Annotated in this window: 58 protein-coding genes and 2 pseudogenes (2 of these 60 only partly in view); 20 read left to right on the top strand and 40 right to left on the bottom strand. The window is 66.0% G+C overall.

Annotated elements, in window-relative coordinates; all coding sequences use genetic code 11:
* Positions 1-68, bottom strand: partial view of a DUF2933 domain-containing protein gene (locus V7Q48_RS09870; protein ID WP_442947120.1) — the 5' end (the start) only. 196 nt of this gene lie to the left of the window's left edge; the window shows 68 of its 264 coding nt (coding positions 1-68); the start codon lies at positions 66-68; its stop codon lies beyond the left edge, outside the window.
* Positions 69-320: 252 nt separating this feature from the next.
* Here V7Q48_RS09870 and V7Q48_RS09875 point away from each other — a divergent pair, with 252 nt between their 5' ends.
* From V7Q48_RS09875 to V7Q48_RS09895, 5 genes and pseudogenes are all read left to right on the top strand, one after another.
* Positions 321-1769: an MBL fold metallo-hydrolase gene (locus V7Q48_RS09875; RefSeq protein ID WP_333837931.1), complete on the top strand. Its 1449-nt coding sequence runs from the start codon at positions 321-323 to the stop codon at positions 1767-1769.
* Positions 1766-3304: a thymidine phosphorylase family protein gene (locus V7Q48_RS09880; RefSeq protein ID WP_333837853.1), complete on the top strand. Its 1539-nt coding sequence runs from the start codon at positions 1766-1768 to the stop codon at positions 3302-3304. Before V7Q48_RS09875 ends, V7Q48_RS09880 begins: the two co-directional genes overlap by 4 nt.
* Before the next feature lie 8 nt (positions 3305-3312).
* A complete protein-coding gene (locus V7Q48_RS09885; RefSeq protein ID WP_238147328.1) occupies positions 3313-4185 on the top strand; it encodes a ribose-phosphate pyrophosphokinase in 873 nt (290 codons plus the stop codon).
* Positions 4186-4354: 169 nt separating this feature from the next.
* A pseudogene (locus V7Q48_RS09890) lies at positions 4355-4551 on the top strand (hypothetical protein); the annotation flags it as partial.
* A gap of 593 nt (positions 4552-5144) precedes the next feature.
* On the top strand, positions 5145-5765 hold the full coding sequence (locus tag V7Q48_RS09895) for a response regulator transcription factor (protein WP_333837856.1): 621 nt from the start codon (positions 5145-5147) through the stop codon (positions 5763-5765).
* Between the two features lie 143 nt (positions 5766-5908).
* Here V7Q48_RS09895 and V7Q48_RS09900 read toward each other — a convergent pair whose 3' ends face one another.
* From V7Q48_RS09900 to atpD, 10 genes are all read right to left on the bottom strand, one after another.
* The gene (locus V7Q48_RS09900) at positions 5909-7675 is read right to left on the bottom strand and encodes an oleate hydratase (RefSeq protein WP_037448033.1); all 1767 of its coding nucleotides are present in this window, start codon (positions 7673-7675) and stop codon (positions 5909-5911) included.
* Between the two features lie 79 nt (positions 7676-7754).
* Positions 7755-8603: a F0F1 ATP synthase subunit gamma gene (locus V7Q48_RS09905; protein WP_021245233.1), complete on the bottom strand. Its 849-nt coding sequence runs from the start codon at positions 8601-8603 to the stop codon at positions 7755-7757.
* On the bottom strand, positions 8600-10120 hold the full coding sequence (locus V7Q48_RS09910) for a F0F1 ATP synthase subunit alpha (RefSeq protein ID WP_333837861.1): 1521 nt from the start codon (positions 10118-10120) through the stop codon (positions 8600-8602). The genes V7Q48_RS09905 and V7Q48_RS09910 overlap by 4 nt, the downstream gene beginning before the upstream one ends.
* The gene (locus V7Q48_RS09915; protein WP_333837864.1) at positions 10104-10853 is read right to left on the bottom strand and encodes a F0F1 ATP synthase subunit B family protein; all 750 of its coding nucleotides are present in this window, start codon (positions 10851-10853) and stop codon (positions 10104-10106) included. Before V7Q48_RS09915 ends, V7Q48_RS09910 begins: the two co-directional genes overlap by 17 nt.
* A 1-nt stretch (position 10854) precedes the next feature.
* Entirely contained in the window at positions 10855-11097 is a 243-nt protein-coding gene (locus tag V7Q48_RS09920; RefSeq protein ID WP_017501321.1) for a F0F1 ATP synthase subunit C, read from the bottom strand.
* Entirely contained in the window at positions 11094-11795 is a 702-nt protein-coding gene (locus V7Q48_RS09925) for a F0F1 ATP synthase subunit A (RefSeq protein WP_021245230.1), read from the bottom strand. The genes V7Q48_RS09920 and V7Q48_RS09925 overlap by 4 nt, the downstream gene beginning before the upstream one ends.
* On the bottom strand, positions 11792-12058 hold the full coding sequence (locus tag V7Q48_RS09930) for an ATP synthase subunit I (protein ID WP_017501319.1): 267 nt from the start codon (positions 12056-12058) through the stop codon (positions 11792-11794). Before V7Q48_RS09930 ends, V7Q48_RS09925 begins: the two co-directional genes overlap by 4 nt.
* On the bottom strand, positions 12055-12330 hold the full coding sequence (locus V7Q48_RS09935; RefSeq protein ID WP_021245229.1) for an AtpZ/AtpI family protein: 276 nt from the start codon (positions 12328-12330) through the stop codon (positions 12055-12057). The genes V7Q48_RS09930 and V7Q48_RS09935 overlap by 4 nt, the downstream gene beginning before the upstream one ends.
* The gene (locus V7Q48_RS09940) at positions 12327-12737 is read right to left on the bottom strand and encodes a F0F1 ATP synthase subunit epsilon (RefSeq protein ID WP_037448025.1); all 411 of its coding nucleotides are present in this window, start codon (positions 12735-12737) and stop codon (positions 12327-12329) included. Before V7Q48_RS09940 ends, V7Q48_RS09935 begins: the two co-directional genes overlap by 4 nt.
* Positions 12734-14146: a F0F1 ATP synthase subunit beta gene (gene atpD, locus V7Q48_RS09945; RefSeq protein ID WP_333837884.1), complete on the bottom strand. Its 1413-nt coding sequence runs from the start codon at positions 14144-14146 to the stop codon at positions 12734-12736. The genes V7Q48_RS09940 and atpD overlap by 4 nt, the downstream gene beginning before the upstream one ends.
* Before the next feature lie 275 nt (positions 14147-14421).
* On the opposite strand from atpD, the gene V7Q48_RS09950 reads away from it, so the two are divergent.
* Positions 14422-14841 (top strand): hypothetical protein, encoded by a 420-nt coding sequence (locus V7Q48_RS09950; protein WP_017501314.1) that lies wholly within the window; start codon positions 14422-14424, stop codon positions 14839-14841.
* A 27-nt stretch (positions 14842-14868) separates the two neighbouring features.
* On the opposite strand, the gene fabI is transcribed toward V7Q48_RS09950, so the two are convergent.
* The 9 genes from fabI to copC form a co-directional block, all read right to left on the bottom strand.
* Positions 14869-15642 carry an enoyl-ACP reductase FabI gene (gene fabI, locus V7Q48_RS09955; protein ID WP_037448018.1) on the bottom strand — a complete coding sequence of 258 codons (774 nt, stop codon included), beginning with the start codon at positions 15640-15642 and terminating at the stop codon, positions 14869-14871.
* A complete protein-coding gene (locus V7Q48_RS09960; RefSeq protein WP_333837887.1) occupies positions 15639-16829 on the bottom strand; it encodes an acetate/propionate family kinase in 1191 nt (396 codons plus the stop codon). The genes fabI and V7Q48_RS09960 overlap by 4 nt, the downstream gene beginning before the upstream one ends.
* Complete coding sequence (locus V7Q48_RS09965; protein WP_333837889.1) at positions 16822-18249, bottom strand: bifunctional enoyl-CoA hydratase/phosphate acetyltransferase; 1428 nt, start codon at positions 18247-18249, stop codon at positions 16822-16824. Before V7Q48_RS09965 ends, V7Q48_RS09960 begins: the two co-directional genes overlap by 8 nt.
* A gap of 3 nt (positions 18250-18252) precedes the next feature.
* The gene (locus tag V7Q48_RS09970) at positions 18253-19974 is read right to left on the bottom strand and encodes a PHA/PHB synthase family protein (RefSeq protein WP_021245223.1); all 1722 of its coding nucleotides are present in this window, start codon (positions 19972-19974) and stop codon (positions 18253-18255) included.
* Between the two features lie 403 nt (positions 19975-20377).
* Positions 20378-20776, bottom strand: coding sequence for a Cu(I)-responsive transcriptional regulator (gene cueR / locus V7Q48_RS09975; RefSeq protein ID WP_007406402.1), 399 nt, complete (start codon positions 20774-20776; stop codon positions 20378-20380).
* Positions 20773-23130: a heavy metal translocating P-type ATPase gene (locus V7Q48_RS09980; RefSeq protein WP_167301445.1), complete on the bottom strand. Its 2358-nt coding sequence runs from the start codon at positions 23128-23130 to the stop codon at positions 20773-20775. Before V7Q48_RS09980 ends, cueR begins: the two co-directional genes overlap by 4 nt.
* 107 nt (positions 23131-23237) lie before the next feature.
* Complete coding sequence (locus V7Q48_RS09985; protein WP_020820524.1) at positions 23238-23912, bottom strand: class I SAM-dependent methyltransferase; 675 nt, start codon at positions 23910-23912, stop codon at positions 23238-23240.
* A gap of 36 nt (positions 23913-23948) precedes the next feature.
* A complete protein-coding gene (gene copD / locus V7Q48_RS09990; RefSeq protein WP_037448002.1) occupies positions 23949-24893 on the bottom strand; it encodes a copper homeostasis membrane protein CopD in 945 nt (314 codons plus the stop codon).
* A gap of 4 nt (positions 24894-24897) precedes the next feature.
* A complete protein-coding gene (gene copC, locus V7Q48_RS09995) occupies positions 24898-25275 on the bottom strand; it encodes a copper homeostasis periplasmic binding protein CopC (protein WP_007406420.1) in 378 nt (125 codons plus the stop codon).
* Positions 25276-25407: 132 nt separating this feature from the next.
* On the opposite strand from copC, the gene V7Q48_RS10000 reads away from it, so the two are divergent.
* From V7Q48_RS10000 to V7Q48_RS10050, 11 genes are all read left to right on the top strand, one after another.
* The gene (locus tag V7Q48_RS10000) at positions 25408-25677 is read left to right on the top strand and encodes a hypothetical protein (protein ID WP_037447996.1); all 270 of its coding nucleotides are present in this window, start codon (positions 25408-25410) and stop codon (positions 25675-25677) included.
* On the top strand, positions 25677-26117 hold the full coding sequence (locus V7Q48_RS10005; RefSeq protein ID WP_026109207.1) for a periplasmic heavy metal sensor: 441 nt from the start codon (positions 25677-25679) through the stop codon (positions 26115-26117). Before V7Q48_RS10000 ends, V7Q48_RS10005 begins: the two co-directional genes overlap by 1 nt.
* Entirely contained in the window at positions 26114-26680 is a 567-nt protein-coding gene (locus V7Q48_RS10010) for an RNA polymerase sigma factor (protein WP_017501305.1), read from the top strand. Before V7Q48_RS10005 ends, V7Q48_RS10010 begins: the two co-directional genes overlap by 4 nt.
* A gap of 67 nt (positions 26681-26747) precedes the next feature.
* Positions 26748-28676: a copper resistance system multicopper oxidase gene (locus tag V7Q48_RS10015; protein WP_333837896.1), complete on the top strand. Its 1929-nt coding sequence runs from the start codon at positions 26748-26750 to the stop codon at positions 28674-28676.
* The gene (locus V7Q48_RS10020; RefSeq protein WP_015449252.1) at positions 28673-29860 is read left to right on the top strand and encodes a copper resistance protein B; all 1188 of its coding nucleotides are present in this window, start codon (positions 28673-28675) and stop codon (positions 29858-29860) included. The genes V7Q48_RS10015 and V7Q48_RS10020 overlap by 4 nt, the downstream gene beginning before the upstream one ends.
* 90 nt (positions 29861-29950) lie before the next feature.
* Positions 29951-30424, top strand: coding sequence for a DUF305 domain-containing protein (locus tag V7Q48_RS10025; protein WP_015449253.1), 474 nt, complete (start codon positions 29951-29953; stop codon positions 30422-30424).
* Between the two features lie 58 nt (positions 30425-30482).
* Positions 30483-32018: a PAS domain-containing sensor histidine kinase gene (locus V7Q48_RS10030; RefSeq protein ID WP_030089528.1), complete on the top strand. Its 1536-nt coding sequence runs from the start codon at positions 30483-30485 to the stop codon at positions 32016-32018.
* Complete coding sequence (locus tag V7Q48_RS10035) at positions 32008-32631, top strand: response regulator transcription factor (protein ID WP_333837922.1); 624 nt, start codon at positions 32008-32010, stop codon at positions 32629-32631. The genes V7Q48_RS10030 and V7Q48_RS10035 overlap by 11 nt, the downstream gene beginning before the upstream one ends.
* A gap of 81 nt (positions 32632-32712) precedes the next feature.
* Positions 32713-33120 carry a response regulator gene (locus V7Q48_RS10040; RefSeq protein ID WP_016743851.1) on the top strand — a complete coding sequence of 136 codons (408 nt, stop codon included), beginning with the start codon at positions 32713-32715 and terminating at the stop codon, positions 33118-33120.
* A gap of 103 nt (positions 33121-33223) precedes the next feature.
* Entirely contained in the window at positions 33224-33598 is a 375-nt protein-coding gene (locus V7Q48_RS10045) for a hypothetical protein (protein WP_234703093.1), read from the top strand.
* Positions 33595-34329 carry a PepSY domain-containing protein gene (locus V7Q48_RS10050; protein ID WP_037447984.1) on the top strand — a complete coding sequence of 245 codons (735 nt, stop codon included), beginning with the start codon at positions 33595-33597 and terminating at the stop codon, positions 34327-34329. The genes V7Q48_RS10045 and V7Q48_RS10050 overlap by 4 nt, the downstream gene beginning before the upstream one ends.
* Before the next feature lie 3 nt (positions 34330-34332).
* Here the strand turns inward: V7Q48_RS10050 and hutC are convergent, their stop codons facing one another.
* The 20 genes and pseudogenes from hutC to V7Q48_RS10150 form a co-directional block, all read right to left on the bottom strand.
* Complete coding sequence (gene hutC / locus V7Q48_RS10055) at positions 34333-35022, bottom strand: histidine utilization repressor (protein ID WP_230588639.1); 690 nt, start codon at positions 35020-35022, stop codon at positions 34333-34335.
* A gap of 191 nt (positions 35023-35213) precedes the next feature.
* A complete protein-coding gene (locus V7Q48_RS10060) occupies positions 35214-35651 on the bottom strand; it encodes a DUF411 domain-containing protein (RefSeq protein ID WP_333837923.1) in 438 nt (145 codons plus the stop codon).
* 68 nt (positions 35652-35719) lie between these two features.
* On the bottom strand, positions 35720-36961 hold the full coding sequence (locus V7Q48_RS10065; RefSeq protein WP_015449261.1) for an MFS transporter: 1242 nt from the start codon (positions 36959-36961) through the stop codon (positions 35720-35722).
* The gene (locus V7Q48_RS10070) at positions 36955-37941 is read right to left on the bottom strand and encodes a copper resistance protein B (protein WP_015449262.1); all 987 of its coding nucleotides are present in this window, start codon (positions 37939-37941) and stop codon (positions 36955-36957) included. The genes V7Q48_RS10065 and V7Q48_RS10070 overlap by 7 nt, the downstream gene beginning before the upstream one ends.
* Positions 37938-39644, bottom strand: a complete 1707-nt coding sequence (locus tag V7Q48_RS10075; protein ID WP_015449263.1) for a copper resistance system multicopper oxidase — start codon at positions 39642-39644, stop codon at positions 37938-37940. Before V7Q48_RS10075 ends, V7Q48_RS10070 begins: the two co-directional genes overlap by 4 nt.
* Before the next feature lie 25 nt (positions 39645-39669).
* Positions 39670-40695 (bottom strand): alcohol dehydrogenase AdhP, encoded by a 1026-nt coding sequence (gene adhP, locus V7Q48_RS10080; RefSeq protein ID WP_333837925.1) that lies wholly within the window; start codon positions 40693-40695, stop codon positions 39670-39672.
* Positions 40696-40721: 26 nt separating this feature from the next.
* The gene (locus V7Q48_RS10085) at positions 40722-42242 is read right to left on the bottom strand and encodes an aldehyde dehydrogenase family protein (protein ID WP_037447974.1); all 1521 of its coding nucleotides are present in this window, start codon (positions 42240-42242) and stop codon (positions 40722-40724) included.
* A gap of 252 nt (positions 42243-42494) precedes the next feature.
* Positions 42495-42823: pseudogene (locus tag V7Q48_RS18280) on the bottom strand (hypothetical protein).
* Between the two features lie 147 nt (positions 42824-42970).
* Positions 42971-43372, bottom strand: coding sequence for a hypothetical protein (locus V7Q48_RS10095; protein ID WP_015449265.1), 402 nt, complete (start codon positions 43370-43372; stop codon positions 42971-42973).
* Between the two features lie 318 nt (positions 43373-43690).
* Complete coding sequence (locus V7Q48_RS10100; protein WP_007406388.1) at positions 43691-43981, bottom strand: hypothetical protein; 291 nt, start codon at positions 43979-43981, stop codon at positions 43691-43693.
* 228 nt (positions 43982-44209) lie between these two features.
* Entirely contained in the window at positions 44210-45448 is a 1239-nt protein-coding gene (locus V7Q48_RS10105; RefSeq protein ID WP_007406395.1) for a glycoside hydrolase family 130 protein, read from the bottom strand.
* Positions 45449-45765: 317 nt separating this feature from the next.
* Complete coding sequence (locus tag V7Q48_RS10110) at positions 45766-46206, bottom strand: four-helix bundle copper-binding protein (RefSeq protein WP_015449267.1); 441 nt, start codon at positions 46204-46206, stop codon at positions 45766-45768.
* 14 nt (positions 46207-46220) lie between these two features.
* On the bottom strand, positions 46221-46664 hold the full coding sequence (locus V7Q48_RS10115) for a DUF1622 domain-containing protein (RefSeq protein ID WP_007406411.1): 444 nt from the start codon (positions 46662-46664) through the stop codon (positions 46221-46223).
* Complete coding sequence (locus V7Q48_RS10120) at positions 46651-47373, bottom strand: hypothetical protein (RefSeq protein ID WP_007406380.1); 723 nt, start codon at positions 47371-47373, stop codon at positions 46651-46653. Before V7Q48_RS10120 ends, V7Q48_RS10115 begins: the two co-directional genes overlap by 14 nt.
* On the bottom strand, positions 47370-48098 hold the full coding sequence (locus tag V7Q48_RS10125; protein WP_126001929.1) for a hypothetical protein: 729 nt from the start codon (positions 48096-48098) through the stop codon (positions 47370-47372). Before V7Q48_RS10125 ends, V7Q48_RS10120 begins: the two co-directional genes overlap by 4 nt.
* The gene (locus tag V7Q48_RS10130; protein ID WP_030089529.1) at positions 48098-50008 is read right to left on the bottom strand and encodes a 2Fe-2S iron-sulfur cluster-binding protein; all 1911 of its coding nucleotides are present in this window, start codon (positions 50006-50008) and stop codon (positions 48098-48100) included. The genes V7Q48_RS10125 and V7Q48_RS10130 overlap by 1 nt, the downstream gene beginning before the upstream one ends.
* A 23-nt stretch (positions 50009-50031) precedes the next feature.
* Positions 50032-50352, bottom strand: coding sequence for a hypothetical protein (locus V7Q48_RS10135; protein ID WP_007406382.1), 321 nt, complete (start codon positions 50350-50352; stop codon positions 50032-50034).
* Between the two features lie 59 nt (positions 50353-50411).
* Positions 50412-50633: a hypothetical protein gene (locus tag V7Q48_RS10140; protein WP_007406426.1), complete on the bottom strand. Its 222-nt coding sequence runs from the start codon at positions 50631-50633 to the stop codon at positions 50412-50414.
* Positions 50630-51109 carry a heavy metal-responsive transcriptional regulator gene (locus V7Q48_RS10145; RefSeq protein WP_007406417.1) on the bottom strand — a complete coding sequence of 160 codons (480 nt, stop codon included), beginning with the start codon at positions 51107-51109 and terminating at the stop codon, positions 50630-50632. The genes V7Q48_RS10140 and V7Q48_RS10145 overlap by 4 nt, the downstream gene beginning before the upstream one ends.
* A 140-nt stretch (positions 51110-51249) precedes the next feature.
* Positions 51250-51588, bottom strand: coding sequence for a hypothetical protein (locus V7Q48_RS10150; protein ID WP_007406371.1), 339 nt, complete (start codon positions 51586-51588; stop codon positions 51250-51252).
* Between the two features lie 261 nt (positions 51589-51849).
* Between V7Q48_RS10150 and V7Q48_RS10155 the strand changes: the two genes are divergently transcribed.
* The 3 genes from V7Q48_RS10155 to V7Q48_RS10165 form a co-directional block, all read left to right on the top strand.
* Entirely contained in the window at positions 51850-52212 is a 363-nt protein-coding gene (locus V7Q48_RS10155) for a hypothetical protein (RefSeq protein WP_007406428.1), read from the top strand.
* A gap of 398 nt (positions 52213-52610) precedes the next feature.
* Entirely contained in the window at positions 52611-53873 is a 1263-nt protein-coding gene (locus V7Q48_RS10160; RefSeq protein ID WP_013039107.1) for a TolC family protein, read from the top strand.
* Positions 53870-55306, top strand: partial view of an efflux RND transporter periplasmic adaptor subunit gene (locus tag V7Q48_RS10165; RefSeq protein WP_007406384.1) — the 5' portion only. 54 nt of this gene lie beyond the right edge of the window; the window shows 1437 of its 1491 coding nt (coding positions 1-1437); its start codon is at positions 53870-53872; the stop codon falls past the right edge of the window. The genes V7Q48_RS10160 and V7Q48_RS10165 overlap by 4 nt, the downstream gene beginning before the upstream one ends.

Below are 55306 nucleotides of genomic sequence, written 5' to 3' on the forward strand. Positions count from 1 at the left end.
GCGACGAGCAGGAAGCCGATCAGAACGATCTTGCCGCGCTTGCGCATGCGATGGTCATGTTCGCCCATATGCCGTCCTCTTCTGGTCAACGTCCGGGCAGCATAGGCTCGAGTCCAAGGAGCAAGGTATAAGTAGAGACCGAAGTCCCCCGGGCATCGCGCAGGCATGGGTAAGGCGATCGATGGGATCGGCCATCGGCGTTCGGGCGACGCAGCTGTCGGGGAGCAGCAGTCGTGCTGCGGATTTTGCGTATAGGCGTGCGGCGTCCGCGAACCAATGCTGCGCTCACGAACATAATCGTGAGAGGCAGGCCCGCGTCCATGCAAAAGAGAAAGAAACGGCACCATTCCCGCGTGACCATCTTCGAGCGTGAAGCAAGGATCGATCTGGCCAAGCGCCCGGCCGATGGTCTCGGCGTTGCCTTTCTCGGCGGATCGGGAACGGTCACAGGGTCGCGTTATCTGGTGGACGATGGTGAAACTCAGATCGTGGTCGATTCCGGCCTGTTTCAGGGACCCAGGGATCTGCGCCGCCTTAATTGGGCGCCAATTCCACCCGAAGTCGCGGATGTCGGCCAGGTCCTGCTGACCCACGCTCATCTCGATCACTCGGGGGCGCTGCCGCGCATGGCGCGCCTGGGCTGGGACGGTACCGTCCTTGCAACGCGGGCGACCGCGGCCCTGTGCGAGCTCCTTCTTCCCGACAGCGGCCATCTGCAGGAAAAGGATGCGGAGTTCGCCAACCGGCACGGCTTCTCAAGGCACCAGCCGGCGCTGCCGCTCTACACCCAGGCCGACGCGCGTCTGGCATTGCAGCTCTTCCGCCCGATCGAGTTCGGAGCGTGGCATGCAGTCACGGACGGCATCAGGGTGCGCTATCATCGCGCCGGCCACATCCTCGGCGCGGCGTCGATCGAGATCGACTGGAAGGGGCGGACAATCCTCTTCTCAGGCGATATCGGCCGTTACGGCGATGCGGTGATGAAGGATCCCGAGCCGCCCGCGCGCGCCGACTATGTCCTGGTGGAATCGACCTATGGCGATCGGCGCCACGAGCAGGTCGATCCGACAAAGACGCTTGGAGATCATGTCGAGCGATGCGTCGAGAGAGGCGGGACGGTGGTGATCCCGGCCTTCGCCGTGGGACGGGTTCAGTCGCTTCTCTATCATTTCTCGCGTCTGCGCGCGCAGGGACGCCTCCGCGACATCCCGATCTTCCTCGACAGCCCGATGGCGATCAACGCGAGCGGGCTGATGTGCGATTTCATGGACGAGCATCGCCTGGCTCGCGCCGAGTGCGAAGCGGCGTGCAGCGTCGCGCACTATGTGCGCGAAGTGGAGGAATCCAAGGAACTCACCGCCAACCCCGCCCCCAAGGTCATCATCTCGGCCAGTGGAATGGCAACGGGCGGCCGCGTGCTCCACCATCTCAAGCGCTTCGCGCCGGATGGGAAGAACCTCATCCTCTTCTCGGGCTTCCAGGCGGCGGGCACCCGCGGCGCCGCCATGATCGGCGGCGCCCGGACGATCAAGATCCACGGCGAGTATATCCCGGTCGAAGCCGAGGTCGCCAACCTGACGATGCTCTCGGCGCATGCCGACAGCGACGAACTCATGCGCTGGCTCGGGTCGCTGCACGAGGCCCCGCGCCACGTCTATGTCACCCATGGCGAGCCGACCGGCGCCCAGGTCCTGGCGAAGCGTGTCTCGGAGGAACTGGGTTGGGCATGCAGCGTACCGGCGCTGGGTAGCTGGGGCATGCTCGCGTGAAGCCCGGGATCATCGAGGACGCCGAAGCAGAGCCTGTCGCGACGACGCTGCGGGCACGCCGCATCGGCCTGTCGGCTGCCGGAAGCGATCTGATCGCGGTCATGCGCCACGACTGTCCCGTCTGCCGCTCGGAAGGTCTTGCGTCCCGCGCGCAGGTCGCGCTGCGCGCCGGCGGGCGGGAAATCGTCGTCTCGCTGCTGCACAGCTCCGCGGAGACTCCAGCGCCCGGCGAGATCGGCCTCTCCGAATCCGCATGGCAGCGGCTCGGCGTCAGCGATGGCGATCCGGTCGAGATCGCGCACGCCCAGCCTCTCGCCTCGCTCGCCGAAGTGCGTCGGCGCACCTATGGCAATCGTCTCAGTGACGGGGCTTTTTCAGCGATCATCACCGACATCGCCGAGCGACGCTATAGCGATGTCCATCTCTCGGCGTTCGTCACGGCCTGCTCAGCGGTCCCGCTCGATACGGACGAAACGATCAGCCTGACCAGGGCGATGGTCGATGTCGGCGAGCGATTGCAGTGGCCCGGAACGGTCATCGTCGACAAGCATAGCGTCGGTGGCTTGCCGGGCAATCGCACCACGCCGATCATCGTCTCGATCATGGCCGCGGAGGGCCTGATCATGCCCAAGACATCGTCGCGGGCGATCACCTCACCGGCCGGCACGGCGGACACGATGGAGGTGCTGGCACCTGTCGACCTCGACGTTTCCGCAATCCGCAAGGTGGTCGAGCGCGAAGGCGGCTGCATCGCCTGGGGCGGCGCCGTCAACCTCAGCCCTGCCGACGATGTGATCATCGGCGTGGAACGGGTGCTCGATATCGATGCCGTCGGGCAGATGGTCGCCTCGGTGCTGTCCAAGAAAATCGCGGCCGGTGCGACCCATCTGGTCATCGACATCCCGGTCGGGCCGACCGCCAAGGTACGCGGCGCCGATGCCGCCGACACGCTCGAGCGGGCGCTGAGCTCTGTCGCCCAAGCCTTCGGGCTTCGCACGCGCGTGATGCGCGGCCCCGGCGCCGAGCCGATCGGACGGGGCATCGGTCCGGCGCTCGAGGCGCAGGATATCCTTGCCGTGCTCCAGGGGCAGCCGGGCGCCGAGGATCTCGCCCACCGGGCCTGCGAGCTGGCGGGAGGACTGCTTGAGCTCGCGGACGCAGCCCCGGCCCGCGAAGGTTATGCGCGTGCGCGGGCGTGCCTCGAAAGCGGCCGGGCCTGGGTCAAGTTCCAACGTATCTGCGAAGCGCAGGGCGGCATGCGGGCTCCACCGGTCGCCCGGTTCCAACAGGATATGATCGCTCCCTATAGCGGCCGCCTGGTGAGTATCGACAATCGCAAGCTCGCGACGGTCGCGAAGCTTGCCGGCGCGCCGATGGCCAAGGCCGCCGGCGTCGCGCTGCAGTGTCGGCTGAACCAGATGGTGGATGCCGGGGCTCCCTTGTGCACCATTCATGCCGAGAGCCCGGGCGAGCTCGACTATGCGGCGGCCTATGCGGTGAGCGACGGGCCGATCTTCGGGATTGAAGCGCTATGAACCGTCCCGTGCTGTTCGCGCTGTCTGGCAGCGAGGCCCTGGCACAGCCGCTATCCGCCGCGCTCGATGCAGAGGTCGGCACGATCGAGCATCGTCAGTTTCCTGACGGGGAAACCTATCTCAGGGTCGTAAGCGACATCAGCGACCGCGAGGTCATCCTGCTGTGCAGTCTCGATCATCCGGACGCCAAGCTGTTGCCGCTGCTGTTCGCAGCCGACACCGCGCGCGATCTGGGCGCTCGCAGGATCGGGCTCGTCGCCCCCTACCTCGCTTACATGCGCCAGGACATTCGCTTCCATCCCGGCGAGGCGGTGACGTCGCGAACCTTTGCCGCGATCCTGTCTCGCCATCTCGACTGGCTGGTGACGGTTGATCCGCATCTCCATCGCTATCATGCGTTGTCGGAAATCTACCGCATCCCGACCCAGGTCGTTCATGCCGCGCCGCTTCTGGCCTCGTGGATCAAGCGCAATGTCGCTCGTCCGCTGATCATCGGTCCGGACCTGGAAAGCGAACAGTGGGTCTCGCAGGTGGCGGCCGATGCCGATGCTCCGTTTCTCGTGTGCGAGAAAATCCGGTCCGGCGACCGTGACGTCACCATCTCGATTCCGAATGCCCCAGCGTTTCTCGATCGCCAGCCGGTGCTGGTCGACGATATCGCCTCATCCGGCCGAACCCTCGCCGAGGCGGCGCGCCAGCTGGTCGACATGGGGTTCACGCGACCGGATTGCGTGGTCGTGCATCCGCTTTTCGCCGGCGATGCAGCGCAAGTCCTGGGTGGGCTCGTCGAGAGGATCGTCAGCACGAACGCTGTTGCACATACTTCGAATGATATCGACGTGATGCCGGCGATTGCGGAGTCCGTTCGCCGCGGGATCTGAACGGTGCGCTGCGCGTCAGTTCTTCAGTACTCAATGCTCAATGCACGATGAAAACGAACGCCCGCCAAACGCCGGGCGCATTCCCATTCATTGAACCTAAGCGAGTCCGAACCAATCTTCTGGGAACTCCGCTTTCGGAGAAAGTCGCGGCAGGAAAGGAGGATATGTCATGTCGCACACACGCTCGTTCCTTTATCCCTTCATCGTTGCTCGGCACCCGCAGCTTGAGCCCGAAGTGAAGCCCGCCATCCTTGCATCCTGGGCGTCCGATCGCTCCGCCGTCGAGGGCCAACCGGCCCTCCGTCGCCCGCCAGCATCCCGGTGCCGGTCGACGATGTGATGGCAGCGCTGCGCTGGCTCGATCGCGCTGAGCGCGGCGCGGGCCTGGCATCCTTGGTTCGTCAGGAACAACCCGGTATCGGTGCCATCCTCGCCGGGAATATCGAAACTGCGACACGGAAGGCGGGCGATCTCTGCGATGATCAGCCTTCGATCTCACAACCCTATGATCACCGGTTCGTGCTGAATCGGATTCGCCGTGCCGTAGCGGCGCGCGAGCGGAGCTGCGATCCGCCCCGGACATCGGCGTTACGGCGCGCTGCTGACACAGAATAGCGATTATCAGCTTCTTGCCATGACAACATGACGCGTCGAGCTTAGGAGCAACCAGCGCGCTCATCCCCCAAGAGGCGTGCCCACTCCCGGCGGCAGCGTCTTGCGGCGCCTTGCCGCCGGGAGACCAGAGGGAGCGCCGCCCCGTTCGCAAGAGCGGTCATCTCGCAAAGTTCGGCACATGATGCCGGGTCGCTTACCCCCCTCTCGCCGAGCACCTGCCTTGCCTGTTGTGATGCGGCGGTATTTCGGCCTTGACCTTGGACCATGGTCCTACCCGTAGAAGGTCTCCCCTTTGAAGCTGTGCCCGCTGGGGTGCGCAGCAATGCCAACACGTCCGGGGGGCCATGGAGAGCAAGCGCGTCGTTCATGTCATTGATGACGAAGAAACAATCAGGAAAGCTGTAGGATTCACATTAAGGACAGCGGGATTTGCCGTCGAGACCTATGGCTCGGGAGTCGACTTTCTGAAAATTGCAGATGAAGCTGAAAGAGGTAGCATCGTTCTCGACATGCACATGCCGGACATGAACGGTCTACAGGTTCAGGCAGCGCTGACGCAGATGGATATAAGCATGCCAGTCGTGATGCTGACCGGCAACGGAGACATTGCGCTTGCTGTCCAAGCGATGAAGGCGGGTGCTGTCGATTTCCTGGCCAAACCTATCGAACGGGCGCTGCTGCTCGATGCGATAGACCGAGCGTTCGCGCGCATCGACACGGCCGAGGGGCGCGCTCTCGACGAAGCCGAGGCATGCCGACAGGTCGATCTACTGACACCGCGCGAACGGGATGTTCTCGAAGGCCTTGCGCAAGGCCTTCCGAACAAGACCATCGCCTATGATCTGGGCATTTCTTCACGGACGGTCGAAGTCCATCGCGCGAGCATCATGTCCAAGCTTGGAGTCCGTACCCTTGCCGAAACCTTGCGGATCGCCTTTGCGGCTGGAATGGGAAGGCCGCTGTAGGTAAAGGCGGCCAGGGCTGCTGCGGTTGAATCTCTGCGTGTCACCTGATGGCGCGGACATAGTGCCTGCCGGGATGCATCGACGTTGTTCATCAGCTTTTGGCGGAATTTTCGTGAGCCCAGGCGAAGGGTCGCGCTTGATTGCTATCGCGAAAGGAGATGAAACTCTTCCAACAGCTGGGCGATCTCTGTGCCTTCAAGCTTCTTCATCAACAGCTTGCGCAGGAAGGACGGGCCGGGAATGTCGATCCCTTTGCTATCCCTAAGCGGCCCGATTGCGGCCAGAAGCGTGCGGATATCATAGGTTGAGTTGAACACTTCCGGCACGCCGCGTTCGACCTTCATCAGGGTGTAGACGGCCTCCATCGGCGTGCGCACCGAATATTCCGTCGTGAAGATACAATCACGCTGCTTCGACTCGGCAAACTGGCCGACAAAGGCGAAGTTGACCGCGCCCTCGGGCACCACGTCCGGCCGGTCGCCGGCCTGGCGCGGCATGAAGAAGGCGGTGATGTAGGGCATCATCACCGGCACGGTCTTCGCCCCCGTCGCGGCGAGGCCGGGGATGTCCTCGACCGGCACGCCGAGATGATAAAGCCATTCCTGCGTGATCTCCTCGCCCGTGCAGTCCTGCATCGGCTTCTTCACATAGTCGCCCGGCCGGTCGACGAACAAGGCATAGAACCAGGCGACGATCTGGTCCTTCGGCTGTTTCCTGAAGTGGGGTTGCCGGCTGACCGTCCAGCTCAGCAGCCAGCTCGAGTCCTTGACCGTGACGATGCCGCCAGTCACCACCGTGCCGCTGAACGGATCGCGCCTGGCGATCTTGCGAATGTACGCCGGAATGCGCGCGTCGAGCGTGGTGATGGTCGCCGACGCCCATTTGGTTTCCGGGATGTGCGATCCGAACACGTCGGGACGACCAAAGGCCGGGTCCTTGGCCGCGATCCGGCGCCACAGGTCCCAGGCCGGCGCCGGCCCCTCATTCAGCCTGGCCGGTGTATGATGATCGCCATTGTCGGAATTTTCGGTCAGCGATCCGATGGTGATGAAGACGAGATCATCGGCGCCGAGATCGACGCCGCCTTCGACGCCGTTTTCGATCCAGGCAATCCGGGTCGCCTGCTTGCGGCCGGGCTGGATGTCGAAATCGACGTCGGTGACCTCGACGCCGTAGCGAAATCTGACACCGCGATCCTGCAACCATTTGACCAACGGCAGGACCATCGATTCATATTGGTTGTAGCGGTTGAACTTGAGCGAGGAAAAATCCGCCAGACTGCCGATATGGTGGATGAAGCGATGCAGATAGAGCTTCATCTCGAGCGCGGAATGCCATTCCTCGAAGGCGAACATGGTGCGCCAGTAGAGCCAGAAATTGCTCCTGAGGAAATCATCGCCGAAGACTTCGTTGATCCGCTTGTTCTCCATCTCCTCCCGCGTCGCGAGGAAGACGGAGATCAGATCTTTTTGCGCGCGACCGCCGAGTGTCAGCAAAGCCTTGTCGGGCACATCCTGGCCCTGGTTCTGCGTCACGCGTTGAAGCGAAAAATTGGGATCGTCCTTGTTGAGCCGGTAGAATTCGTCGAGCACACTCGCATCCTCGATCTCCAGCGAAGGGATCGAGCGATAGAGATCCCAGAGGCATTCGAAATGCTCCTCCATCTCGCGCCCTCCGCGGATGACGAACCCCTTTTCCGGGACGTCGAGGCCGTCGAGCGCGCCGCCGGGAACATGCAGCTCCTCAAGGATGGTAATATGCTCGCCGGCGACGCCGCCGTCGCGGATCAGGAACGCCGCGCCTGCCAGTCCCGCAAGACCCGAGCCGACGAACCAGGCCGTCTTCCTGTCAGCGCCCTCAGGTTTGCGGGGCCGCACGAAAGCTTCGTAGTTCCCGCTACTATAGTGCATGCTCAACTCCATCCTTGATCCCGACGACAATGGCGGTTCTGCGGTTTCTTGCTGAACAGCAGAAATGCCTGCCCTGCATTCATTCTCGCCGATGTCGCCCGCCGCTCAGTTCGACGACTTCACTGGTGATCTGATCCTGACGCGTGAGGCGCTCCTCGAGGCGCAGGGCCTCGCCCTTGCGATCGATGTGGCTGCGGGCGGTCGCCATGGTGCGCAGCCGTGCCTCATTCTCGGCGACGAACGTCTCGACCGCAGCCGCGCAGATGTGGGCGAAGACATATTCCGCGGTCAGGTCGCCGATAAGGTCCGCCGCGTTGATATTGACGAGCGGCGGCAAATCCGCCGTGGACGCGGGGAAAGTGTCGAGGTCGAGCGGCAGGAGGCTCGCGCGCACGATCGAGACGCCCTTTCCGCTGCTCCAGACCGGATAAGCCATGGTGATGGGCACCGCGCCGACCTCGTCCAGATAGTCGTACAGCGCGTCGATGATGCTTGTCGCGAGTGCGGGCAGCGCATCGGCCTTGCTCGGCATGCTCGCGCTCCATGCGATGCGCAGACCGCGCTCGGCCGCAAGCGTGGCCGTGCGCGCGCCAATCAGAAGAATATGCCTGTCCTGCATGTCGGCCGCGGCGCCGTCGAGCAGCTGCTCCGGAAAGGCCCCGGCAAAGCCTTGCTCCGCACCGAACAGGATAAGGCCGCCTCTCGCACCACCGACCGCCCGCGCCGGAAAACGCGCCAGTGGCTCGTCAAGGCGGCGCGCCTGGCCAATGGCGGTGCGGGCGGTCTCCGCATAGCGTCGCACCGCAGGCAGCAGCGCGCGCGCCTGATGCGCCCGCTGCGCGGCGATGCCCTGCATGGCGTTGACCACCGCACCGAGCTGGCGGACGGTCTCGATCCGCTGGCCGATCTCGGCGAGGCGATCGCTCATGATGCAGAACCGGCCGGCTGGCTTTCGATCAGCGCTTTCACCGTCGTCATCAGAGCGGACCGCTGCGCGGTGTCGATCTGTCCAGTCCGCTCGATCTGCGCGCATAGATCGGGGACGTGATCGTCGATCCAGGCGGGCAGCCGCGTGCGGAGCGACGATATCTCCGAGACCGCCATGCCATCGAGCAACCCTTCGCCGAGCGCCACGACCAGCGCCACCTGGTCGACGACCCGTAGTGGACTCGACAGCGGTTGCACGAGCAAGGCGCGCAAGCGCTTGCCGCGTTCGATCTGGGCGCGGACACGCGGCTCGGGCTGCTCGCCGAAGCGGGTGAACATCTCGAGCTCGAGGAACTGCGCATAGTCGAGGCGCATGGTCCCGCTCGCGTCGCGCAGGACGCGAAGCTGCGTCTTGCCGCCGACCCGGCTCACGCTCGTGCCCACATCGATGGCGGGCTTGTGCCCCTGCGCGAACAGCTTCGCGTCGAGAATAATCTGACCGTCGGTGATCGAGATCAGATTGGTCGGGATATAGGCGCTGACGTTGCCGGCATCGGTCTCCGCGATCGGCAGAGCCGTGAGCGAACCGCCCCCCTTCTCCGTCGAGAGACGCGCCGCACGTTCGAGCAGGCGGGAATGGAGGAAAAAGACGTCGCCGGGATAGGCCTCGCGCCCGGGCGGCTGTCCGGTCAGCAGGGCGATCTCGCGATGGGTCGCGGCATGCTTGGTGAGATCGTCGAGCACCACCACCGCATGGCCGCCACCATCCCGAAAATACTCGGCCATCGTGAAGCCCGCGAACGGCGCGATCCATTGCAGCCCCGGCGCCGCGGCGGGGCTCGCCACGACGAAGATGGTGCGGTCCGGCGCGCCATGCCGCCGCACCTGGTCGACCACGCGCGCGACCGCCGAGCTTTTCTGGCCGATCGCGACATAGACGCAGATCATGTCGCTGGTGCGCTGGTTGATGATCGTGTCGACCGCGAGCGCCGTCTTGCCTGTGGCGCGGTCGCCGAGAATGAGTTCGCGCTGCCCCCGGCCGATGGCGAACATCGCATCGATTGCGAGCGTGCCGGTCTGCACCGGCTGGACGACGAGGTCGCGTTCGATGATCGCCGGCGCCGGCCGTTCGACAGGATCGAAGCGCCTGGCCCGGATCGGCGCGCCCCCATCGAGCGGACGGCCGAGCGGATCGACGACTCGGCCAAGCAATGCCTCGCCAACCGGCACGCGCACCACCTCGCCCGAGCCGGTTACGGTGTCTCCTGCCTCCACCTGGGCGGCATCGTCGAGCAGCACGCAGCCGATCCGGTCCCGGTCGAGCGTGTGGACGAATCCGGTCTGGCCCCGGGCGAAATAGAGCAATTCGTCGAGGCGCGCGTCCGGAAGGCCCGAGACCATGGCAACGCCGTCGCCGATCGATTCCACCCGGCCAATTGCATCGACACGCGGCCCGAGATTGGCGCGCGTGATGCAGCTCTGGGCCTGCGTCAGCCAGTCTTCAGGCGATCCGGCCATGATCGTCTTCATTGAGGCTCTCAACCATGGCGTCGAGATCGGCGCGCCAGCTGTTGCGCACGACGGCGTGGGGCGTGCGAAGCTCCGCGCCGGCGATGAGATCTGGATCGACTGCGAAGATCGGGGTCGCGGTATCCGGCAGGATTTCGCCAAGCGCGCGCGCTACCTGCGTCTGCAGATCGGCCGTCAGCGGCGCGGGCGTCGCGACGGTGACGGGCCCGGCGGCCGCCAGGCTGCGGCGATCCGCCTCGGAAAGGTCTCCGAGCCGCGCCTTGAGCGCGTCGACCATGGCCTGCACCGTCTGCTCGGGCGGGAGACGAGCGAGCAACGTGCCTGCCATCGAGGCGGCGAGGTTCGCTGCCTTTTCCCGCCACTGCGCCGCCACCCGCCCGCGTTCGGCATCGATCGCCGCATGGCCTTGCTCGACGACGGCGTCCGCCTCGAGCCTGGCCTGCGCGAGGAGGCGCTGGCGCTCCGCTTCGGCCTCGGTCCGGATCTCGGCGCGGCGAGCCGCCGCATCCGCGACGAAGCCGTCATTCTGCGTTTTGAGCGCCTGCGCTTCGGCCTGTGCCCGGTCCTTTGCCTCCCGCGCTTCGTCGAGCAGCGCCTGGGCCGATGCCTGGCGGGCAGCGATGGCATCCATCACCGGACGGAACAGGAAGCGTCCGAGCAGCCACACGAGGATGAGGACATTGACCGCCTGCAGCGCGAGCGTCCACCAGTCGATCCGCATGTCAGGCGAACGGGTTGGCGAAGAGCAGCAGCAGCGCGATCACGAGGCAGTAGATCGCCATCGTCTCGATCATCGCGAGGCCCACGAACAGCGTGCGCGAGACGGTGTTGGCGGCTTCGGGCTGGCGCGCGATCGCGTCCATCGCGGCGGCGACGGCCCTGCCCTGCCCGAGCGCCGGGGCGATTGCGCCGATCGAGATCGCGAAAGCGGCTCCGAGGATGCTGGCGAGATGGATCCAGTTCATGCGGGGGACTCCTGTTTGGATGGCGGGCGGGCGCCGTTCTCGCTGATAGCGCTCCCGATAAAGACCATGGCGAGCGCGCCGAAAATGTAGGCCTGGACCGCGCCGGTCAGCATTTCGAGCGCCATGAGCGGGATCGGGACGAGCAGCCCGGCGAGGCTCAGCACGACGCCGATCATGAAGACGCCGCTCATGACGTTGCCGAACAGGCGCACCATCAGCGAGAAGCTGCGGGTGAAGAGCTCGACGATATTGAGCGGGGCGAGCAGGATCGAGGGGCGCGCGAAGGTCGCGAGATAGGCCCTGGGCCCGAGCGCGCGGACGCCGAACCAGAGCGTCGCGCCGAAGACGATCAGCGCCAGCGCCGCGTCGGTTTCGAGGGTCGCGGTAGGCGGCTCGACGCCGGGGATCAGCGACGACCAGTTGGCGACCAGCAGGAACAGGAACAGCGTGCCGATCAGCGGCAGATAACGCTGCGGTTCCGCCTCCATCGTCTCGCGGATCTGGCCGGCGACGGTCTCGACGACCAGCTCGAGCGCCGCTTGGGCTCGGGTTGGGCGTAACGCAAGGCGGCGGGTCAGCAGCCAGCTTCCGATTGTAAGGAAGGCCATGATGCCCCAGGTGGTGGCGACCGGCTGGCTGATCGGCACCGGACCGATCGCGAACAGCACATGGCTTTCAAGTGGTGACGCGAATTTCATCGGGCGCCTCCGAGCCGGTGGAGCATGATCTGGCGCCCGCCCATGAAGCCGGTTGTTGCGGCAAGAAGCGCCGGCCACCCTTGCCGGCTGGCGATGACGAGAACCAGAATAGTGACGGCGAGACGCCCGAGCCTGAGCAGGATCGCGCGCGATGCCGGGCCGCCATGGGTGACGAGGTCGGCTTCTCTGGCGATGGCCGCGAAATGGGCGAGGCCGACCGCAAATCCGAGGGCCAGGAACAGGATGGGGGAGAGCTGGCTCATTGCCGGTGCATCCAGCGCCAGCCCGACCAGCAGCCGAGGGCGAGCCCGACGAGCAGGAGCGGCGCGGTCCAGAAGATGCCGCTATCCAGCCGGTGGTCGAGCCAGCGGCCGATCGCGAGACCGACCAGCGCGGGCAGGACGATCTGCCAGCCGAGCACGCCGATCTGGCCGAGATTGCGGGCGACGGAAGGAAGCCGCTGCGCAAGCCGCCGCCGTTCCGCGCGGGTCCGGATGGCTTCGACGATCGGCTGCTCGGGCTTGTCCGCGGTCACAGACCAAGCTCCCGGCCACCACCCTGCAGGGCCTCGACCATATGGCGGATCGCCTGCATCCTGAGCTTCGCCGACGCGGTCCGTTCGGATCGTTCGCCCTCGTCGCGCTCGCGGTAGCGCGCGAGCACGTCATGCTCGAGCGTTCCGAGGTCATCGCCGACATGGCCTTCGCGCGTCGCGACCGCGACCCCCGTGCCGTGGCTTACGGTCAGAATGCCGTTGCGCACCGCGCAATAGCCTGGAGCGCCATCGGCGCCCCGCCAGGAGACGATCGAGACGCCAAGCGCGGTCAGGAAATCGGCGTGGCCCGACAGGATGCCGAAACTGCCGCTGGCATCCTCGGCGCGAACCGACCTGACGTCCGTGTCGACGAGGATCGCGGTCGGATCGGTGATCCGCAGCTTCATGCGCCCTGCCCCACGCGAGAGCGTGCCTCTTCAATATCGCCTACCATGTAGAAGGCGCTCTCGGGCCAGTCGTCGGTCGCGCCGGCCAGGATGGCCGTGACGCCCTTCAGCGTATCGGCCAGCCCCACAGAACGGCCGGCTTGCCCGGTGAAGGCCTGGGTCACCATGAAGGGCTGGGTCAGGAAGCGCTGCAGCCGCCGCGCCCTGCCGACGATCAGCCGATCCTCGCGGCCCAGCTCCTCGATACCGAGCAGCGAGATGATGTCCTGGAGCTCGCGATAATGCGCGATCGTCTCCCGGACCTGCTGGGCGAGCGCGTAATGATGATCGCCCACGACCTGCGGATCGAGCAGGATCGACGAGGATCCCAGGGGATCGACCGCGGGATAGATGCCTTCGGCCGCCATGGCGCGCGAGAGCAGAATGGAACTGTCGAGATGGGCGGAGATGGCGGTGACCGCAGGGTCGGTGAAATCGTCGGCGGGCACATAGACCGCCTCGATCGCGGTCACCGCCGCTCCATGCACCGAGGCGATGCGCTCCTGCAGCGCGGCCACTTCGCTGGCCAGCGTCGGCTGGTAGCCGACGCGTGAAGGCATGCGTCCGAGCAGGCCGGAGACTTCGCTGCCGGCCTGGACGAAGCGGAACACATTATCCATGAGCAGCAGGACATTGCGCTTCTGCTCGTCGCGGAAATATTCGGCGATGGTGAGCGCGGTCAGCCCTACCCGCCAGCGCGCGCCCGGCGGCTCGTTCATCTGCCCGAAAACGAGCACGGTCTTGTCGATCACGCCCGAGCCGCGCATGTCCGTGAGCAGCTCATGGCCCTCGCGCGATCGCTCTCCGATGCCGGCAAAGACGGAAACACCTTCATAGCGCGCGACCATCGCGTTGATGAGTTCCATCACCAGCACGGTCTTCCCCACCCCCGCGCCCCCGAACATCGCCGCCTTGCCACCCTGGGCGAGCGGCGCGAGCAGATCGATGACCTTGATGCCAGTCTCGAACATCGCCGTCGCCGCGTTCTGGTCTTCGAGCGGCGGGGGTGCGCGGTGAATGGGCCTCAATGGAACATCCGGCCCAAGCGGCGCGCCGCCGTCACCCACCTGCCCGGTCGGCGTAAGGAGCCGCCCCAGAACCTTGTCTCCGACCGGGACCGCGATGGGGGCGCCCAAGGCCGTCACGCCGACATTACGAGCGAGACCGGAGGTCGGCTGAAGCGCGACGGCGCGGACGGTGCGGTCATCGATATGGCTCTGCACTTCCGCGACCAGCGGGCCTGACGATGCATCGACGCGCAGCGCTTCATTGACCGCGGGCAGCGGCCCTTCGTCGAACTCGACGTCGAGGACGGGACCGCGCAGCGCCGCAATCCGGCCGAGCCTGGCTATGGACGGTATCACGCCCATGCCGGTTGCCGGGTCAGACCATAATCATGCCCGACCGTGCCGCGATCATGACGGGACGGGTAGAAGTCGCTGCCCGCGGGCACGACATGGACGACAAGCCAAAAGTGCATTGGCTGAGCGTCGCAGGCAAGCCGCAGATTCGGCATACGTAGAGTTACCGATTCTCTCTGATTCAGCCTCGCCGAATAACGGCGGCGCGACGCGATGGGCCTCAGGCCAGGGCGCTATGCCCGATATGCCAGAGCTCAAACGCGAAGAGAAAGGTTCACCGTTTCATGCCCTATCCCGTTGATCAACTCGCCGCGCTCGCCAAAGCGAATGTCGGCCTGATGCTGAAGCTCGCCGAAGTCGCCCGGAAAGGTGGCGAAGAGTCGCTCGAGGTCGGCAACCGCGCCGCCGGCCGCTTCGCCGAAGAGGCGCGTGCCTCGATTGCGGGCGCGACGGACAAGACGTCGGACGCCGGCGCGGTCAGCCCGGCCGGACCGCGGGCACTGTTCGAGGACATGGCCACGGTCCGCGAGCATATGATTGCCGGCACAAGATCGGCGTTCGAGGAATGGCAGCAGGCCTGGCAGGCCGTCGCGAGCGCTCCGACGGCTCCCGGGGCGCTGGATGCCTTTGCTGCCATTGTCGGACCATGGTTCGGGCAGAAAAGCCCGGGCGACGGCGAGAAGCAGGCCACCAGCGACAAATAGGATAGCCCCCGATCGCGGCGAGCCGCCCTAGCCGAGCAGGTGCTGACCGCCATCGACCGGAATGATCGTGCCGGTGATATGGCGGCCGGCATCGCTCACCAGAAAGGCGGCGAGCCCTCCGACATCCTCGATGGTCACGAGCTGGTGCTGCGGGACCGTCGCCGCGGCCCGTTCGAGCAGCTCGTCGAAGCGGTCGATGCCGCTGGCAGCGCGGGTCGCGATCGGGCCTGGCGAGATCGCATGGGCGCGAATGCCCTTGGGGCCAAGCTCAGCCGCGACATAGCGGGTCGCGCTTTCGAGGGCCGCTTTGACCGGCCCCATCAGGTTGTAGTGCTCGACCACCCGCTCCGACCCGTAGAAGGTGACGCACAGCAGGCAGCCGCCATCCGACATCAGCGGCTCGGCGAGACGCGCCATGCGCAGGAAGCTGTGGCACGAGACGTCCATCGCCAGCGCGAAGCCTTCGGCCGAGCTGTCGACGACGCGGCCGTGCAAATCCTCCTTCGGCGCGAAAGCGATCGAGTGAAGCAGGAAATCGAGGCCGCCCCATTCGGACTTCACCCGCTCGAACAGGGCCTCCACTTCGCCCGGCACCCGGACATCGCACGCGGCGAGCCATTCGACTCCTAGGGTCTCCGCGACGGGCGCCACGAACGGCTCGGCCTTTCCGTTGAGATAGGTCGCCGCCAGTCTCGCCCCACAGTCGTGAAAGGCCTGGGCGCAACCCGCCGCGATGCTATGCGCGTTGGCGATACCGATCACCAGGCCGCGCTTGCCAGTAAGATCGACGAGAGGTTTCATGCTTTCGGCTCCTCACGCAGCAGATCGGCGGCGTGGATAGCGATCATCCTTTCCTCATCGGTCGGGATGACGCGGACGGCGACACGGCTGGACGGCGCGCTGATGACTGCATCTCCTCGGAGGTTCGCGTCCGCGTCGAGGTCCACGCCGAGCCAGCCGAGCCGACCGGCGACGCGGGCGCGAATTTCAGGCGAATTCTCGCCGATCCCGGCAGTGAACACGAATGTGTCGAGACCCCCGAGCGAGGACGCGAGAGCGCCGGCCTGGCGCGCGATCTGCCAGACGAAGAGCTCGATCGCTTCCCCAGCGGCGGGCGTTTCGCTGCCGAGAAGCGCGCGCATGTCGCTGGAGACGCCGGACACGCCCAAAAGGCCGGACTCACTGTAGAGGAGATGCTCGACTTCACGCGCCGTCATGCCCCTCTGCTGGAAAAGATAGAGCACCGCGCCCGGGTCGAGCGCGCCGCAGCGCGTACCCATCACCAGCCCGTCGAGCGCGGTGAACCCCATCGTCGTGTCGATGCTGCGCCGCCCGGCCATCGCGCAAAGGCTGGCCCCGTTGCCGAGATGCGCGGCGATCGTGCGGCCACCGCCTGTATCGGGATCGATCGAACGCAGCTGCCGCGCGATATATTCGTAGGAGATGCCGTGAAAACCGTAGCGCCGCATGCCCTCTTCGCCAAGCGCGCGCGGCAGCGCGAGGCGCGTCGCGATCGGGGGCTGGCCATGATGGAAGCCGGTGTCGAAGCAGGCGACTTGCAGCACAGCGGGGCGCAGCCTGGAGACGGCGCGGACCGCGGCGAGATTATGGGGCTGATGCAATGGCGCCAGTGGGCAAAGCGCCTCGAGCGCGGCGAGGAGTGGCGCGTCGACCCGCGCCGGCGCTGAATAGTCGGTGCCGCCATGAACGATCCGATGGCCGACCGCGATCAGATCGTCGCCGACCGAGGCTTCGATCTCCCGCAGCAAATCCTCGAGCAGCGTCTCGTGCGTGATCGTGCCGTCTTTCGTCCAGCGCCGCTCGGCAAGGACATCCCCCTTCGCATCGCGCGCGATCAGGTGCGGCTCAAGGCCGATATTCTCGATCTTGCCGCTCGCCAGCAAAGAGGGCTCATCAGTGCCCGGCTCGGCGTAGAGCGCGAACTTAAGGCTCGACGAACCGGCGTTGAGGCACAGGATTTCAGCCATCGCGGCGCTGTCCCGCAACGCCGGGAGCCGCCTTGGTCGCAGCCCGCGCCAGCAGCACCGCGAGCGCGCAGGAGGCGAGGCGCGTGCGCACGCTGTCTGCCCGGCTGGTGAGGATGATCGGAGCGCGCGCGCCGAGCACCACGCCTGCGGCATCGGCGCCGCCCAGGAAGGTCAGCTGCTTTGCGAGCATGTTGCCGGCCTCCAGATCGGGCACCAGCAGGATGTCCGCCTGGCCGGCGACCGGCGAGACGATACTTTTCTCGCGCACGGCCGCCTCGCTGATCGCATTATCGAGGGCGAGCGGGCCATCGAGCAGCGCGCCTTCGATCTGGCCCCGGTCCGCCATCTTGCAGAGCGCCGCGGCATCCAATGTGGTGCGCATTTTCGGATTGACCGTTTCGACGGCGGCGAGGATCGCGACCCTGGGCTGTTCGATCCCGATCACATGGGCAAGGTCGATCGCGTTGCGCGCGATGTCGGCCTTGTCCTCAAGCGTCGGCTCGATGTTGATCGCGGCGTCGGTGATGATGAGCGGGCGCGGATAGCCGGGCACGTCCATCACATAGGCGTGGCTGATCCTGCGTTCGGTCCGAAGGCCCGTGACGGACGATACGACCGCGCCCATGAGCTCGTCAGTATGAAGCGAGCCCTTCATCAGCAGCGCGGCTTCGCCGGCCCGCACGCGCGCGACGGCTTCGGCGGCGGCGGCGTGGCTGTGCGGGACGTCGATCACCCGGAAGGCCGCAATATCGACACCGGCGTCCTTCGCCGCATTCGTCATACGCGCCGCAGGGCCGATGAGAATCGGAACGACGATGCCGGCGTCGGCGGCCTCAGCCACTGCGCGCATGGCGTCGGCGCTGCACGGATGGACCACGGCCGTGACGCACGCAGATCCGTCCTTGGCGCGCGCCATCAACTGGCGGAAGCGGTCGTGGCTGGCGATCCGCACGTCGGGAAGCGGCATGCGGGGCCGGCTGACTTTCTCGGTGGGCGCCTTGACCTCGGCCTGGCCGCTGATGACGGTCTCGCCCTTCTGGTTCACACAGGTGCAGTCGAGAACGATGACATGATGCTCGGCGCGCTTCTGCGCGACGGTGACGCAGGCCGTGATGGTGTCGCCGACGCCCACCGGGCGGGTGAAGCGAAGCGATTGGCCGAGATAGATCGCACCGGGCCCTGGCAGCTCGGTTCCCAGGATCGCCGAGATGAGCCCCGCGCCCCACATGCCATGAGCGATGACCCTGTGGAACATGTCCGTTTCGGCATAGACAGGGTCGAGATGCGCCGGATTCACGTCGCCTGACACCGCCGCGAAGAGCTGGATGTCGTCGGCGGTCAGCGTGCGGGTGAGGCTGGCCGTATCGCCGACGGCGATCTCGTCGAACGTGCGGTTCTCGATGAGGTTGGCGGCGGCCATGGCTCAGCGCTCCAGCACGTAGCGCCCGGGGGCATCACCGAGCGGCGGATAGTTCCGTTCGGGCGCGCCCATCGCCGGTGGGGCCGCCGCCTCGCCCGAGTGCGATCCAAGCCATGAACTCCATTCCGGCCACCACGACCCTTCGCGCACCTCGGCCCGCTCCAGCCAGGCATCGGGACCTGGCGCCGGGCCATCCTGCATCCGTGTCGCGATGCGATAATGGCGATGAGGATGCCCGGGCTCGGAGACGATCCCGGCATTGTGGCCACCGCTCGTCAGCACGAAGCGGATCTCCGCGCCCGTCAGCATGTGGAGCTTGTGGGTCGAGCGCCACGGCGCGACATGGTCGGTTTCCGTGCCCACCATGAAGATCGGCATGCGCAGCCCCGAGAGCGAGACCGGGTGGCCGCCGGCCTCGTAGCGCCCTTCGGACAGGTCATTGTCGAGGAACAGGCGCCGAAGATATTGCGCGTGCATGGCATAGGGCATGCGGGTGCCGTCGGCGTTCCATGCCATGAGGTCGGTCATCGGCTCGCGCTCGCCCATGAGATAGGTCGAGAGGATGCGCGACCAGAGCAGATCGTTGGACCGCAGCATCTGGAAGGCGCCGCCCATATGGCTGCTGTCGAGAAAGCCGCGCGCCCACATCATCGCATCGATCAGGTTGATCTCCGCCTCGTCGATGAACAGACCAAGTTCGCCCGGCTCGCTGAACTCGGTCTGGGCGGCGAACAGCGTGACGCTCGCCAGACGCTCATCTTCATCGCGCGCCATCGCGGCCGCGGTGATGGCGAGCAGCGTGCCGCCGATACAATAGCCGGCCGCGTGGATCTTCTCGGTGCCGGTAATCGCCTGGATGACATCAACGGCGGCCATCGGCCCAAGCAGGCGATAATCCTCCATGTCGAGATCGCGGTCGGCGCTGTCGGGATTGTGCCAGGAGATGCAGAACACGGTGTAGCCCTGCCCTACCAGCCAGCGGATGAGCGAATTTTCCGGCGACAGGTCGAGGATGTAATATTTCATGATCCATGCCGGCACGATCAATATCGGCTCCGGACGCACCGTCTCGGTTGCGGGCGCATATTGGATCAGTTCCATGACCCTGTTGCGAAACACGACCTTGCCAGCCGTGGCTGCGACCTTCTCGCCGACCCGATAGGCCTCCGTGCCCGCTGCGGGCTCCCCGCGTACCAGGCGTTCCAGGTCGTCGCAAAAAAATCGCGCACCCTCGACAAGGCATTGTCCTCCGGTTTCGAGGATGCGCTGCTGGAGCACGGGGTTGGTCGGGATGAAATTGGTCGGGGACACCATGTCGAGCATCTGGCGGGTCGCGAACTCGACGATCGCTTCGTGGTGCCCGGTGACGCCGCTCACGCCGGTCGTCGCGGCATGCCACCATTGCTGCTGGAGCAGGAAGGCCTGCTCGATCAGGTCGAACGGATGGCGCTTCCAGGCTGCGTCGGCGAAGCGCCGATCCTGGGGCAGCGGATCGATCGCCGGCTCGGGATCGCTGCCGGATGCGCTGCGCATGGCATAGTCGGCGAGCCGCATCAGCTTGCGCCCGCCCTTGGCGGCGAGCTGCAGCTGCCTGCCTGGCGAGCAGAGAATGTGCGTCCACCAGTCGGAAAAAGACTGCGCCAAAGTGGCGGGCGACTGGCCTGAAGTCAGCTGCGCGATGGCGGCGAAGCTCGACCGATCCAGCGTCGTGGCCAGACCGTCCAACGGGTCAGGGATATTGCTTCGACTCTGCACATTTTCGCTCCTGCTGCGGTGCAACAAGCCCTGAAGCGCAGGAAGCCTCTGCGCACTCCGTAGTCCTACGGAGGGATTGCCTCGCATATGCCAGCCCCAGAAGTCAGAGCTCAGCACGACATTGCTGTATGAAAAGCGGCCAAATACGATCAGGAGGCTCAGTGCGGTCGCACGGGCGAGCCAGCTATCCCGCCGAACCAGTCCCGCAATACCGGCGAAAGGGTCTGCGGGTTGCCGCCGATATGGCGAAGATCCTCCGCCAGCAGTGGCGGGCGGACTGCGAGGAAATATATCGCGAGGCCCGTCGTGAGAATGCCAAGTGCGATCAGCACCCCGGCCGCCAGAGCGGGTCTGGTCCGAGAGGCGGCCGGCGCTAACATTTTCTGTCGAGACTCAGTTCGGCGATGATGGGACAATCTGGCCGCTCGTCGCCATGACAGCGCTCGGCGAGATCGACGAGGGTCTCGCGCAGGGTCGTCAGCGCTTCGGCCTTGCGCTGCAATTCCTCCGCCCGCGCCAACGCGACCCGCTTTACATCGGCGCTGCTGCGGCCCGTGTCGGCCCACAGGCCGAGCAGGGTCCGGATCTCCTCGATCGGAAAACCGAGATCGCGGGCATTGGCGATGAACCGCAGGCGATGGAGGTCACTCTCGCCATAGTCGCGATAACCCGCTCCCCGGCGCGGCGGCGCCGGGATGAGGCCGATCTTCTCATAATGGCGGATCATCCGCTCCGAGACCCCGCTTTGCTTCGACGCCTCCCCGATGTTCACAGCGCTTTCCGGTTGAGGCGCAGCGCGTTGGTGACCACGCTGACCGAGGAGAGCGCCATGGCGGCGGCCGCGATGATCGGCGAGAGCAGGATGCCGAACAGCGGATAGAGCGCGCCCGCCGCCACCGGCACCCCGGCGACATTGTAGATGAAGGCGAAGACCAGGTTCTGGCGGATGTTGGACATGGTCGCCTGGCTCAGCCGCCGTGCCCGCACGATGCCCATGAGATCGCCCTTGAGCAGCGTCACGCCCGCGCTCTCGATCGCGACGTCGGTGCCCGAGCCCATGGCAATACCGACATCGGCGGCAGCCAGTGCGGGGGCGTCGTTGACCCCGTCGCCGGCCATCGCCACCACGCGCCCCTCGCTTTTCAACCGCGCGACGACGGCACTCTTCTGGTCGGGCAGTACCTCGGCTTCGACATCGTCAATGCCGAGCCGCCTTGCCACCGCCTCTGCTGTGGTGCGGTTGTCGCCGGTCAACATCACCACGCGAATGCCTTCGGCCTTGAGTGCGGCCAGGGCCTCCGGCGTCGTCTGCTTCACGGGATCGGCGATTGCAAAGGCGCCGCCGACGGTGCCGTCGACGCCGATGAAGATCGCGGTGGCGCCATCCCGGCGCAGGGCGTCGGCCTGCTCCGCCAGCGCGTCGGTTGCTATGCCCTCTTCCGAGAGGAACCGCGCATTACCGAGCACGATCCGGCGGCCGTCGACGGTGCCGAGCGCGCCGCGTCCGGTGGGGGAATCGAAGTCGGTGACGTCGCTCGTGGGGATGCCGCGATCCTTGGCGGCCTCGACGATCGCCAGCGCGAGCGGATGCTCGGAGGCCCGCTCGACCGAGGCGGCAAGCCGCAGCAGTTCGGCTTCGTCGAAGCCGGGCGCCGGCACGATCTGGGTGACGGCAGGCCGGCCTTCGGTCAGCGTGCCGGTCTTGTCGACGACGAGCGTGTCGACTTTTTCCATATGCTCGAGCGCTTCGGCATTCTTGATAAGGACGCCGAGTCCGGCGCCGCGGCCGACGCCCACCATGATCGACATCGGCGTGGCGAGACCCAGTGCACAGGGACAGGCGATGATCAGCACGGCGACCGCCGCCACCAGCCCATAGGCGAAGCGCGGCTCGGGGCCCCAGATACCCCAGGCGATAAACGCGACCACCGCAACCGCGATGACCACGGGCACGAACCAGCCCGACACCTGATCGGCCATGCGCTGGATCGGCGCGCGCGAGCGCTGCGCCTCGGCGACCATCTGGACAATCCGCGCAAGCATGGTGTCGCGTCCGACCTTGTCGGCGACGATCACCAGCGCACCGGTCTGGTTGAGCGTGCCGCCGATCACCGTGTCGGCCTTGGCCTTGGTGACGGGCATGGATTCACCGGTGACCATCGACTCGTCGAGCGAGGAGCGGCCGTCCTCGACTACGCCGTCGACCGGCACCTTCTCGCCCGGCCGCACGCGCAGGCGGTCGCCGACCGCGACCAGATCGAGACTGATCTCCTCTTCGCTCCCGTCGGCGGCGATCCGGCGCGCGGTCTTGGGCGCGAGGTTGAGCAGCGCCTTGATCGCGCCCGAGGTCCGCTCACGCGCGCGCAGTTCGAGCACCTGGCCGAGCAGCACGAGAACGGTGATCACCGCGGCGGCCTCGAAATAGACGGCAACCATGCCGTCCTCGCCGCGGAAGGCAGGCGGGAACAGCTGAGGCGCGAGCGTCGCGACGACGCTGTAGATCCAGGCGACCCCCGTCCCCATCGCGATCAGGGTGAACATGTTGAGGTTGCGGGTCTTGAGCGAGGCCCAGCCACGCTCGAAGAACGGCCAGCCCGCCCAGAGCACGACAGGCGTCGCCAGCACGAACTGGATCCATACCGAGGTCGACATCGGCACGAGGCGATGGATCACAGGAAACAGGTGCGCCCCCATCTCGAGGATCAGCACCGGCAGGGCCAGCACCAGGCCAACCCAGAAACGCCGCGTGAAATCGACCAGCTCGTGGCTGGGACCGCTGTCGGCGGTCACGGTCGCGGGTTCGAGCGCCATGCCGCAGATCGGACAGGACCCGGGATGGTCCTGCCGGATCTCGGGATGCATAGGGCAGGTCCAGATCGTGCCCACGGGCGCTGCGAACGGCGGTGCCGGCGGGCCGAGATAGCGCTCGGGATCGGCGATGAACTTTGCCCGGCAGCCCGCGCTGCAGAAATGATAGCGTTCACCGCCATGATCGGCATGGTGCGCGGTGGTCGCCGGATCGACGGTCATGCCACAGACCGGGTCCTTGATGCCGGTCGCCGCTTTCGCGCCGCCGTGGCCGCCGCAGCAACCGCCGCCATGCGCCGCTCCATGTGTCTCGTTCATCGCCTTGCTCCTTTCGACGCCTGACGATCTAGGGTCTGACACCGTGTCAGGGTCAATACGTAATCGCCTAAGCGGCCAAATCGGCGTACCCGGTCGCTCGGCCGGGATCAGCCAAGGTCGTTCGCAACCGTAAGGCCCTGGGCCTGCGCCGGTCGATGCGCGGTAAGCAATTCGATCGCGCCGGTGATGGTCAAGAGCCGAAACGTCTCGGCCACATGCCTGAAGCCGGCCGCCGCGATCAGGCCGGGGAGCACGCCGTCGGCGTTGGGTCGGGTATCATCGATGCCATCGAGTCGCTGCACGGTCAGGCGAAAGGCGAGCCGCATGAGACCGTGCTGGCGGCCATAATCTGCGATCACCAGGCGGCCACCCGGGCGCAGCATGGCGAACATGGCGCGCAGGGTTGCCGCCTTCTCCCTGACCGGCATCTGATGCAGCACGAGACTCGATACGACAGCGTCGGCGGTGCCCGGGGCCACGTCCCTGGCAAATCCCTGACGCCAGTCGATATCGGCCTGCCGCGCAGCGGCCTTGTGCCGCGCGATGTCGAGCGCCTCGGCATCGGGATCGAGACCGATCACCTGCGTCCTGGGCTCGGCTTGCTTGAGCATCAGCGCGAAGCTGCCGGTGCCACAGCCGACGTCGACGACCGTCTCACCGGCTTTGGGCGCCAGGGCGGCGAGCATGGCGGCACGCCACCGCTTCTCCCGCGTCCACAGGCGGATCGCGCGATCATAGTCTTTCGTCGATCCGGTCCCGAGCGGCGGGGTGTAGGATTGCATTGGCTTCTCCCAACGCGAGGCGTCCGAAACGATAAGCTACATCGACATGGGCGGCGATAGTGTCCCCAGCCAGGCGACGAGCCCGAGAATGACGATCGCAAGCCCGCCTTCGACGAAGAGGCTCGCGCGCAACAGCGCCTGCGCCCGTGGCGCGTCCTCTTCCTCGATCGCCTGTGCCAGTGCCGGGGTCAGGCGGTAGCGGTTGAGCGCGGCAAGGCCCAGCATGCCCCCAAACAGCACCAGCTTGGCGATGAGCAGCAGGCCGTAGCTCGACTGACCGAGCGAGGCGATGTTGCCCGGGCCGACCAGAAACCAGCCGTTCACCGTCCCGGTCAGGATCAGCAGGGCGACGATGATCGTGCCGACGAGGGAGAAACCCCGCAGGGCTTCCTCGGCCAGTGTGACCTGGTCCATGTCTTCAGCGGCGACATCATCGGTTGCGAGCCTGGGAAGAACCAGCGCGAGGAAGGCGGCAAGCGCGCCGACCCAGGCGCCGGCGGCGAGCAGATGGATGAGATCGGCCAGCAGTTGCAGCCAGCCCGCCTCGCCTTCGCCGGCCGCGCCATGCCCGCTCCAGGCGAGGGTCGCGAGCGCGACCGCGCCCGCCAGAGTGGAGGCGATGAAGGCAGGACGGGATTGCCGGCGATAGAAGGGGATGCAGAGCAGAAGAACGAGGAGCGCGACGAGGCGCGCCTTCAGCGCCGTTCCCATGGAAGTGCCGTTGAACAGCTCTGCGACCATGGAAAGATCAGGCTGGGCGAGTGGCAGCCCGGTCATCGCCGCAGCCTGCAACGCGAACCCCAGCGCCGACAGCAGGAGGGCGAGACAGGCGAGACCGGCCACCATTGCCGCCATCGGCAGATGCCGCTGCACCATCCGGCCGCCGCCGGGCGCATAGAGCGCGAACAGCGGCAGGCCGAACAGCAGGCCGAGATCGACGTAGAGCGCCCAGCGGACGGCGACGAGTGCCACGTCGTTCATGGCGTCACTTGACGGTAAAGGCGAGATTGCCCTGGATGCGGTGCGTGTCGGTCGAGACGACGTGCCAGGCGACCTGATAGCTGCCCGCCATGAGCGGCTTGGCGAGCGTCAGCACGAGCGTCTTGTCGCCTTCGACGGACGTCTTGAAGCCGGTTACCGCCATGCGGTGGTTGGGCATGCCGGGCATGCCGGTCATCACGATCTCGGCGCCCGACAGCTTCGGCATCAGACCTTCACTGAAGGTGAGCGTTATACGCGACGGCGCCGGGACGCTGGCGTTGGCGGCGGGCGTCGAGGACACGAGCTTGGGATGGGCGTAGGCCGGAGCAGAAACACTCAGGCCGACGGCGGCGATGGCTGCGAGCGGCGAAAAGAAGCGCATTTGGACATTCTCCTGTCAGTGACATGAGAGAATACGCAGCCGCGACCTGCACCCCTCGCAATTTTCTTTTTGTTCCCGGACAAGGGTTAGAAGACCACCCTGCGTATTGAGAAGAGAAGACGGAGAAACATCATGGACCACCTCGACGACATGCTCAGCCGGTTGCGGGAAGCCCCCCTCGATCCCCGGCTTGCCGGGCTGGACAGCCGCGTCATGGCCGAGATCGCCCGGCTCCAGGCCATGCCGCGCCTGAGCGCCACGACCTTCGGTGTCGCAGCCGCGGTCGCGCTCTTCATCGGCATCGCCGGTTCCGCGGTGCCAGTGCGTTCGGCAGATGCTGCGGCATCGCCCTTCGACGCGCGGCTCGCGCTCGCTCCTTCGACGCTGCTGAGCGCGCAATGATGCGCGATCGCCGCGGCCTTCTCCTTCTCGTGCTGCTGACGTTTGTTGCGGCAGTAGCGGGGGTCGTGATCGGCCGGCTCTATGTCGTGCCGGCGCCCCCTGTCGAGAATGAGCTGCACGACCTGCTCCATCGCGATCTCAAGCTGGATAGCGCGCAACATGCACGGCTCGAGGCTATCGAAGCCCGCTACGCCATCCGCCGACAGGCCCTGGAAGCGGAACTGCGCGCCGACAATGCATGGCTCGCGCAGGCCATCAGGTCGGAACATGGCTATGGGCCTCAGGTCTCCGCCGCCGTCGACCGGTCACACCAGGCGATGGGCGCGCTGCAGAAGGAAACGCTCGAGCATATCTTCGCGATGCGTGCGGTGCTCCGCCCCGACCAGACGGTGAAGTTCGACGACGCCGTCGTGAAAGCGCTGACGGCCGAGAAAAAATGACGCTCCACCTCCCCGACTGCTCGGACGGGGAGCTTGCGGCTCTGGCGCTGGGGGGCCGGCAAGCGGCCTATGGCGAGCTGGTCCGCCGGCATCAGGGCTGGGTACACCGTCTCGTGCGCAGCCATGTCGGTAGCCCCGACGAGGCGCTCGACGTCACTCAGGCGAGCTTCGTGGCCGCCTTTTCCGCGCTCAGCCGCTATGATGGGACGCGGCCCTTCCCGGTCTGGATGTCGCGGATCGTCATCAACAAATGCCACGACTGGCGCCGTCGCCGTGCGGTCCGCAATTTCTTTTCCTTCGCCCTTCCTCTGGGCGAAGCCGAACATATCGTCGACGACGCCCCCTCGGCCGACCGCGCCCTGGATGCCGAACAGCAACTCGCCGAGGCGATGACGGCGATCGCCGCCCTGCCCGCCTCGCTCAAGGACACGCTCATCCTGCGGACGATCGACGAGAAATCGGAAGCCGAAACCGCCGAGATCCTCGGCATCTCCCAGAAGGCCGTCGAGACCCGCCTCTACCGCGCCCGGGCGCGCCTCGCGGAAAGTTTGAAGAAAGTTTGAGGGGCAGGCGGGTGGGCTGCGTATTTCCAATAGGTCCGCCCTCTTTCCGCAAGCTGAGACAAACCGAATGATTTCTGCCCTCGACCGCCGCCAGTTCCTTCGCGGCGCGGCCCTCGCCGGTGGTGGCGCCGCATTATCAGCCTGGCTGCCTGCCTGGGCGCAGACCATCTCGCCGGGGATGCGACCGACGCTACCGACCGTGTCGGGCGAAGACATCACGCTGACCATCGCCCGGCAGTCGATGAGCATCGACGGGCGCCAGTTCCGCGCAATCGGTCTCAACGGCACGGTCCCCGCCCCGCTGATCCGGCTGCGCGAAGGCCAGCGCGTGCGGCTCAACGTCGTCAATCAACTCGAGGAGGACAGCTCGATCCACTGGCACGGGCTGATCCTGCCGGCCAATATGGACGGCGTGCCGGGCGTGTCTTTTCCGGGCATCAAGCCGGGATCGAACTACCTCTACCAGTTCCCCGTCGTGCAAAGCGGCACCTACTGGTATCACAGCCATTCGGGCCTGCAGGAGCAGGAAGGCCATTACGGCCCGATCATCATCGACCCCGCCGGTGCCGATCCGGTCGCCTATGACCGCGAGCATGTCATCGTGCTCGCCGATCACAGCGCACTCTCGCCGCAGGCGATCTTCCGGCGTCTCAAGGTCAACCCCGGCCATTTCAACTTCCAGCGCCAGACGCTGGCCGGGCTGCTCTCGGGCAAGGACCAGCCACTCAAGGACCGGCTCGACTGGGGCCAGATGCGGATGGACCCCGCCGACATCTCCGATGTCACCGGATCGACCTACACCTATCTCGTCAATGGCCATGGTCCGATGGACAACTGGACCGCGCTCTTCACCCCGGGCGAGCGGGTGCGGCTGCGCGTCATCAATGCGTCGGCGATGACCACCTTCAACGTCCGCGTACCCGGCCTGCCGCTCAGCATCGTCCAGGCCGACGGGCAGAATGTGGTGCCCGTCACCGTCGACGAGTTCCAGATCGGTGTCGCCGAGACCTACGACGTCGTTGTCAGCCCAGGCGAGGACAAGGCCTATACTCTTGTCGGCGAGGCCATCGACCGCTCGGGTATGGCGCGTGCCACGCTCGCGCCGCGCGCCGGCATGGCTGGCGAGGTGCCTCCCTTACGCAAACGGCCGCTCGCCGACATGAAGGACATGGGCATGGACATGTCCTCGATGCCGGGCATGGAAGGCATGGATATGTCGGGCGGCGCTATGCGGGGCGTCGATCCGACGGCCGAGAAGAACGCGTCCGCGCGCCTCGCGACCGGCGCGGCGGCAGCGATGGCGACCATGGACAACAGCGCCATGGCGGGCATGGACCATTCGGGGATGGATCATGGATCGATGGCCGGCATGGACCACGGCGCGATGGGCGCCGATGGCCAGATGGCGGGCATGGATCATGGCGGGCACGCGATGGGTTCGATGAAGATGCGCGACTTCTCGAACGCGCCGCAGGTGAAGCGCGATCCGAGCGTCCAGACCATCTCGCCGATGCCCGTCGACCGCACCGGCGAGCCCGGCCAGGGCCTCACCGACGTCGGCCACAAGGTGCTCGTCTACAAGGATCTGATGGCGCTCGAGCGCAATCCAGACGTGCGCGCGCCGAGCCGCAGCATCGACATCCACCTCACCGGCAACATGGAGCGGTTCATGTGGTCGTTCGACGGCGAGAAAATGTCGGACCATCACGAGCCGATCCCGTTCATCGAAGGCGAGCGGGTGCGCGTCAATCTCATCAACGACACGATGATGGGGCATCCGATCCACATCCACGGCCATTTCTTCGAGCTGGTGACCGGGCATGGCGACCATGCGCCGCGCAAGCACACCGTCATCGTCCAGCCCGGCGGCAAGGTGAGCTGGGACTTCACCGCCGACGCGGTCGGGGACTGGGCCTTCCACTGCCATCTCCTCTACCACATGCATGCAGGGATGATGCGGGTCGTGAGCGTGCGTCCGAAGGGAGACGCGCAATGACCCGCATCCTCACGCCGCTGGTGAGCGCGATCGCCCTTCTCGCCGCCGCACCCGCCTTTGCCCAGGATCATTCGATGCACGACATGCCCGGCATGGCGCCGCCGGGCGGGGCGCGGCCGGCGCAGGAGAAAAAGAAGGACAAGGCCGCCGCGCCGCGCCCCAAGCCCACTGCCAGGCCGCGCGCTCAGAAGCCAGCGCCGGACACCATGCCGGCAATGGACCATTCGCAGCACCAGACCACTCCCGCGGCGCAAGCAAATGCGGCCGGTCAGCCGCAATCCACGTCTCCCGCAATGCCGGAGATGCCGGGCATGGACCACTCCCAGCATCAGGACGGCGCGATGCCCGACATGCCCGGGATGGACCATGCGCAGCATGGCCAGACAGCGACGCCGGGAACGCCCGCCATGCCCGGCATGCAAATGACCGGCACCGCACTTCCGGCCGGCAATGCGCCCCCGCCGCCGCCCCCAGGCGACCACTTCGCCGATCGGGATTTTCCCGGCGGCGAGATGGCGCGCTCGCGCGACATCATGATGAAGGACAGCGGCGGCAACAATTTCGGGCAGGTGCTGCTCAACCTGTTCGAGTATCAGGCGCATAGCGGCCGCGATGGCTATCGCTGGGATGGCGAAGGCTTTTACGGCGGCGACATCAACCGCCTCTGGCTCAAGAGCGAGGGCGAAGGCGAGTTCGGCCGCGGCATCGACAGCGCCGAGGTGCAGGTGCTCTACAGCCGGGCCATCGACCCCTATTTCAATCTTCAGGGCGGTATCCGCCAGGACTTCGGCCGCGGGCCCGACCGCACCTACGCGACGATCGGCGTCGAGGGCCTGGCTCCTGGCATGTTCGAGGTCGAAGGCGCGCTGTTCCTCTCGACCAAGGGCGATGTTCTGGGCCGGGTCGAGGGCTATTACGACCAGCGCATCACCCAGCGCCTGATCTTGCAGCCGCGCGCCGAGGTCAATTTCGCCGCGCAGGATATTCCGGAGAACGACATCGGTTCGGGGCTGGTCAACATAGAGCTCGGCGCGCGCCTGCGCTACGAATTCAGCCGCCAGTTCGCACCTTACATCGGCGTTTCCTATCTGCGCAAAGCCGGAGACACGGCGCGGCTGTCGAGGCTTGCGGGCGAGGACGTCCATGCCACCAGCTTCGTCGCCGGCGTTCGCTTCTGGTTTTAGCATCAGGACGGCTGATGGCGGGGGCGAACAAGAGAGCGGGGCGTTACACTCATACCCAGGTCGGCCGGCGCCGAGCGAAGGAGATACGCCATGGACCATTCGTCCCACATGAACACCCGGAAGATGGGTGCCTATTGGAGCCTTGCCGTTCAGACCGTCATCAGCGGCGTCATCATGTATCTGGTGATGTTCGTCATGATCGACGGGCTCGACAGCTTCTACAACAACCTCAACATGCTCTACATGACGCTGATGATGGTCGCACCGATGGTGGTGCTGATGATCCTCGCCATGCGACACATGTTCGTGTCGAAGGCCGCCAACATCGCGCTGATCGCCGCGTCGCTGGTCGCCTTCTTCGGCAGCTTTGCACTCATCCGCACCCAGACCACGATCGGCGACACGGCCTTTCTGCGCTCGATGATCCCACATCATTCCGGGGCGATCCTGATGTGCCAGGAAGCAAAGCTCAGCGATCCGGAAGTCATCCGGCTTTGCGAAGCGATCAAGCGCTCGCAGCGGCAGGAAATCGACGAGATGAAGGCCATACTCGCGCGGCGCTGAGTGGCACGGTCGGGCTACGCCCGGATACGTGCGCCCGGCCAGGTATGTGAGCCGGCCGATGGTCGACACGAGGCGCGGGGCGGACGAGATTGCCAGGGAGGTGGTGCGGCTTGCGCCGTTGTTCCTGCGACAGGCTGGCGGCCATGTCCTGACGCTGCTCGATCCTGCCGGGATCGTGCTGAGCTATAATGAAGAAGGCGAGCGTGCCGAATGCTGGCCCCTCGATCGCGTCCTGGGACAGCCCCATGACCTGTTCTACCCGCCCGACGAGATTGCGGCCGGCCGCCCGTGCGCAGACCTGGCGGCCGCCCTTCACGAAGGCACGCTGGAGCGCGAAGCGTGGCGGGTCTGCGAGAACGGAGCGGAGTATCTCGCGCGCCTGACGATCAGCGCCCTGTTCGAAGGCGACGCACATCGAGGCTTTGCCTGCATCAGTCGCGATGTCACCGACGAGGCGGCGGTCCGGGCGTCAATCGAGACCCGCGAGCAGCATCTCCAGTCGATCCTGGCGACCGTCCCCGATGCGATGATCATCATCGACGAGACCGGCGACATCACGTCGTTCAGCGCGGCCGCCCAACGCCTGTTCGGCTATTCGGAAACCGAGCTCGTCGGCCGCAACGTCTCCTGCCTGATGCCCCAGCCCGATCGCGACCGGCATGACGAATATATCGCGCATTATCTCCAGACCGGCGAGCGCCGGATCATCGGCCTCGGCCGCGTCGTGGTCGGCCAGCGCCGCGACGGCTCGACCTTCCCGATGCAGCTGTCGGTTGGCGAGGCCGGTGAAGACGGGCAGCGGTTGTTCACCGGCTTCATCCGGGATCTCACCGCCAAGGAGCAGGATGAGCTCAGGCTCAAGGAACTGCAGGCAGAGCTGGTCCATGTCTCCCGGCTGAGCGCGATGGGCACGATGGCCTCGACCCTCGCGCATGAGCTCAACCAGCCGCTTGCCGCGGTCGCGCTCTATCTCGAGACGATCCGCGACATGCTCGACGAGCGGGACGACGAACCCTTCGTGTCGCTACGGTCGGTGATGGATGATGCGGCACAGGAAACGCTGCGGGCCGGCCATATCGTCCGGCGCCTGCGCGATTTCGTCGCCCGCGGCGAGGTCGACAAGAGCCTCCACGATCTGCCGCAGGTTGTCGCCGAGGCGAGCGAGCTCGCGCTGGTCGGTGCACGCGAGCGCGGCATCCGCAGCTTCTTCGCGGTCGATCCCGCCGCGACGCCGGTTCTCGTCGACAGGGTGCAGATCCAGCAGGTGCTGGTCAACCTGATGCGCAACGCCATCGAGGCGATGGCGGCGTGTCCTGTTCGCGACCTCAAGGTAGCGACCAGGTTGCGCCCTGACGGGCTGATCGAGGTGACCGTGGAGGATACCGGCCCCGGCATCGCCGACGAGGTCCGGGAGCAGCTCTTCACGGCGTTCAAGTCGACAAAGGCCGACGGCATGGGCCTCGGCCTTTCGATCTGCCGGACCATCATCGAAGCGCATGGGGGCCGTATCTGGATGGAGCGCCCCGACCGCGGCGGCGCGCGCTTTCATTTTACCTTGATCCATGCGCGGGCGGAGGAGGAACATGGGGGATAGACGCGTCATCCATCTGGTCGACGACGAGGAGAGCATCCGCAAGGCGGCGAGCTTTGCGCTCAAGACCGCGGGCTACGACGTCGTGACCTATGCCTCGGGCGTGGAGTTTCTCAAGGAGGCGAAGTCGGCGGCCGTCGGCTGCGTCATCCTCGACGTGCGCATGCCCGAGATGGACGGTCTCGAGATTCAGGCCGCCATGGCAGCACGCGGGGTCAATATGCCGGTCATCGTCCTGACCGGCCATGGCGACGTGTCGGTTGCGGTGCAGGCCATGAAAGGCGGCGCGGTCGACTTTCTCGAGAAGCCCTTCGAGAAAGCCGCCCTGCTCGGCGCCGTCAGCCGCGCGTTCGCGCGTCTCGACGATGTCGACCTTCGCACTCTGGAAACCTCTGAAGCCGGCGTGCGGGTCGCTGCACTGACGCCCCGGGAGCGTGATGTGATGGAAGGGCTGGCGAACGGCCTGCCCAATAAGACGATCGCCTATGACCTGGGCTGTTCATCGCGAACGGTCGAGGTCCATCGCGCGAGCCTGATGGCCAAGCTCGAGGTCCGCAATTTGTCCGAAGCCCTGCGGATCGCCTTTGCCGCGGGCATGGGCCGCAAGCCGAAGTGACTGCGACCTCTACGTAGCGACGGGACGAGGCGCGATATGCGATCGATGGTGCAATCGTCACACGGGTGTCCGCTTCTCGCAATGCCATCGGTCCGTTCCACTCAGCATGATGGCAGATACACCATCCTCGTCTCCGACGACGATCCCGGCGTGCGGCGTGGCCTCCAGCTGCTGCTGAGATCGCGCGGCTATGCCGTGTGGGGATATACGACCGGCCACGCGCTGTTGGCCGACCCCCGCGCGAAGGAGGCAGACTGCGTCATCCTCGACTATCGCATGCCCGACATCGACGGATTCGCGATGCTGCGTCACCTTCGCGAGATCGGATGGTCGGGACGCGCGATCATGATCTCAGGCTTTCATGACACGCTGCTGGCCTCGCGGGCCGCTGAGGCGGGCTTCGATCATGTTCTCGCAAAGCCGCTGATCGGCAGGGCTTTGCTCGAAGCGTTGGACCGGCACCGCATCGAGACGCTTCGAAAGCATTGAATTGTGGCGGCCGGCCCCCGGCAGCCTCAGCCCGGCGCGATGTGGAAAGCCGATCTGCGCCGTCAGACTCTTCGATGCAGGTTCGGGACAGCCCATCCCCGATTTGAGCGAGGCACAAATCCGCGCCGCCGCTCGGCGCATCTACAGCGGCACCGGGGACATCGTCGCAGCCCGGCTGCTGACGACGGCGCCACTGGAAATGCAGGCGCGCAAGCCTCCCTATTGGCAGGTCGAATTCGATGCCTGGAACCGGCCAACCCTGTATCTCTCTCCGCAGACCGGTGAGCTGATCTCGCGCCGCCATGCGCTGTGGCGCGTGTTCGATTTCGCGTGGATGCTGCACATCATGGACTATGACGATCGCTCCGACGTCAACAATCCGCTGCTGCGCGTGGCGACCTGGAGTGCCCTTGCCATGGCGCTGGCCGGGGCTTGGCTGCTGCTTTGGTCGTTCCCGCGGCGCAGGAAGAAGGCATGAAGAAAATCCGGTTCACCCCGCTCATTTTTCGGCGCATCCACAAATGGGTCGGCCTGATCCTGGGCGTGCAGTTTCTCCTTTGGGCTCTGAGCGGCTCGATGATGGCCTTGCTCGATCAGGAGAAGGTCGGCGGACACAGTGCGCAGGCCAGCCATCAGCACGCCCTACCTGCCGGTGACTATATTGCGCCGGCAAAGCTCGCTCTTGATGGTCCCGTGCTCGGCATCGCCTTGCGGTCCCTTGCCACACGCCCCGTCTACGAGCTTCGATCCACCACGGGCACGCGGCTAATCGACGCGACGAGCGGCGCCCCGGTTCGGGTCGACGAGCAGGTCGCGCGCGACGTCGCGACGATGGTGAATGAAGCACCGATCCGCAAGGCAACGTTGCTCGCCGAACCGAATGTGGAAGCGCGCGAGCACGAAGGCACCATGTGGCGACTGGATTTCGCGGACGCAGAGAACAGCAGCGCCTACATCTCCGCCGACACCGGCCGATTCCTGGTCATGCGCGGCGACACATGGCGCACCTGGGATTTCTTCTGGATGCTCCACAATATGGACTATATGAACCGCACCAGCTTCAATCACCCGCTGATCGTCTTCGTTGCGTTCGGTACTTTGTGGCTGTCGGGGACGGGCTTCTACCTGCTGTTTAAGAGCTTCAGTCGCGCCGACGTGCGATGGTTGCGGCGCAGGCGCAAATCGGCCGTCAAGTTGGGCGCGGGCTGATCGCTAGGTCCCAACAGAAAAAGCCGCCGATAGCTCGAACCGATTGCCCGGGTGCGTGAGCCAAGCGTGCGATACGAGACGTCCGCGACTCCAGGTTCTGCGCGTCATCATTAGCACTGGTTCTCCTTCAGCGAGGCCCAGCATTGTTCGCATGGCTGTATCCGGCATCGCCGCGCACACCCGGTGCTCTACTCGCTCGAGCGGGGCAACACGTGTCAGATATTCATTCGGCGTCGAGGCGCTGAAATCCCTCTCTCCGTAGCGTGGCGCAGCAGATGCCAGCACAAAGCGCTCCTCGACCTGAATTGGGAATTCGGTCTCGTGATGGACGATAAGCGAATGGAAGAGGCGCGTGCCCAAGCCGACTTCCAGCAGAGCTGCCCTTTCCGCATCAGCCCGTATCTCGATATTATAAATGACGCGCGCGCGATAGGCGTGGCCCCTGCCGCGCACCTCCTCCGCGATGTTGCGGATCTCGATCAGCTGCCCGATCGGCCGGGGCTCGGCGACAAAGCTGCCCCGCCCCGCCCGCCGTACCACGACACCGGCCGATTGCAGTTCCCGCAACGCCCGGTTTGCGGTCATGCGCGAGACTTTGAACGTCTCGACGAGCTCGGCCTCTGACGGCGTCTGGTCGCCGGGCTTCAGGCGACCTTCCCGGATGTCCTCGAAAATGCTGTCTTTGATCGCCACATAGCGAGGTTGCTTCTCCGCACCGGCAGCGTCGACCGCGGGTTCGCCCACAGAAGCAGCTTTCGTCCGGGGAGCGGATGCGCGGCTATGGGGGCGAGCGGGAGCATGCATCAAATGACTATACAGGTGGGGGCGAGCAAGTCCCAGTCATTCAAACAGGAAATCACCAGCGAGAGCCGAGGCGTGCGTGATCAATGCCGCGCGAAGACCTTCTGGCCCGAACTGCCGAACGACACCACCGCATAGGGTTGGCGGGCGGCGCCTGCCACTTCCATGCCCTCCGAGCCGATCGGCATCCCCGCCACCGCAATGCCTCTGACGCCTACGGGACGGGTTGCCAGCAGGCGCTTGATATCGGCGACCGGGACATGGCCCTCGATCAGATAGCCATCAACCATCGCGCTGTGGCAGGATGCCAGCGTGCCCGGCATGCCGGCCCTCCGCTGAAGCGCCCCGCGCGACGCATCGTTGCGCATGACGACCGTGCGGCCCAGCTTCGCGCGAAGCGCCTGGGCCCACTTCTCACAGCATCCACAACCCGGGTCCCGGTGGACGACGACATCATTCGCCGCAAGCGCTGCGCCGGGCAGGGCGAGGAACAGCAAGGCGGCAGAAAGACGGGTCTTCATGAACGGCTCCCGGAAGCATGCGATAGGGTTCCTAATGATCTATACGCATTGATGCCCCCTACCCCTCATCACGCTGAAGATTTCACGATGGCGCGCGGCCTCCAGGCGAGCGGCAAGGACACAAGCAGCGCCAGCGACAGACCACCAATCCCCCACAAGACTAAGTGCTGCGCCCCGGGAGCGACGACGGCGATCGCCAGCGGCGCGAGCGCCTGCCCGATGCTGGCGGCGGAATGCTGGAGACCGAGCTTCAGACCCGAAGGGGCTGCCGCACCGCTGATCCAGAAGCTGGTGACCAATCGAAGGGTTGCCGAGCTCCAGCCGGCAGCAACGATGATCCCACTGAGTTCGGCCATGCTCGCGGCGACAGGGAACAGGAAGAGCGCCGCAGCCAGCAGGCCGAGCGTCAGCCCCGCAAGCCGCCTCGGCATGGTCACCAGCCAATCGAGCCTCGCATGGAAGATCTGTGCTGCCAGCATGCCCAATCCGCAGAGACTGAGCATCCAGGCGATCTCTTCGCGGCTCAGCGAAATGACGCTCCGCGTCACCAGGAGATTGACATGCATCGCCGCCAGCCCGCCGCCCGCGACGATCGTGACGAAAAGCAGGATCAGCGTCGCGCCGAGCGTCGGCGCGGGCAGGTCTCCGCCATCGATGCAAGGTGCACACCAGCGCGGCAGACGCACGGCGCAAAGCGCCGCCCCGACGGCACCGATGCCGAAAGCGAGGATCATGAGGGGAGCGCGGGGCAGGATCGCGGCCGAGACCTCCGCCACCAGCGGACCGGCGAGATCGCCCAGAAACAAGAAGGCGGTCAGCCAGGTGAAGCGCCGCGCCTGGTCCGCGCGCTCGTTTGCGGCAAAGCTCGCGCAGAGCAAGCCCAACGGTATGATGGCGGCCGACGCCATCCCCGCCACCAGGCGCAATGCATAAAGCTCAGGCAGCCCGACGAGGCCGATCGGCGCGGTCACCAGGGCGAGGATGACCAGCGCTGCGCGCAACATCGCCCGATAGTCGACCCGGTCCGCGATCCAGCCCCAGAGCGGCGCCGCCAGCAAGGCTGCCAGGGGATGGACCGCGGTCAGGCTCGCGACATGAAAATCATGAGCGCTTGACGATAGCGCGCCACGAGCCGGGTCGACCAGTGCCGGAAGGAAGGCGAGAATGGCCGTCTGTCCCGCCGACGCCGCAGCCGCCGCGAGCAACAAGACGAAAAAGGAGGCCGGCCAGCGACCGTTGGCTTGCGATCCAGCCTTGTCACGCGGCGCGTTCGCGGTCGACCCCTCGAGTGGCCATCCGCGGATCACCACCAGGCGCGCAAGCCGATCACCAGCCTGTGTTCGGAAGGCCCTTCCCCGCGCAGGCGACGGAAATCGGCCGTGCCGTCAAATGCGCGCTCCCAGACGAAGCCGATATAGGGCGCGAACTTGCGCGACACCTCGTAGCGCAACCGTCCGCTCAGCTCGACATTGCTGAAGCCGCTGCCGAGCTGCCGATCGCTCGACCGCTTCGAATAGATATTGGTCTCCACCTGCGGCGTAAGGATCAACCGATTGGTGAACAAGACCTCATAGGACGCCTTGGCGCGCGCCGCGAGACGCCCATCGGTTCCTACATAGCCGGTGAGCTGGACGTCGAACCAATAGGGCGCCAGTCCCTCGACGCCGGCGGCCAGCCAGGTGGTCGCACCCTTGCCGAGATCCTGCCTGACCCCGAGCAGCGTGCCCCAGAACGGGTTCTTGCTGTGCCACCACAGCGCCTCGACGCTGCTCTCCGGATCGAGACGTTGGTCGCGGGAGTTCTTGAGCCCCTGGCTGCGCAGCCAGAGCTTGTCATTGTCCTGACCCTTGGTGACGAGCACGGTCCAGCCCACGCCCTGACCCTCGTTGCCGCTGGTGAACTCAAGCTCATCGACAAGTATCTTGGGGATTGAGAGCTTGTCGGCCATCTCATAGCCCGGCAGCGTCGAGTTGCGGTAGCCGTCGGCATAATCGTCCGAGTTGCGCGCGTCCGGCGGGGCCTGGCCGCCCTGCATCGAGCCCATGTCCATCGTGGCGCCGTTACCGGACGCCTTCGTGTCGGTCATATCCATGCCCGGCATGTCCATGCCCGCATGGTCCTGAGAGCCTTGCGCGGAAGGGGTGTGCTGAGCGGGAGTGGCCGTTTGGGCAGGGGTGGCGGCGGGCGACGGGGGCGAGGCATCCTGCGCGAGGGCGGGAGCCGTGATCGCCGGCGCCAGGAAGAGGGCAGCGCCAAGAGCGATGCCGCGCGAGGGGAAAATCCGGATCATGCGACCACCACCTCCCGGAACATGCCGGCCGCCATGTGATAGAGCAGATGGCAGTGGAAGGCCCATCGGCCCATGGCGTCGGCGGTGACGCGGAAGCTCACCCGCTGGGCGGGCTGGACCACGACCGTATGCTTGCGGACCTGGAAGGCGCCGTCCGGGCCTTCGACATCGCTCCACATGCCGTGCAGATGCATCGGATGCGCCATCATCGTGTCGTTGACGAAGGTGACGCGCAGCCGCTCGTTTGGCTTGAAATGAAGCGGCCTGGAATCGTTGAGCTTGATGCCGTCGAGCGACCAGATGAACCGTTCCATATTGCCCGTCAGATGCAGCTCGATGTCGCGCTCGGGCTCGCGCGGGTCGGGATCGCCGCCCGGCGTGCGCAGATCGGCCAGCGTCAGCACGCGCCAGCCGCGCCCGCGCAGCCCGGCGCCGGGATCGTCGAGATTGGTGCGCGGATAGTCGACGCGCATGTCGGTATTGGCGCCATATTCGGTGCGGGCGTGCCGTGCCCTGGCCGGCATCTCGGTCATGCCGTGCCCGGCATGCGCGTCGCCTCCCATTGCGCCCATCGTCGCCATCGCGCCCATCATGTCGACCGGCTCGAGCCAGGTCCGGGCATCGAGCGGCGGCACGGCTGCCGCCATGCCCGGGGCCGGTGCGATCGTGCCACGCGCATAGCCGCTCCGATCGATCGCCTGCGCGAAGATGGTGCGGGCGCCGCCCTCGGGCATGGTGAACTCGACGTCGTAGGTCTCGCCCGGGCCGATCCGGAATTCCTCGACCGTGACCGGCTCGACCGGCTGCCCGTCGGTCGATACGACCGTCAGCTCGACCCCGGGGATCCGCACGTCGAAGAACGTCGCCGTCCCCGCGCCGACGAAGCGCAGGCGCACGCGCTCGCCGGGCGCGGCGATACCGGTCCAGTTGCCGGCGGGCGGCGCGCCGTTCATCAGATAGGTGTAGGTCGCGGCAGAGACATCGCTGTAGTCGGTCGGGTTCATCCGCGAGCTGTTCCACATCCGCCGCCGCTCGAGCGCCTTGCCCAAGCCCATGGTGCCGACATCCTTGAGGAAATCGCCGGCGGTCGGCTGCGCAAAATTATAGTAGCTGCTCTGCTTCTTGAGATTGAGGAAGATCTGCAGCGGCGGCTCGTCCGACCAGTCGCTGAGCACGATGCAATAGTCGCGATCGGGCGCCCGCGCCGTCGGCACCTGTTTTGGCTCCACGATGATCGCTCCATAGAGTCCCGTCTGCTCGGCGAGCGTGTGAGCGTGATACCAGTAGGTTCCGCTCTGGCGGACCTCGAAGCGATAGGTGAAGGTCTCGCCCGGCGCGATGCCGGCAAAGCTGATGCCGGGCACGCCGTCCATCTCCGCCGGCACGATGATGCCGTGCCAATGGATGCTCGACATCTCCTTGAGGCCGTTGCGTACGCGCAGCGTGACCGTGTCGCCTTCGCGCAGGCGCAGGACCGGCGCGGGCACGCTGCCGTTCACGGCGGTCGCGATACGGCGTTTGCCGGTGAAGTTGACCGGCAGCTCGGCGATCTCGAGGTCGAACTCGGTCCCGCTCAGCTCAGCGGGCAAGGTTGGTGCGGATCGCGCGAGAAGCGCCGGGGCGAAACCGGCGACCGCGCCGCCGATCGCCAGCCCCTGGACGAAACGGCGCCGCGCGATCGGCCGGATATGTAAGGGAGACATGAACTGTACTTTCGCGAAGTCGGCTTCAGGCGAGGTCGAGGACGATCCGGCCCTCGATGTCGCCATGATGCATGCGGGAGAAGACGTCGTTGATGTTCTCCAGCTTGTCTGCATGGACCGTGGCCTTGACCTTGCCCTCGCCGGCGAACGCCAGTGCCTCGAGCAGATCGAGCCGCGTGCCGACGATCGAGCCGCGCACGGTAATGCCGTTCAGCACGGTGTCGAAGATCGACAACGGGAAGTCGCCCGGCGGCAGGCCGTTGAGCGCGACCGTGCCGCCGCGCCGGACCATGCCGAGCGCCTGCTGGAACGCCTTGGGCGAAACGGCGGTCACCAGCGCCCCGTGCGCGCCGCCAATGGCTTTCTTGAGCGCTGCCGAAGGGTCCTCGTTGCGCGCGTTGACCGTCAGTGTGGCGCCAAGGCGTGTAGCGAGGTCGAGCTTGCTATCGTCGATGTCGACCGCGGCCACATTGAGACCCATGGCTCGGGCATATTGCACCGCCATGTGGCCGAGCCCGCCAATGCCGGAGACGACCACCCACTCGCCGGGTCGGGCCTCGGTGGCCTTCAATCCCTTGTAGACGGTGACGCCCGCGCAGAGGATCGGCGCAATGTCGAGGAAGTCGACATTGTCGGGAAGGTGACCAACATAGTTGGGATCGGCGAGGACATATTCGGCAAAGCTGCCATTGACCGAATAGCCGGTGTTCTGCTGTTGGTGGCAAAGCGTCTCCCAGCCACCCAGGCAATGCACGCAGTGCCCGCAGGCGGTGTAGAGCCAGGGCACACCGACCCGGTCGCCTTCCTTCACATGGGTGACGCCGGCACCAATGGCGGCGACATGCCCGACGCCCTCATGGCCAGGAATGAAGGGCGGGTTGGGCTTGACCGGCCAGTCCCCTTCTGCCGCGTGCAGGTCGGTATGGCACACGCCGGTTGCCGCAATCTTGACCAGGACCTGCCCGGGGCCGACCGTCGGGATCGGCGCGTCCTCGATGACCAGGGGCTTGCCAAATTCGCGGACGACCGCCGCCTTCATGGTTTTCGCCATGTCCGTTTCTCCTTTTAAGCGGGGGGTCAGAATAGGCCGAGCGCGTGCTCGTCATAGGAGACGAGCAGATTCTTGGTCTGCTGATAATGATCGAGCATCATCCGGTGGTTTTCACGCCCGAAGCCCGATGCCTTGTATCCGCCGAAGGCGGCATGGGCGGGGTACTGATGATAGCAGTTGGTCCAGACCCGCCCGGCCTCGATCGCGCGGCCGAGCCGGTAGGCGGTGTTGCCGCTCCGGGTCCAGACGCCCGCGCCAAGACCGTAGGCGGTGTCATTGGCAAGTGCGATCGCCTCCTCGACCGTCTTGAACGTGGTGACCGACAGGACGGGACCGAAGATCTCCTCCTGGAAGATGCGCATGTGGTTCTGACCCACGAACACGGTCGGCTGCACGAAATAGCCCTGGTCGAGCGCACCGCCCGGCAGCGCCCTGGCGCCACCGACCAGACACTGCGCGCCCTCGGCCTTGCCGATATCGATATAGCCCAGGATCTTGTGGAGCTGGTCCTCCGACGCCTGCGCGCCGACCTGGACCGACGGGTCGAGCGGATCGCCCTGGCGGATCGCGGCGACGCGCGCCACGGCGCGCTCGATGAAGCGGTCGAAGATCGACTCATGGATCAGGGCGCGCGACGGGCAGGTACAGACCTCGCCCTTGTTGAAGGCGAACAAAGTAAAGCCTTCGAGCGCCTTGTCGAAGAAGGCATCGTCCTCGTCGAGCACGTCCGCCATGAAGATGTTGGGCGACTTGCCGCCAAGCTCCATCGTCTGGGGGATCAGATGGTCCGCCGCGGCGTGCATGATCTGCTTGCCGGTGACGGTCTCGCCGGTGAACGAGACCTTGGCGATGCGCGGATTGGCGGCGATCGCCTGGCCAACGGTCCGTCCCGGGCCGGTAACGACATTGAGCACGCCGGGCGGCAGGATGTCGGCGGTGAGCTCGGCGAACATCAGCAAGGTGAGCGGCGTCTGGGATGCGGGTTTGATGACGGTGCAGTTGCCCGCCGCCAGCGCCGGGGCGATCTTCCACGCCGCCATCAGCAGCGGGAAGTTCCACGGGATGATCTGGCCGACGACGCCGAGCGGCTCGCGGAAATGATAGGCCATGGTGTCCGCATCGATCGTCGAGATGCCGCCTTCCTCCGCCCGGATGCAGCCGGCGAAGTAGCGGAAATGGTCGATCGCGAGCGGCACGTCGGCAGCGCGCGTCTCGCGGATCGGCTTGCCATTGTCGATCGTCTCGGCAAGTGCCAGCAACTCCAGATTGTCTTCGAGCCGGTCGGCGACGCGATTGAGAATCCTGGCGCGTTCGGCGGGCGCGATCCTTGCCCATTGATCCTTGGCGGCGTGCGCCGCATCGAGCGCGCGCTCGACATCTTCCGGCGTCGACAGCGCGAACTCTGCGATCTGGGCGCCATTGATCGGGCTCGTGTCGGCGAAATACTCGCCGCCCGCAGGAGCGCTCCAGCGGCCTCCGATGAAATTATCATAGCGGTGTCGGAAGGAGGCCGCCGCGTTAATGGTCCCGATCGCCTTCTCGAACATAACCTGACTCCATCTCTATCGATGGCCTGACGGAGTAATCTCTTTGCCCGGGTGGCCTATAAGTAAGTTCCGCAGAAGGTAGTCTGGTATCGGGGTCGCGGGCTTGAGGGTCAGACACGCCAACAGAGCCGATGACTATTCATCGACTCCTGAACGTATTCGCGCACGCCTGATCGGAATTATGCCGAGACAGGCGTTACTCGGCCGAGTCTTCTTTTGGCGAGGGCGGCGCTTGGCATTCCAATTCTGGCGTTACGCCCGGACGCGCTTTAGGCTCACCCAATCGCCTTTCTGAAGCGTCCCGTCCCTCACGCGGAAATGAGCATAATGGTCGTCGAAAATCTGGTCGACTTCGACATGACCGACAAGACGGCGGTGGCGCGGCGTTGCGTGATAGACTTCGAGTATCTGCCCGATGTGCGCGCCATCGGCCTTACCCAGGCAGGCCACTGTGCCGCCCGCATCCATACGGACGATCTTGCCGCGCATGAACAAGCTATGGCCGATACCCTGTGCGAGGAGCGGCGTGCTGCCAAAGAGCAGAAGCCAACAGCAGCACCGACGCCAAGATGTTTTCGCATCGCTGTTTCCTCTGTCAAGTCAGACGCTCGGACCCGGTTTTGAAAGCTGGGAGCACGGGGCGACGCTGGGCATCGTCAAAGAACTGGCCCGCCGCGGGGGAACGGCGGGCCCTCAGCCCCTGGGGTCTGTTCTCGGGGCTGGAAACCTCACATGTCGCTCATCGGCTTGTCGGCCATGGGCTTGGCGGTCTTCTTCTTCGCCGCCGGCTTGGCCTTCTTCATCGGCATCTTGCAGCAGCCACTCTTCGCCTTACCGGCCATGCCCGAGCCGTTCGATGCAGGCGAGCCGCCGGACATGCCGGCCATCCCCGACATGCCCTGTTGATCCTGCTGGGCCGGTTGCCCCTGCTGCTTCTGCGCGCCGGCCTGATGATCCTTCATCATCTGATCGTGCATCTGCTGCCCGCCATGATCCATGCCCTGCTGGTGGGCATGGGCCGGCGCAGCCTGCGCGGGCGCGGGCGTCGACTGGGCGAGAGCGGTGCCGGCGGCGAAGGTTAGCGTCGCGAAGAGGCTGACGGGCGCCGCGAGAAATGTCGTCTGTCGCATTGAGGGTCTCCGAGTGTTCTTCCTGTTGCCCGATCGACGTTCCGATCCCGGCAATTCCGAAGCTTCAATGCTGCTAGCGAGACGCTGTCTGTATACGTAAGTTACGAATCGAAATCCGATCGGCCGTGTGCCTGCTGGAGCAGGCGCGTAAAATGATGATCCGGGATCGATCAAAAATGTGACCCGGCCTGGTTTTCTCGTCCTGAGACCGGCCAGAAAAGCGATTGGCCCGCCGTGGGAACGGCGGACCAAGGCTTCGGTTGAAAGCGGCCATGATCTTGTCCGTCAACCTTGTCGTCTGATGGAATGATGGCAGGGTCAGCAACCACCGTCCGACCTGTGTGACATGCCGGAGGCGCCGTCCTGGTCCTGCGAATCCCGCATCGCCATTCGATGGCCCTGCATCATCTGGCCGTGCATCTGCTCCTTACCGTGAGCCATGCCCTGCATGTGGGCAGGATCGGGCTGGGCAGGCGCCGGCCTGGCCTTGAGGGTCTCCTCAAGATCGGGCATGCCCGGCGGCATCCCGTCCGCCAGCACCGGTCCGGCACTGACGGCGAGGAAGCCGAGAGCTGCGAGCGAAGCGATCATTGCCGTCTTCTTGCGCAAGTATCCATTCCTTCAAGTCTGGGTTTCCCGTTCGATCGAGCATATGCCCGGTCGATTGTCGCCCCTTCCGGAGCTTGCCCGTGAAATGGTGTCACCTTCCGCCTTGCTGTATACGTAATGTGCGAAGTCCGTCTCTGAGATGGCCATAAATTATCGCACTGGCATCGTTGTTGTGCCGATGTGTAACTATGGTTCGGACTCGAGAGCAGGACAGGTCGGCAACAGTGACTAATCCATGGCGGCCAGCAGACGCTCGAGAGGAATAGTGGCAAAAGTGGTGAAGCTGTCAGCAATGGCATAAGGCAGTACCAGCACCCGATTATGTACCATCGCGCCGCAGCTGTAGGCTACGTTTGGCACATAACCTTCGCGCTCATCCATGTCCGACCGCAAAAGCGGTAGCTTCGTCCGCGCCAGCAGCTTCGAGGGATCGTCACGGTCCAGCAGGCACGCCCCGATGCAATAGTTCCGAACGGCGCCGACTCCATGAGTTACGACCAGCCAGCCTTCGTCGATCTCGATCGGCGATCCGCAATTACCGATCTGGACAAACTCCCAAGGCCAGCGAGGTTCGATGGCTTTCGCTCCGCCACTCCAGTCGTGAATGTCCGCGGACGTCAGGAACCAGATATTTTCGTTATCCTCGCGCCCAAGCATGGCAAAGTGCCCGGCAATGCGTCGGGGGAAAAGCGCCATGCCCTTGCTACCGGTGGCATCCCCACGCAGCGGTCTGAGTTCGAATGTCCGGAAGTCCGGCGTGGACAACAACTCCTGCCGGACGGACTGGCCGCTAAATGCCGTATATGTACCGAAATAGGTGGCTCGGCCATCGTCGTCCAGGAAGCGGACCAAGCGAAGGTCTTCGATGCCACCACGCTGGCTGGGGGTTGTCGGAAAGATCACGATCTCCGAGAGATCGTGGCTGCCATCGCACTTGATCCGAATGCCCGCGTCCGGCCCGTCCTCGCCGGAGATGTTTTCAGTCTCCAGCACGAGCGGCATGGGGCTCGGAGGATTGATTGCTATGGTTCCGTCCGCGGCGCAAAACCCGGTGCGAAAGGTGACGGAGGAGATATGCCCCTCGCCCACGCCTCGCAGGGAAAGAATGAATCGGAGAGAGTTTTCAGGTACAGCAGACTGATCAGGATGCAGGACGATGCTCGGATTGAAAAGCGCTGCTGCCTCATAGGAATATTCGTTGCAAAAATGGGCACCGATCAAGAGCGCCTGTTCATGGGTGACCTCGCAATCACAGACGATGATGCCATCAACCTCGTGGAACCGCCGCAAAAACAGGGACGGAACCTCACGATGCCTTCCCGAGAAATCATCAAGAATGCGTTGCAACTCATCGTGGAGCGATGCTGGGTCGAGCGCCAGGACGCGGTCGGCGATGCGCTGCGCACGTGGCTGATCCGGTACCGCATATTTATAGGTTTCCGTCGACGGCATATAGGGTCTGATCACTACCCTTGCTGGATTGGGGCGGAGCAATTCGGGTAGCCGGTTGACAAATTCGGCGGTTGACACTGACTTCTCCAATACAGATCGACCGTGGAGCGTTCACGCAATCGTAAAGATGGTGCTCGGCATTACCCGACTATCGGGTGGCGGCACGGAAGGCTCCGGCGATGGCGGGTGCGATGATTTCCGCCGTTGCCGGATACTCGGACTTTGTGCCACGTGCCATGATCGCTGTCCTGGCGTAGTTGTCGGACACACAAGCTGTGACCGGGGGCTCTGGCCTGAACGTGACTATGTGGGGCACGTGCGAAGCGCGCCGCTCAGCTCGACATGTCCGCCATCGTTCGGCAGCTCGCCGCGCATTTCTTGCAGGTGGCCGAGCAACGCGCGATCCGCTGGTCCGCGCTATGGCGTCCGCATTCCTCGGCGCAGCGCTCGCAAGCGTCGGCGCAGGCGCGGCAGACGATGCGGTGCAGGGCAGATTCCCGCAGCATCGAGTTGGCGGTCGCCTGGCACAGTTCCGCACAGTCGTTCAGCATGGCGATCAGCGACGCCGTAGCTGACGCGCCGCCTTGCTTCGTCAGCCAAGCGGCGGTTTCCAGGCACATGCGGTGCGAAGCCACGCAATCGTCGATGCAGTCCGTCATCGACATCGCCATCCCTTCCATTCGATGCTGCTGCGCCGCCGCCGGCACAGCCAGCGTTCCGGCGGCGGCAAGGCCGGCGCCGGCCATCAGCAATTCGCGTCTCTCGATCATCATGCACCTCCCATCTGCTATCCCTTGAGCGCTGTGCCGCATCCGGCGGCCTCAGCCGTCGCAGGCGACCCATCCGACGCCGCACGCGCCTTCTCCCGCGCCATCCGGGTTTCCTCCCAGGGCCAGTGGCCGTTGATCTCGACCCCGAGCGAGATGCTCAGGAAGGTCCGCACCAGCACCAGCCCGGCCAGAACGATGAGATCGTCGAGCGTTGGGTTGATCACCAGCGACTTGACGATGTCGCCGGCGACCAGAAATTCCAGGCCGAGCAGGATGCTGCGGCCGAGCGCCGAGCGGAACGCGCTATAGGCCTCGGTTCGGTCGCCCGCCCTCGCCCGCCGCGCAAACAGAAAGGTTGCGAGCCCCGCGCCGACCAGGATGGTCAGCGTGCCCGCCAGTTCCAGGCCGATCACCGCGAGCCGGAAGAAGGCGCTCAGCCAGTCGGCCTCAATGGTGATCATACCAGCCTCGCTTGCGGATATTGTTGAAGCTGTCGGTGGCGTGACAGGCATAGCATTGGTCGACGCGCGCCTTCGATCCGGCTGCGCGCTGCGAGACCATGCTGAAATGCTCCATGAAGTGACTCGGCGGCGCCTTGTGGCACTCGGCGCACTGCGTCGAATTGACCGATGGATGGCGGTAATTGGCGATCTTCCAGCTGTCGGTCTTGTGGCAGCTCGCGCAGTCGGTGCCGAACAGGCCCTGGTGCGGATCGCGGAACGCATGGCAGCTCGCGCAATTGAGCGCGGTCTCGGGGGTCAGGCTTCGAGTGTTTGTCGACATGCCCGCCAAAGGCTGCCGCCACTTCGCCATGTCGAGCAACGCGGCGTGATCCATGCGGATGATGCCGCGCTCTCCCTCATGTTCGACGTGGCAGGAGGTGCACTGCGTCGCTTTCGCGTGGAACTGCGTCGACTGCTTCGTCCCGAAATCGGTGCCCGCATGGCAGGTGAGACAGGTCCGGGTTTCGACGCCCTTGCCCGGCGTGTGGCAGGCCGTGCATTGGCCGGCAAAGGACTGGTGCGCGCTCGAGAGCGGGCCGGGCGAGACGAGCTGCGCCACCAGGCCGGCATCCCTCGGCGCGTCCGATCGCATCCGGATCGCGACCGCGGCGACCATCACCAGCAGGGCTGCGATGAAGACGGCGTAGGAAAGACGCTGCCAGCTCATAGCCAGCGCAGCCCGTAATAGATCGCCGCGCCGACGTGGAGCGCGAGCAGCGCGAAGATGAGACAGCCCAGCAGGATGTGCAGGAACCGCCACCGCGCGAACAGGGTGTTGGTTGCCTCTTCGGCACGGATCGCGAATTCGGTATCGGCCAGCGCTGCGGCGATCCCCGCCTTGTCCTGGGGGCGCTGGCCCGCGGACGCATCCCCGGCGACGAACAGATAGCGCTTCCAGCCCGACAGCGGCGGGGCTGCGGTATCGGCCTGCGTCGGCGCCGCCGGCTCCTCGAGGAAGGCGGCGCGAAGCGAGGCCAGTTCTGACCTGCGTCCGCGCAGCGCCCGACCAAGCTGGGCAAGCAGGTAGCGGCCGATGAAGCCGGTGATGACCGTCATCAGCAGGAGGACGGTCAGAAGCAGGCCGACCGGGCTTTCGAGCTTGTGCGCGGCGTGGACCAGACCCAGGATCGGCGCCAGCACGCCGGCATAGACGTGGATGGCGAGCAGGGTTGGCTTGCTGACGACCCGGGAGAGCGCCTTGTCGACCCAGGCGATGTGCTTGGCCGCGACATAAGGAAGCGTCAGCAGCATCAGCACGAGCGCTGCGATCCCGATGATCCCGCCGGCCAGGCTACCCGGAAAGCGGGGCGACACATGCACGAGATAGCCGAACGGGAACAGCAGCAGGAACGCGACCAGCAGGCCCACGGCAATGTCGCTGCGTTCGCGCATCAGGCTTCGACCACGAGCGGCGTGCCCGTCCCCTTCGCCTGGCACGCGAGCACATAGCCTTGCGCCTTGTCGGCGGGCGCAAGGCCGGATTCGACCTCCATCGTCACTTCGCCCTGCAGCAGCTTGACCACGCAGGCGCCGCATGTGCCCGCACGGCATGCATAGGGGATCTCGACGCCCGCGCCCTCGGCCGCCTCCAGCACGGTCTCGTCCGCGGGCAAGGCCGCCGACACCCCCGACACGGAGAAGGTCACCGTGCTCGGCGCCACCTCGGCGCTCGGGGCCGGCTTATCCGCTGGCGGGGGCGCGGGCTTGACCTCGAGATCCTCGTGGTCGGCCGGCAGCGAGGCCGGACCGAACGCCTCGGTGTGCAGCTGCGCTTCGGGGACGCCGAGTTCCGCCAGCACGCCGCGCATCGCGCCCATCATCGCCGGCGGGCCGCACATATGGATGCGCCGGCTCGCGATCTCCGGCACCGCGGCCAGGATCATCTCGCGCGTGATCGGCCCTTCGGGGCCCATCCAGACGGTGCCGGGCGCGCGCTGCATCGCGGCGACGACATGGAGGTTGGGAAAACGGCGTTCGAGCCGCTCGAGCTCGTCGCGGAACACGAATTCCTCGGTCGACCGTGCGCCGTAGAAGAAGAAGATATCACCCTTCCACGCGGTGTCGGTGAGATAGCGCAGCACCGACATCATCGGGGTGATGCCGACCCCGCCCGCGATCAGCACGATGCTCTGGGCATCCGTTCCCGTGAAGGTGAAGGCGCCGAACGGTCCGCTGACCTTCAGCAGATCGTCGGCGACGACCTTGTCGTGCAGGTATCGCGAGACCACGCCCTGCTCCTCGCGCTTGACCGTCAGTTCGACATAGGCCCGCTGGGTCGGCGAAGAGGCGATCGTGTAGGAACGGCGCGCGGTCTTGCCCGCTTCGGGCTCTACCTCGACCTGCAGGAACTGGCCCGGCAGGAAGTCGAACGGCAGCCGGTCGGCGGTCGGGTCCGCGAGCCGGAAGGTCAGCACGCTCGGCGTCTCTCGCACGATCTGGACCACGCGCAGCTGCCCCGCCCAGCTTTTGGGCTTGCGCAGCGACGCCCCAGCGGGTGCGGCCGCATTGCTCGGCGCGAGCCCGGCGCTGTCGGCAACGGGTGCAGGCGCGGGCGCAACCCTGGTAGCGGGAGGGGCAGCCTTCGGCTCCGGCTTTGCTGGAACCTTGGCGGTGGCGACACCGCCGGCGATCGCCCCGATCCGCCGCAGGCGGAAGATCTGCAGCGCGATAAGCGTGGCGCTCACCAGCCCCAGGAACAGCATGAGAAGGAGGTGCGAGGGCGAGATGCCGAACCAGTGATCGGCATGGCCGGGCGCGGCCTGGTCGATGTCGAGCTGATCGCGCAGCCAGGCAAGCCCGACCTCCCGGGGCGGCTGCAAGCCCCCGATCGCGCCCTGCGCGGCGGTGCCGGAGCGGAACAGGTCGGTTCCCTCGCGCAGGCGCCGCGCCGCATCGAGCCGGGCCGAGACCGTGGTCGCACGCGCGCCGTCGGCCGAGGCGGCGTTGATCATCGCCAGACCCGTGCTTACCCGTTCGCCGGCCTGCGCAGCGACCCGCTGCCTTGCCGCTTCGTCAAGCGCGGGAAAGGCGAGCAGCTGCGAGATGAAGCCGGTCCGGCGCGATTCGTGGCCGTGCTCATTCTCCCCTTCCCCATTGATCATGCGATCCATCATGGGGTTCATCATCTTCGCCATGTCCGACGACCCCGGCTCTGCCGGTGCGGACATGCCCCCGCCGGCCGGCATGCCTGCGCCATGATGCGCGGCATGATCCTCGCCCTCCTGCGCGCCCGCGCTCGCGGACAGGCTGAGAGCGATTGCGCAGCCGAGGCTCAAGCGTCGAAGGCTGATCCGCCTGGACATCCTCATCCCCTTAGTGTGCGAGCCTACATATCCTTCATCGGCATCGCCGCATTGCCCGGCGCGGGATCGGGTGCCGGCGCGGTCTGGTTGCCGGCCCCGGCGCGCATCGCGTCATGGTCCATCGCCTGACGGTGATGCCGCTCCATCTCGGCCTGGTTGCTCATCGCGTCCATCGGCGCCGCGTCTGCAGCGTTGCCGCTGTCGGTCAGGACCGGGGTGGCGGCGACGCTGTTCGCCGCGGGCGGCACCGTCTGGTCGGCCTGGCGGTCGCAGCCCGAAAGCGCGAGCGCCAGCAACAGGCTTCCGCCGACAAGTGGAAGGGCTTTCTTCGCATGGTCGATCATGGCTTTGCTCCTTGGCTTGAAAACTGTGTCCGGGCGCCATCCCTGGCGTCCGGACCGGCTCATTGCGCGCTGCGCAGAATCCGGAGACACCGGTCGTGCGAGAGGTTCATCGGGTTGCGCCCCTGCCCCTTCATCTCGCCATGATCATGCGGCGTCTGGAGACCCATATTGCCCTCCATCGCCCGGCAACTCTCGACCTGCGCCGAGGTCGGCCGCGTGGTCACACAGGCGCCTAGAAGCAGCGCCGGCGTGAGGACGGCGATCAAACGCATTTTCTTCATGACAAAACCCCTTTCGCTCGTGGTGATCGTTCGTCCTGCGCTGCCTGATGTTTCTTGTTATGCTGCTGGTCTTTCCGCCGCGCCGTCAGGAAGGCGAGGATCGGGCAATCGGAGACCGGCACTTCGCCCGGGCATTCGTCGGCGAGCATCCGCAGCATGTCGCGGATATCCGACAGGCGCTCGAGCCGGGCTTCGGCGTCCGCGATCTTGGCAAGCGTGATATCGAGCACGGCCTGGGCATGCGCGGTGTCCGACGCCCTGAGCGCCAGCAGCTGCCGGGCCTGTTCGAGTGTGAAACCAAGCTCCTGCGCCGAGCGGATGAAATTGACGCGCTCGAGGTCGGTCGCGTCGTAGAGCCTGTAGCCCGCTGCCGTGCGCGCGGGCTCGCGCAGCAGGCCCATCCGCTCATAATAGCGGATCGTATCCCGCCCCACGCCTGCGGCCGCGGCCAGTTCGCCGATCTTGAAATTGCCCATGTCATCCGCTCGATCATGCCGGTTGGACCATGGTCCAGGGTCAAGCGGTTTCGCTTTGACCCCGAACGGTCTCCTCGTCGCCGGCGGCCCGCTGCCCCGACGCGTCGCAGGGCAGCCCGTGCCGCCGGGCCACCGGCTTGTCAGTTCTTGCGAAGCTCGACGATGTCGTGCCTGGCAGGCGTGCCGTCGGCGACGGACACGTGCGCGAAGTGATCGTCAAAGATATGGTCGATCGTCACATGGCCGACGAGCTGGCGGTGATAGGTCGGCGCCACGCCCTTGGACGGACCCGGATGGGTCACGACGCGATAGACCTCGAGCTTCTGGCCGACCTCGGCGCCATCGGCCTTGCCGATGCAGACGACCGTGCCGTTGCTGCCCGTGTCGACGATCGAGCCGCGCATGAACAGGCTGTGCCCGATGCCCTGGGCCATAGCGGGGACGGCAGCAAGCATCGAAATGCCGGCAAGCGCGACCATGAGAGTTTTTCTGACCATATTCACCTCCTTGGATGGTAAGCCACCGCCCGGACTTTGCCGAGGGGAAGAGCGTCTCTTCAGGCTTGGGACTACGGTCCCGGGTCCAGCCTCGATATACGTAGAGGCCGCAGCCGATCTTCTTCCCCGGGCCGGATCTTTATTGACGCGGAGTTGACGGAATCAGCCGTCAGCACTTCAAAATCCGCGCGGCGCGAGACTTTGGTTGGCTGCGCCCGCGAAACCCGCTAGATATCGAGGCCCGTGAAACGCCTGCTCGCCCTCCTGCTCGTCATCGGAGCGCTGTCCGGTCTCTTCGGAGCCCAGATGGCGGCCGCGCACAGCGTGCCGCAGGCGGCAGGCGCGCCGCTGGCCAAGGGCATGGATGCGGACTGCATGGCGATGATGGCCAAGCAGCAGCCTGCGCCCAGCGAAAAGCCCTGCAAGGGCCTGACGCTCGATTGCATCGCCGCGATGGGGTGCGTGATCCCGCTGGTCGCAGCGGACCTGGCAGGCGGCGTTGCGCCTGCGCGTCTCTACGACGCGCCCAGCTTCTGGACGACCGACACGATATTGACCGGCAAGGCGGTTGCGCCCGAGCCGGATCCTCCCACCAGCCTTGCCTGATTGAACGAGCACGGGCTGCGCGCATCGATCGATGCGTGCGCGCCCGGTTTCCTTCTTTTCAGTCAAAGGTTTTCGTGATGATCAAACTGCTTCCGGCCGCCCTTGTGGCGGCCCTCAGTCTCGCCGCGCCTGCGCTTGCAACCGACGCGAGCCGCACGCCGCAAGGCCATTGGGAATGGCGGTCGGCGCCGCAATATGGTCCGCGGGCGACTGGCCCTGCGCGTGTCCGCATATGGGTGCCCGACAGCCGGGACATGGCCAGCTGCGATTGCGCGATGATGCAGGCAAGCGCCGCCGACTGCATGCGCGGCGCAGTCAGGTCGGACAAGGGCTAAACCCGCTCCGGAGCGGCGCGTCACATCTTGGCGCGCCGCATCTGTCATGAGGGGATGATATCCATGATCATGATGCCGAGGCGCGCTGTGCGACGCCTGTTGCTCTCTATCGGTGCGACGCTTGCGAGCGCCTGGGCCGTGCCGGTGTCGGCCGGCCCGCTCACCTACGAGCAGGCCGTGAGGCTCGCTGCCGCCAACGCGCCAAGCCTCAAGGCGCGCGCGGCGGCGACAGCCGGCGCCCGCTCTTCGGCGGTCGCGGCCGATCGCCTGCCCGATCCGACGCTCGACCTGGGCCTGCAGAACTTCCCGGTGAGCGGCCCCAATGCCGGCAGCTTCACGCGCGACGATTTCACTATGGCGACGATCGGGTTCAGCCAGACCTTCCCCAATCTCGCCAAGCGCCATGCACGCGCCGCGCGCGCCGCGGCCGATATCGGTATCGCCGAGGCGGGCGAGCTGGTCGAAGGCCGCAACGTGCGGCTCGAGACCGCCCTCGCCTGGGTCGATCTCTATTATGGAGAACGCCGGCTCCGGCAGCTCGACCTGCTCGATGCCAGCCTCGACGACCTGCAGAAGACCGTGACCGCACGCCTGGCGTCGGGCAGCGCGCGCCCGAGCCAGGCGCTCGAGCCCGACCAGCTCCGCGCCGCCATCGCCGATCGCCGCGCCGAGATGGCTGCGGTGGTGGCGCAGGCGCGGGCCCGGCTCGCGCGCTATACCGGCGACCCCGACCCGCAGGCGACGGGCGACCCGCCGATGCTCGATGTCGATCCGATCCGGCTACGGGCCGGGATCGATGCGCTTCCCGCCCTGCGCGCGCAGGACGCGCGGATCGCAGTCGCCGAAGCGGACGTGCGTCTCGCGCGCGCCGACAAGCGCCCCGACTGGAAGGTCGGCGTCACCTATGGCCGGCGCGATCCCATGTACGGCGACATGGCCTCGGTCGGCGTGTCGATCGACCTGCCGCTGTTCGCCGGCAAGCGCCAGAACCCCAGGATCGCTGCAAGCGAGAGCCTTGCGCAAGGGGGTCGGTTCGACCGCGAGGCGATCCGCCGCGAGCTGGTGGCGCAGCTCGACGCCGATCTCGCAGACCATGCCATGCATCTCTCCCGGTTGCGCAATGCCCGCGAGACGCTGGTGCCACTCGCCAGGCACCGCGCCGAGCTCGACCGCGACAGCTATGGCGCCGGCAAGCTCGACCTTGGCGCCGCGCTGCTCACGACGCTCGGGCTCGCGGAGGCCGAGGTCGAGGCGCTCAACCGCGAAGCCGACGTCGCGCGCGACGCGGTCCGCATCACTATCACCTATGGGGAGGAGCGGCCATGACGCTCGATAAATCCGCGCTGCGCTGGGGCGCATCGATCCTGGCTGTCGCGCTGCTGGCCGGCGGCACAGGCTATTGGGCTGGCCATCGCCAGGCACCGCAATCGGAGGCGACCACGCCCGCCGGGGCAGGCAAAGTCCTTTACTGGTACGATCCGATGTTCCCCAACCAGAAGTTCGACAAGCCCGGCAAGTCGCCCTTCATGGATATGCAGCTCGTGCCGCGATACGCGGACGGAGGAAGCGCCGGCGCGGCCCCCACGGTCGCCGTCGATCCCGCCGCGCGGCAGAGCCTGGGATTGCGGGTCGTCGCGGCGAAGATGGGCAGCCTTGCCTCGGCCCTCGAGGTCACCGGCACGATCGACTTCAACCAGCGCGACGTCGCCGTCATCCAGGCGCGTTCGGGCGGGTTCGTGAGCCGCGTCTATGCGCGAGCGCCCGGGGACGTGGTCCGCGCCGGCGCGCCGATCGCGGACCTGCTCCTGCCCGAATGGGGCGGCGCGCAGACCGAATATCTGAGCGTCAGGCGGCTCGGCAAGCCCGACCTCACCGCGGCCGCGCGCCAGCGACTGCGGCTGATGGGCATGTCCGACGGCCTCATCGCCAGCGTCGAGCGGAGCGGACGCCCGAACGGCGTGGTGACGATCACGACGCCGATCTCGGGCACGATCCAGACGCTCGACGCCCGTGCCGGCGTGACGCTCGCCATGGGCCAGACGCTCGCCCAGGTAAGCGGGCTCGGCACCGTCTGGCTCAATGCCGCGGTGCCCGAAGCGCGCGCGGGCGATGTCCGGGTCGGCCAGAATGCCAGCACCACGCTGGCGGGCTTCCCCGGCGAGCGCTTCGCCGGCCGGGTGATCGCGATCCTGCCGACCACGCAGGCCGACAGCCGCACGCTCACCGTGCGGATCGAGCTGCCCAACCGGGACGGCCGGTTGCGGCCGGGCATGTTCGCCAGCGTCGCGCTTGGCGGCGATGCCAAGCCGGCGCTGCTGGTGCCGAGCGAAGCGGTGATCCGCACGGGCAGGCGCACGCTCGTCATGCTGGCCGCAGGCGACGGGCGCTATCATCCCGCCGAGGTCCGCATCGGCCGCGAGGCAGGCGGCGAGACCGAGATCCTTGCCGGCCTGTCGCCCGGCGAGAACGTCGTCGTCTCGGGGCAGTTCCTGATCGATTCCGAGGCGAGCCTGTCGGGAATCGAGGCGCGGCCGATCGGCGGCGGTGCGGCATCGGCGACCATCGCCGCGCCGGCGTCGAAAGCCACGCTGTACGAGACGACGGGCAAGATCGAGCGGATCACGGCCAATTCGGTGACGCTCAGCCACGAGCCCGTTCCCGCGCTCGACTGGCCGGCGATGACGATGACCTTCGCGCTCGCCAATCCGGGCATCGCGCGCGGCTTCAAGGCGGGTGACCGGGTCCGGTTCGGGTTCGAC

It is taken from the genome of Novosphingobium sp. (assembly GCF_036803765.1).
In the GTDB taxonomy this organism is placed as follows: Bacteria; Pseudomonadota; Alphaproteobacteria; order Sphingomonadales; family Sphingomonadaceae; genus Novosphingobium.

Bases quoted from the DNA above. Each gene is read 5' to 3' on its own strand.
- V7Q48_RS10050 (WP_037447984.1), top strand. From the start codon at position 33,595: ATGAAGAAAATCCGGTTCACCCCGCTCATTTTTCGGCGCATCCACAAA.
- V7Q48_RS10125 (WP_126001929.1), bottom strand. From the start codon at position 48,098: ATGCGCGAACGCAGCGACATTGCCGTGGGCCTGCTGGTCGCGTTCCTG.
- V7Q48_RS10000 (WP_037447996.1), top strand. From the start codon at position 25,408: ATGGACCACCTCGACGACATGCTCAGCCGGTTGCGGGAAGCCCCCCTC.
- V7Q48_RS09900 (WP_037448033.1), bottom strand. From the start codon at position 7,675: ATGCACTATAGTAGCGGGAACTACGAAGCTTTCGTGCGGCCCCGCAAA.
- V7Q48_RS10095 (WP_015449265.1), bottom strand. From the start codon at position 43,372: ATGCGACAGACGACATTTCTCGCGGCGCCCGTCAGCCTCTTCGCGACG.
- V7Q48_RS09920 (WP_017501321.1), bottom strand. From the start codon at position 11,097: ATGAACTGGATCCATCTCGCCAGCATCCTCGGAGCCGCTTTCGCGATC.
- V7Q48_RS10025 (WP_015449253.1), top strand. From the start codon at position 29,951: ATGGACCATTCGTCCCACATGAACACCCGGAAGATGGGTGCCTATTGG.
- V7Q48_RS10040 (WP_016743851.1), top strand. From the start codon at position 32,713: ATGCCATCGGTCCGTTCCACTCAGCATGATGGCAGATACACCATCCTC.
- atpD (WP_333837884.1), bottom strand. From the start codon at position 14,146: ATGGGCGTGATACCGTCCATAGCCAGGCTCGGCCGGATTGCGGCGCTG.
- V7Q48_RS10145 (WP_007406417.1), bottom strand. From the start codon at position 51,109: ATGGGCAATTTCAAGATCGGCGAACTGGCCGCGGCCGCAGGCGTGGGG.
- V7Q48_RS10135 (WP_007406382.1), bottom strand. From the start codon at position 50,352: ATGATCGACCATGCGAAGAAAGCCCTTCCACTTGTCGGCGGAAGCCTG.
- V7Q48_RS09910 (WP_333837861.1), bottom strand. From the start codon at position 10,120: ATGGCCGGATCGCCTGAAGACTGGCTGACGCAGGCCCAGAGCTGCATC.
- V7Q48_RS09925 (WP_021245230.1), bottom strand. From the start codon at position 11,795: ATGAAATTCGCGTCACCACTTGAAAGCCATGTGCTGTTCGCGATCGGT.
- V7Q48_RS09980 (WP_167301445.1), bottom strand. From the start codon at position 23,130: ATGAACGAGACACATGGAGCGGCGCATGGCGGCGGTTGCTGCGGCGGC.
- V7Q48_RS10120 (WP_007406380.1), bottom strand. From the start codon at position 47,373: ATGAGCTGGCAGCGTCTTTCCTACGCCGTCTTCATCGCAGCCCTGCTG.
- V7Q48_RS10115 (WP_007406411.1), bottom strand. From the start codon at position 46,664: ATGATCACCATTGAGGCCGACTGGCTGAGCGCCTTCTTCCGGCTCGCG.
- V7Q48_RS10070 (WP_015449262.1), bottom strand. From the start codon at position 37,941: ATGATCCGGATTTTCCCCTCGCGCGGCATCGCTCTTGGCGCTGCCCTC.
- V7Q48_RS10060 (WP_333837923.1), bottom strand. From the start codon at position 35,651: ATGAAGACCCGTCTTTCTGCCGCCTTGCTGTTCCTCGCCCTGCCCGGC.
- V7Q48_RS09895 (WP_333837856.1), top strand. From the start codon at position 5,145: ATGGAGAGCAAGCGCGTCGTTCATGTCATTGATGACGAAGAAACAATC.
- V7Q48_RS09930 (WP_017501319.1), bottom strand. From the start codon at position 12,058: ATGAGCCAGCTCTCCCCCATCCTGTTCCTGGCCCTCGGATTTGCGGTC.
- copD (WP_037448002.1), bottom strand. From the start codon at position 24,893: ATGAACGACGTGGCACTCGTCGCCGTCCGCTGGGCGCTCTACGTCGAT.
- V7Q48_RS10030 (WP_030089528.1), top strand. From the start codon at position 30,483: ATGGTCGACACGAGGCGCGGGGCGGACGAGATTGCCAGGGAGGTGGTG.
- V7Q48_RS09905 (WP_021245233.1), bottom strand. From the start codon at position 8,603: ATGAGCGATCGCCTCGCCGAGATCGGCCAGCGGATCGAGACCGTCCGC.
- V7Q48_RS09965 (WP_333837889.1), bottom strand. From the start codon at position 18,249: ATGGCCGCCGCCAACCTCATCGAGAACCGCACGTTCGACGAGATCGCC.
- adhP (WP_333837925.1), bottom strand. From the start codon at position 40,695: ATGGCGAAAACCATGAAGGCGGCGGTCGTCCGCGAATTTGGCAAGCCC.
- V7Q48_RS09960 (WP_333837887.1), bottom strand. From the start codon at position 16,829: ATGGCTGAAATCCTGTGCCTCAACGCCGGTTCGTCGAGCCTTAAGTTC.
- fabI (WP_037448018.1), bottom strand. From the start codon at position 15,642: ATGAAACCTCTCGTCGATCTTACTGGCAAGCGCGGCCTGGTGATCGGT.
- V7Q48_RS10110 (WP_015449267.1), bottom strand. From the start codon at position 46,206: ATGATGATCGAGAGACGCGAATTGCTGATGGCCGGCGCCGGCCTTGCC.
- V7Q48_RS09915 (WP_333837864.1), bottom strand. From the start codon at position 10,853: ATGCGGATCGACTGGTGGACGCTCGCGCTGCAGGCGGTCAATGTCCTC.
- V7Q48_RS10160 (WP_013039107.1), top strand. From the start codon at position 52,611: ATGATCATGATGCCGAGGCGCGCTGTGCGACGCCTGTTGCTCTCTATC.
- V7Q48_RS09985 (WP_020820524.1), bottom strand. From the start codon at position 23,912: ATGCAATCCTACACCCCGCCGCTCGGGACCGGATCGACGAAAGACTAT.
- V7Q48_RS09875 (WP_333837931.1), top strand. From the start codon at position 321: ATGCAAAAGAGAAAGAAACGGCACCATTCCCGCGTGACCATCTTCGAG.
- V7Q48_RS10035 (WP_333837922.1), top strand. From the start codon at position 32,008: ATGGGGGATAGACGCGTCATCCATCTGGTCGACGACGAGGAGAGCATC.
- V7Q48_RS10020 (WP_015449252.1), top strand. From the start codon at position 28,673: ATGACCCGCATCCTCACGCCGCTGGTGAGCGCGATCGCCCTTCTCGCC.
- V7Q48_RS10150 (WP_007406371.1), bottom strand. From the start codon at position 51,588: ATGGTCGCGCTTGCCGGCATTTCGATGCTTGCTGCCGTCCCCGCTATG.
- V7Q48_RS10085 (WP_037447974.1), bottom strand. From the start codon at position 42,242: ATGTTCGAGAAGGCGATCGGGACCATTAACGCGGCGGCCTCCTTCCGA.
- V7Q48_RS10075 (WP_015449263.1), bottom strand. From the start codon at position 39,644: ATGTCTCCCTTACATATCCGGCCGATCGCGCGGCGCCGTTTCGTCCAG.
- V7Q48_RS10015 (WP_333837896.1), top strand. From the start codon at position 26,748: ATGATTTCTGCCCTCGACCGCCGCCAGTTCCTTCGCGGCGCGGCCCTC.
- V7Q48_RS10005 (WP_026109207.1), top strand. From the start codon at position 25,677: ATGCGCGATCGCCGCGGCCTTCTCCTTCTCGTGCTGCTGACGTTTGTT.
- V7Q48_RS09940 (WP_037448025.1), bottom strand. From the start codon at position 12,737: ATGAAGCTGCGGATCACCGATCCGACCGCGATCCTCGTCGACACGGAC.
- V7Q48_RS10140 (WP_007406426.1), bottom strand. From the start codon at position 50,633: ATGAAGAAAATGCGTTTGATCGCCGTCCTCACGCCGGCGCTGCTTCTA.
- copC (WP_007406420.1), bottom strand. From the start codon at position 25,275: ATGCGCTTCTTTTCGCCGCTCGCAGCCATCGCCGCCGTCGGCCTGAGT.
- V7Q48_RS10130 (WP_030089529.1), bottom strand. From the start codon at position 50,008: ATGTCCAGGCGGATCAGCCTTCGACGCTTGAGCCTCGGCTGCGCAATC.
- V7Q48_RS09950 (WP_017501314.1), top strand. From the start codon at position 14,422: ATGCCCTATCCCGTTGATCAACTCGCCGCGCTCGCCAAAGCGAATGTC.
- V7Q48_RS10010 (WP_017501305.1), top strand. From the start codon at position 26,114: ATGACGCTCCACCTCCCCGACTGCTCGGACGGGGAGCTTGCGGCTCTG.